Origin of the sequence: Streptomyces sp. NPDC006551 (assembly GCF_040611675.1) — a bacterium.
GTDB lineage: Bacteria > Actinomycetota > Actinomycetes > Streptomycetales > Streptomycetaceae > Streptomyces.
In genome coordinates this window covers 161,354-215,715 of sequence record NZ_JBEXOT010000006.1, presented here as the reverse complement: position 1 = coordinate 215,715, position 54,362 = coordinate 161,354, and the positions used below count along the sequence as shown (strand labels likewise).

The 54,362-nt window shown below is 68.2% G+C and carries 58 protein-coding genes, 1 tRNA gene and 5 pseudogenes; 37 read left to right on the top strand and 27 right to left on the bottom strand.

What is annotated here, in order from left to right:
• Positions 1 to 297: 297 nt before the first annotated feature.
• The 5 genes and pseudogenes from ABZY12_RS09900 to ABZY12_RS09880 all read left to right on the top strand — a co-directional run.
• A complete protein-coding gene (locus ABZY12_RS09900; protein WP_356888779.1) occupies positions 298 to 540 on the top strand; it encodes a hypothetical protein in 243 nt (80 codons plus the stop codon).
• Positions 541 to 1,381: 841 nt separating this feature from the next.
• A pseudogene (locus ABZY12_RS09895) lies at positions 1,382 to 2,143 on the top strand (collagenase); the annotation flags it as partial.
• Between the two features lie 360 nt (positions 2,144 to 2,503).
• Positions 2,504 to 3,410 (top strand): annotated as a pseudogene (locus ABZY12_RS09890) (tyrosine-type recombinase/integrase); the annotation flags it as partial.
• Positions 3,411 to 3,653: 243 nt separating this feature from the next.
• Positions 3,654 to 4,853, top strand: coding sequence for an IS110 family transposase (locus ABZY12_RS09885; RefSeq protein ID WP_356888827.1), 1,200 nt, complete (start codon positions 3,654 to 3,656; stop codon positions 4,851 to 4,853).
• A 181-nt stretch (positions 4,854 to 5,034) separates the two neighbouring features.
• A pseudogene (locus tag ABZY12_RS09880) lies at positions 5,035 to 5,163 on the top strand (site-specific integrase); the annotation flags it as partial.
• Positions 5,164 to 5,655: 492 nt separating this feature from the next.
• On the opposite strand, the gene ABZY12_RS09875 reads toward ABZY12_RS09880, so the two are convergent.
• On the bottom strand, positions 5,656 to 5,982 hold the full coding sequence (locus tag ABZY12_RS09875; protein ID WP_356888778.1) for a YdhR family protein: 327 nt from the start codon (positions 5,980 to 5,982) through the stop codon (positions 5,656 to 5,658).
• Between the two features lie 203 nt (positions 5,983 to 6,185).
• Here ABZY12_RS09875 and ABZY12_RS09870 point away from each other — a divergent pair, with 203 nt between their 5' ends.
• A complete protein-coding gene (locus tag ABZY12_RS09870; RefSeq protein WP_356888777.1) occupies positions 6,186 to 7,424 on the top strand; it encodes an IS701 family transposase in 1,239 nt (412 codons plus the stop codon).
• Positions 7,425 to 7,592: 168 nt separating this feature from the next.
• Here ABZY12_RS09870 and ABZY12_RS09865 read toward each other — a convergent pair whose 3' ends face one another.
• The 3 genes from ABZY12_RS09865 to ABZY12_RS09855 all read right to left on the bottom strand — a co-directional run bounded on the left by ABZY12_RS09865 (position 7,593) and on the right by ABZY12_RS09855 (position 9,716).
• Entirely contained in the window at positions 7,593 to 7,889 is a 297-nt protein-coding gene (locus ABZY12_RS09865; RefSeq protein ID WP_356888776.1) for a hypothetical protein, read from the bottom strand.
• 34 nt (positions 7,890 to 7,923) lie between these two features.
• On the bottom strand, positions 7,924 to 8,229 hold the full coding sequence (locus tag ABZY12_RS09860) for a hypothetical protein (protein ID WP_356888775.1): 306 nt from the start codon (positions 8,227 to 8,229) through the stop codon (positions 7,924 to 7,926).
• 1,250 nt (positions 8,230 to 9,479) lie between these two features.
• A complete protein-coding gene (locus tag ABZY12_RS09855) occupies positions 9,480 to 9,716 on the bottom strand; it encodes a hypothetical protein (protein ID WP_356888774.1) in 237 nt (78 codons plus the stop codon).
• A 192-nt stretch (positions 9,717 to 9,908) separates the two neighbouring features.
• Here ABZY12_RS09855 and ABZY12_RS09850 point away from each other — a divergent pair.
• Positions 9,909 to 11,393: pseudogene (locus ABZY12_RS09850) on the top strand (hypothetical protein); the annotation flags it as partial.
• Here the strand turns inward: ABZY12_RS09850 and ABZY12_RS09845 are convergent.
• Complete coding sequence (locus tag ABZY12_RS09845; RefSeq protein WP_356888773.1) at positions 11,390 to 11,776, bottom strand: hypothetical protein; 387 nt, start codon at positions 11,774 to 11,776, stop codon at positions 11,390 to 11,392. The pseudogene ABZY12_RS09850 and the gene ABZY12_RS09845 sit on opposite strands and share 4 nt — an antisense overlap.
• Before the next feature lie 283 nt (positions 11,777 to 12,059).
• On the opposite strand from ABZY12_RS09845, the gene ABZY12_RS09840 reads away from it, so the two are divergent.
• The 7 genes from ABZY12_RS09840 (at position 12,060) to ABZY12_RS09810 (ending at position 17,376) form a co-directional block, all read left to right on the top strand.
• Positions 12,060 to 12,527: a hypothetical protein gene (locus ABZY12_RS09840; protein WP_356888772.1), complete on the top strand. Its 468-nt coding sequence runs from the start codon at positions 12,060 to 12,062 to the stop codon at positions 12,525 to 12,527.
• Between the two features lie 88 nt (positions 12,528 to 12,615).
• Entirely contained in the window at positions 12,616 to 13,296 is a 681-nt protein-coding gene (locus ABZY12_RS09835) for an SAM-dependent methyltransferase (protein ID WP_356888771.1), read from the top strand.
• The gene (locus ABZY12_RS09830; protein WP_356888770.1) at positions 13,293 to 14,216 is read left to right on the top strand and encodes a bifunctional DNA primase/polymerase; all 924 of its coding nucleotides are present in this window, start codon (positions 13,293 to 13,295) and stop codon (positions 14,214 to 14,216) included. The genes ABZY12_RS09835 and ABZY12_RS09830 overlap by 4 nt, the downstream gene beginning before the upstream one ends.
• Complete coding sequence (locus ABZY12_RS09825; RefSeq protein WP_356888769.1) at positions 14,213 to 14,632, top strand: hypothetical protein; 420 nt, start codon at positions 14,213 to 14,215, stop codon at positions 14,630 to 14,632. Before ABZY12_RS09830 ends, ABZY12_RS09825 begins: the two co-directional genes overlap by 4 nt.
• A complete protein-coding gene (locus tag ABZY12_RS09820) occupies positions 14,629 to 15,867 on the top strand; it encodes a DUF3631 domain-containing protein (protein WP_356888768.1) in 1,239 nt (412 codons plus the stop codon). The genes ABZY12_RS09825 and ABZY12_RS09820 overlap by 4 nt, the downstream gene beginning before the upstream one ends.
• 175 nt (positions 15,868 to 16,042) lie before the next feature.
• Positions 16,043 to 16,240, top strand: coding sequence for a helix-turn-helix domain-containing protein (locus tag ABZY12_RS09815; RefSeq protein WP_356888767.1), 198 nt, complete (start codon positions 16,043 to 16,045; stop codon positions 16,238 to 16,240).
• Positions 16,240 to 17,376, top strand: a complete 1,137-nt coding sequence (locus tag ABZY12_RS09810; protein WP_356888766.1) for a site-specific integrase — start codon at positions 16,240 to 16,242, stop codon at positions 17,374 to 17,376. The genes ABZY12_RS09815 and ABZY12_RS09810 overlap by 1 nt, the downstream gene beginning before the upstream one ends.
• Before the next feature lie 132 nt (positions 17,377 to 17,508).
• Here the strand turns inward: ABZY12_RS09810 and ABZY12_RS09805 are convergent.
• The 4 genes and pseudogenes from ABZY12_RS09805 to ABZY12_RS09790 all read right to left on the bottom strand — a co-directional run.
• A pseudogene (locus tag ABZY12_RS09805) lies at positions 17,509 to 17,651 on the bottom strand (transposase family protein); the annotation flags it as partial.
• A 22-nt stretch (positions 17,652 to 17,673) separates the two neighbouring features.
• Positions 17,674 to 18,633: a reverse transcriptase family protein gene (locus ABZY12_RS09800; protein ID WP_356888765.1), complete on the bottom strand. Its 960-nt coding sequence runs from the start codon at positions 18,631 to 18,633 to the stop codon at positions 17,674 to 17,676.
• 126 nt (positions 18,634 to 18,759) lie between these two features.
• Positions 18,760 to 19,461 carry a hypothetical protein gene (locus tag ABZY12_RS09795; protein ID WP_356888764.1) on the bottom strand — a complete coding sequence of 234 codons (702 nt, stop codon included), beginning with the start codon at positions 19,459 to 19,461 and terminating at the stop codon, positions 18,760 to 18,762.
• A gap of 415 nt (positions 19,462 to 19,876) precedes the next feature.
• Positions 19,877 to 20,221 carry a hypothetical protein gene (locus ABZY12_RS09790; RefSeq protein ID WP_356888763.1) on the bottom strand — a complete coding sequence of 115 codons (345 nt, stop codon included), beginning with the start codon at positions 20,219 to 20,221 and terminating at the stop codon, positions 19,877 to 19,879.
• Positions 20,222 to 20,687: 466 nt separating this feature from the next.
• On the opposite strand from ABZY12_RS09790, the gene ABZY12_RS09785 reads away from it, so the two are divergent.
• Positions 20,688 to 21,239 carry a hypothetical protein gene (locus tag ABZY12_RS09785; RefSeq protein WP_356888762.1) on the top strand — a complete coding sequence of 184 codons (552 nt, stop codon included), beginning with the start codon at positions 20,688 to 20,690 and terminating at the stop codon, positions 21,237 to 21,239.
• A gap of 187 nt (positions 21,240 to 21,426) precedes the next feature.
• Here the strand turns inward: ABZY12_RS09785 and ABZY12_RS09780 are convergent, their stop codons facing one another.
• Complete coding sequence (locus tag ABZY12_RS09780) at positions 21,427 to 22,176, bottom strand: GntR family transcriptional regulator (RefSeq protein WP_356888761.1); 750 nt, start codon at positions 22,174 to 22,176, stop codon at positions 21,427 to 21,429.
• 78 nt (positions 22,177 to 22,254) lie between these two features.
• On the opposite strand from ABZY12_RS09780, the gene ABZY12_RS09775 reads away from it, so the two are divergent.
• From ABZY12_RS09775 to ABZY12_RS09750, 6 genes are read left to right on the top strand one after another with little or no spacing between them, the layout of a single operon-like run.
• Positions 22,255 to 22,533: a hypothetical protein gene (locus ABZY12_RS09775; RefSeq protein WP_356888760.1), complete on the top strand. Its 279-nt coding sequence runs from the start codon at positions 22,255 to 22,257 to the stop codon at positions 22,531 to 22,533.
• Between the two features lie 12 nt (positions 22,534 to 22,545).
• On the top strand, positions 22,546 to 22,845 hold the full coding sequence (locus ABZY12_RS09770; RefSeq protein WP_356888759.1) for a hypothetical protein: 300 nt from the start codon (positions 22,546 to 22,548) through the stop codon (positions 22,843 to 22,845).
• Positions 22,842 to 23,021, top strand: coding sequence for a hypothetical protein (locus ABZY12_RS09765; RefSeq protein ID WP_356888758.1), 180 nt, complete (start codon positions 22,842 to 22,844; stop codon positions 23,019 to 23,021). The genes ABZY12_RS09770 and ABZY12_RS09765 overlap by 4 nt, the downstream gene beginning before the upstream one ends.
• Positions 23,018 to 23,242, top strand: a complete 225-nt coding sequence (locus tag ABZY12_RS09760; protein ID WP_356888757.1) for a hypothetical protein — start codon at positions 23,018 to 23,020, stop codon at positions 23,240 to 23,242. The genes ABZY12_RS09765 and ABZY12_RS09760 overlap by 4 nt, the downstream gene beginning before the upstream one ends.
• 8 nt (positions 23,243 to 23,250) lie before the next feature.
• A complete protein-coding gene (locus ABZY12_RS09755; protein ID WP_356888756.1) occupies positions 23,251 to 23,922 on the top strand; it encodes a GntR family transcriptional regulator in 672 nt (223 codons plus the stop codon).
• The gene (locus ABZY12_RS09750; RefSeq protein ID WP_356888755.1) at positions 23,919 to 24,242 is read left to right on the top strand and encodes a hypothetical protein; all 324 of its coding nucleotides are present in this window, start codon (positions 23,919 to 23,921) and stop codon (positions 24,240 to 24,242) included. The genes ABZY12_RS09755 and ABZY12_RS09750 overlap by 4 nt, the downstream gene beginning before the upstream one ends.
• A gap of 221 nt (positions 24,243 to 24,463) precedes the next feature.
• On the opposite strand, the gene ABZY12_RS09745 is transcribed toward ABZY12_RS09750, so the two are convergent.
• The 4 genes from ABZY12_RS09745 to ABZY12_RS09730 all read right to left on the bottom strand — a co-directional run bounded on the left by ABZY12_RS09745 (position 24,464) and on the right by ABZY12_RS09730 (position 28,024).
• Complete coding sequence (locus ABZY12_RS09745; RefSeq protein WP_356888754.1) at positions 24,464 to 25,384, bottom strand: DNA adenine methylase; 921 nt, start codon at positions 25,382 to 25,384, stop codon at positions 24,464 to 24,466.
• Positions 25,381 to 26,727 (bottom strand): hypothetical protein, encoded by a 1,347-nt coding sequence (locus ABZY12_RS09740; protein ID WP_356888753.1) that lies wholly within the window; start codon positions 26,725 to 26,727, stop codon positions 25,381 to 25,383. Before ABZY12_RS09740 ends, ABZY12_RS09745 begins: the two co-directional genes overlap by 4 nt.
• Positions 26,728 to 27,203: 476 nt before the next feature.
• On the bottom strand, positions 27,204 to 27,557 hold the full coding sequence (locus ABZY12_RS09735) for a hypothetical protein (protein ID WP_356888752.1): 354 nt from the start codon (positions 27,555 to 27,557) through the stop codon (positions 27,204 to 27,206).
• Positions 27,554 to 28,024, bottom strand: coding sequence for an NUDIX domain-containing protein (locus ABZY12_RS09730; RefSeq protein ID WP_356888751.1), 471 nt, complete (start codon positions 28,022 to 28,024; stop codon positions 27,554 to 27,556). The genes ABZY12_RS09735 and ABZY12_RS09730 overlap by 4 nt, the downstream gene beginning before the upstream one ends.
• Here ABZY12_RS09730 and ABZY12_RS09725 point away from each other — a divergent pair, their 5' ends adjacent.
• The 7 genes from ABZY12_RS09725 (at position 28,025) to ABZY12_RS09695 (ending at position 32,189) form a co-directional block, all read left to right on the top strand.
• On the top strand, positions 28,025 to 28,822 hold the full coding sequence (locus ABZY12_RS09725; protein ID WP_356888750.1) for a GntR family transcriptional regulator: 798 nt from the start codon (positions 28,025 to 28,027) through the stop codon (positions 28,820 to 28,822). It abuts the gene before it with no gap.
• Positions 28,823 to 28,959: 137 nt separating this feature from the next.
• Positions 28,960 to 29,304, top strand: coding sequence for a hypothetical protein (locus tag ABZY12_RS09720; protein WP_123451908.1), 345 nt, complete (start codon positions 28,960 to 28,962; stop codon positions 29,302 to 29,304).
• A gap of 3 nt (positions 29,305 to 29,307) precedes the next feature.
• On the top strand, positions 29,308 to 30,663 hold the full coding sequence (locus ABZY12_RS09715; RefSeq protein WP_356888749.1) for an FtsK/SpoIIIE domain-containing protein: 1,356 nt from the start codon (positions 29,308 to 29,310) through the stop codon (positions 30,661 to 30,663).
• Between the two features lie 83 nt (positions 30,664 to 30,746).
• Positions 30,747 to 31,454, top strand: coding sequence for a DUF2637 domain-containing protein (locus ABZY12_RS09710; RefSeq protein WP_356888748.1), 708 nt, complete (start codon positions 30,747 to 30,749; stop codon positions 31,452 to 31,454).
• Between the two features lie 14 nt (positions 31,455 to 31,468).
• Positions 31,469 to 31,660, top strand: a complete 192-nt coding sequence (locus ABZY12_RS09705; RefSeq protein WP_356888747.1) for a mobile element transfer protein — start codon at positions 31,469 to 31,471, stop codon at positions 31,658 to 31,660.
• Positions 31,661 to 31,680: 20 nt separating this feature from the next.
• Positions 31,681 to 31,839 (top strand): hypothetical protein, encoded by a 159-nt coding sequence (locus ABZY12_RS09700; protein ID WP_356888746.1) that lies wholly within the window; start codon positions 31,681 to 31,683, stop codon positions 31,837 to 31,839.
• Between the two features lie 11 nt (positions 31,840 to 31,850).
• Positions 31,851 to 32,189 carry a SpdD-like protein gene (locus tag ABZY12_RS09695; protein WP_356888745.1) on the top strand — a complete coding sequence of 113 codons (339 nt, stop codon included), beginning with the start codon at positions 31,851 to 31,853 and terminating at the stop codon, positions 32,187 to 32,189.
• On the opposite strand, the gene ABZY12_RS09690 is transcribed toward ABZY12_RS09695, so the two are convergent.
• On the bottom strand, positions 32,186 to 32,503 hold the full coding sequence (locus ABZY12_RS09690) for an Imm51 family immunity protein (RefSeq protein WP_356888744.1): 318 nt from the start codon (positions 32,501 to 32,503) through the stop codon (positions 32,186 to 32,188). The two genes, ABZY12_RS09695 and ABZY12_RS09690, sit on opposite strands and share 4 nt — an antisense overlap.
• Before the next feature lie 193 nt (positions 32,504 to 32,696).
• On the opposite strand from ABZY12_RS09690, the gene repSA reads away from it, so the two are divergent.
• The 3 genes from repSA to ABZY12_RS09675 are packed head-to-tail and all read left to right on the top strand — an operon-like array spanning position 32,697 to position 35,436.
• On the top strand, positions 32,697 to 34,094 hold the full coding sequence (repSA, locus tag ABZY12_RS09685) for a replication initiator protein RepSA (RefSeq protein WP_356888743.1): 1,398 nt from the start codon (positions 32,697 to 32,699) through the stop codon (positions 34,092 to 34,094).
• Positions 34,091 to 34,300, top strand: a complete 210-nt coding sequence (locus tag ABZY12_RS09680; protein WP_356888742.1) for a helix-turn-helix domain-containing protein — start codon at positions 34,091 to 34,093, stop codon at positions 34,298 to 34,300. Before repSA ends, ABZY12_RS09680 begins: the two co-directional genes overlap by 4 nt.
• On the top strand, positions 34,300 to 35,436 hold the full coding sequence (locus ABZY12_RS09675; RefSeq protein WP_356888741.1) for a tyrosine-type recombinase/integrase: 1,137 nt from the start codon (positions 34,300 to 34,302) through the stop codon (positions 35,434 to 35,436). Before ABZY12_RS09680 ends, ABZY12_RS09675 begins: the two co-directional genes overlap by 1 nt.
• Positions 35,437 to 35,535: 99 nt before the next feature.
• On the opposite strand, the gene ABZY12_RS09670 is transcribed toward ABZY12_RS09675, so the two are convergent.
• Positions 35,536 to 35,610: transfer RNA gene (locus ABZY12_RS09670), tRNA-Val, on the bottom strand.
• 174 nt (positions 35,611 to 35,784) lie between these two features.
• Between ABZY12_RS09670 and ABZY12_RS09665 the strand changes: the two genes are divergently transcribed.
• From ABZY12_RS09665 to ABZY12_RS09655, 3 genes are all read left to right on the top strand, one after another.
• Positions 35,785 to 36,552, top strand: a complete 768-nt coding sequence (locus ABZY12_RS09665; RefSeq protein ID WP_356888740.1) for a DUF4097 family beta strand repeat-containing protein — start codon at positions 35,785 to 35,787, stop codon at positions 36,550 to 36,552.
• An 80-nt stretch (positions 36,553 to 36,632) separates the two neighbouring features.
• Positions 36,633 to 37,988, top strand: a complete 1,356-nt coding sequence (locus tag ABZY12_RS09660; protein WP_356888739.1) for a hypothetical protein — start codon at positions 36,633 to 36,635, stop codon at positions 37,986 to 37,988.
• Positions 37,989 to 37,998: 10 nt separating this feature from the next.
• Complete coding sequence (locus ABZY12_RS09655; RefSeq protein WP_356888738.1) at positions 37,999 to 38,220, top strand: zinc ribbon domain-containing protein; 222 nt, start codon at positions 37,999 to 38,001, stop codon at positions 38,218 to 38,220.
• Between the two features lie 176 nt (positions 38,221 to 38,396).
• Here the strand turns inward: ABZY12_RS09655 and ABZY12_RS09650 are convergent, their stop codons facing one another.
• Together ABZY12_RS09650 and ABZY12_RS09645 are read right to left on the bottom strand one after the other, a co-directional pair.
• The gene (locus tag ABZY12_RS09650) at positions 38,397 to 39,053 is read right to left on the bottom strand and encodes a response regulator transcription factor (RefSeq protein ID WP_356888737.1); all 657 of its coding nucleotides are present in this window, start codon (positions 39,051 to 39,053) and stop codon (positions 38,397 to 38,399) included.
• Positions 39,044 to 40,198: a sensor histidine kinase gene (locus ABZY12_RS09645; protein WP_356888736.1), complete on the bottom strand. Its 1,155-nt coding sequence runs from the start codon at positions 40,196 to 40,198 to the stop codon at positions 39,044 to 39,046. The genes ABZY12_RS09650 and ABZY12_RS09645 overlap by 10 nt, the downstream gene beginning before the upstream one ends.
• Before the next feature lie 111 nt (positions 40,199 to 40,309).
• Here ABZY12_RS09645 and ABZY12_RS09640 point away from each other — a divergent pair, with 111 nt between their 5' ends.
• A complete protein-coding gene (locus tag ABZY12_RS09640) occupies positions 40,310 to 40,969 on the top strand; it encodes a DedA family protein (protein WP_356888735.1) in 660 nt (219 codons plus the stop codon).
• Here ABZY12_RS09640 and ABZY12_RS09635 read toward each other — a convergent pair.
• From ABZY12_RS09635 to ABZY12_RS09625, 3 genes are read right to left on the bottom strand one after another with little or no spacing between them, the layout of a single operon-like run.
• Positions 40,890 to 41,747: an HAD family hydrolase gene (locus ABZY12_RS09635; RefSeq protein WP_356888826.1), complete on the bottom strand. Its 858-nt coding sequence runs from the start codon at positions 41,745 to 41,747 to the stop codon at positions 40,890 to 40,892. The genes ABZY12_RS09640 and ABZY12_RS09635 overlap by 80 nt on opposite strands.
• A gap of 32 nt (positions 41,748 to 41,779) precedes the next feature.
• The gene (locus ABZY12_RS09630) at positions 41,780 to 44,428 is read right to left on the bottom strand and encodes a phosphoribosyltransferase domain-containing protein (protein WP_356888734.1); all 2,649 of its coding nucleotides are present in this window, start codon (positions 44,426 to 44,428) and stop codon (positions 41,780 to 41,782) included.
• A gap of 18 nt (positions 44,429 to 44,446) precedes the next feature.
• Complete coding sequence (locus ABZY12_RS09625) at positions 44,447 to 45,610, bottom strand: HpcH/HpaI aldolase/citrate lyase family protein (protein WP_356888733.1); 1,164 nt, start codon at positions 45,608 to 45,610, stop codon at positions 44,447 to 44,449.
• Between the two features lie 178 nt (positions 45,611 to 45,788).
• Between ABZY12_RS09625 and ABZY12_RS09620 the strand changes: the two genes are divergently transcribed.
• Positions 45,789 to 46,727, top strand: coding sequence for a TerD family protein (locus ABZY12_RS09620; protein ID WP_356888732.1), 939 nt, complete (start codon positions 45,789 to 45,791; stop codon positions 46,725 to 46,727).
• 22 nt (positions 46,728 to 46,749) lie between these two features.
• Here ABZY12_RS09620 and ABZY12_RS09615 read toward each other — a convergent pair whose 3' ends face one another.
• The 6 genes from ABZY12_RS09615 to ABZY12_RS09590 all read right to left on the bottom strand — a co-directional run bounded on the left by ABZY12_RS09615 (position 46,750) and on the right by ABZY12_RS09590 (position 51,195).
• On the bottom strand, positions 46,750 to 47,487 hold the full coding sequence (locus tag ABZY12_RS09615; RefSeq protein WP_356888731.1) for a Tellurium resistance: 738 nt from the start codon (positions 47,485 to 47,487) through the stop codon (positions 46,750 to 46,752).
• A 136-nt stretch (positions 47,488 to 47,623) separates the two neighbouring features.
• On the bottom strand, positions 47,624 to 48,769 hold the full coding sequence (locus ABZY12_RS09610; RefSeq protein ID WP_356888730.1) for a DUF475 domain-containing protein: 1,146 nt from the start codon (positions 48,767 to 48,769) through the stop codon (positions 47,624 to 47,626).
• 29 nt (positions 48,770 to 48,798) lie between these two features.
• The gene (locus tag ABZY12_RS09605) at positions 48,799 to 49,374 is read right to left on the bottom strand and encodes a TerD family protein (RefSeq protein ID WP_356888729.1); all 576 of its coding nucleotides are present in this window, start codon (positions 49,372 to 49,374) and stop codon (positions 48,799 to 48,801) included.
• Between the two features lie 127 nt (positions 49,375 to 49,501).
• Positions 49,502 to 50,077: a TerD family protein gene (locus tag ABZY12_RS09600; RefSeq protein ID WP_356888728.1), complete on the bottom strand. Its 576-nt coding sequence runs from the start codon at positions 50,075 to 50,077 to the stop codon at positions 49,502 to 49,504.
• A gap of 112 nt (positions 50,078 to 50,189) precedes the next feature.
• The gene (locus ABZY12_RS09595) at positions 50,190 to 50,648 is read right to left on the bottom strand and encodes a peroxiredoxin (protein ID WP_356888727.1); all 459 of its coding nucleotides are present in this window, start codon (positions 50,646 to 50,648) and stop codon (positions 50,190 to 50,192) included.
• Positions 50,649 to 50,772: 124 nt separating this feature from the next.
• On the bottom strand, positions 50,773 to 51,195 hold the full coding sequence (locus ABZY12_RS09590; protein ID WP_137989507.1) for a DUF3052 domain-containing protein: 423 nt from the start codon (positions 51,193 to 51,195) through the stop codon (positions 50,773 to 50,775).
• Positions 51,196 to 51,606: 411 nt separating this feature from the next.
• Here ABZY12_RS09590 and aceE point away from each other — a divergent pair, with 411 nt between their 5' ends.
• Entirely contained in the window at positions 51,607 to 54,339 is a 2,733-nt protein-coding gene (aceE, locus tag ABZY12_RS09585) for a pyruvate dehydrogenase (acetyl-transferring), homodimeric type (protein WP_356888726.1), read from the top strand.
• Positions 54,340 to 54,362 lie beyond the last annotated feature (23 nt).

Genomic DNA, 54,362 nt, shown 5'->3' with positions numbered 1-54,362 from the left:
CGGGGTCCTTCGGGCTGATGGGCACGGACGCCCCGACCCGTCGGCACCTGCTTGTCAGTTCGACCAGCCAAGCACTGCAGCAGGGCACCGGCCCACGGCACCACGGAGTGAGGACCGCCGCAGTGAGCGACGATCCACTGACGTGCGTTGGCGTTGCCGTCAACGTCTGCCGTCCCCTGCCCCCGGACACGAACTACCGGCGGCGCAGCTGAGGTCAGGTGGACTGGCCGGCGTTGCGCCCGGTCGCACTGCCTCGTTGCGATGCCGGCGACGAGAACTAGGACATATCATTTCATCATGGACGAGCGTCTACCGAGCAGTAAGCCGATCATGGTTCTTGTCGTCGACAAGAGTGGGCGCGTCGGCTACAAGGTTTGGCGCACCGTGCAGGATGACCGATTCGACTCGTACACGGGCCCGACCACTTACTGGCACGTCGAGATCCGCAGCAAGAAGCACGCCCGGAGCGTCGCTGACGAGGAAGGCTTCGACCTGCGACGTGAGGGCGAGATCTGGGACCGCTTGCCCGAAGAGGGCTGATCACGGTCGGCTCGCCCACGCGGTCGGTGGAGCGGCTTCGGGCGGGAGCTGCCATGGGGGGAGAGATCGGCGGGCCCGCAAGCTTCCCGCGACTCGGGCAGTGCAGACGCGCGCGGACGGCATCTGGCACGTAACTGGCACGACGCCTCTCCCCCGCCTCCGCGGCTGAGGAACGAACAAGGCCCAGGCCCCCGGTTCAGCACCGGTGACCTGGGCCTTTGCCGTGTTTCCAATGGTGGGCGCGGACGGTTTCGAACCGCCGACATCTGCTTCGAGTTCGATCGGGGCGTGACGCCGGGGGCGAGCTGGTGCTCGCGGATGCCGCAGGGAGGCGGGCTGGACTGCCGTCATCCACGGCCGTTGATGTCAGCGGTGGATGTCGTCCTGCCCGGCGATTGGATCAGGAGAAGCCTGGCACCCTCCCCGTGGCCGTGCAGAGGCCGATGTAATCGCGCGGGCGATTCGTACGAGGTTGCCGGGACCTTCGACTGCTTGCCACTGCCGTTCCCCTGCCCCAGGGCCGAACGGACCGGCCGTCAGGCGCATGCGCTGCCCCGGAGCGACCAAACAGACTGGATGCGTCCCTGTCAAAAACATTGAAAAGCCATGTGACATGTGCCATTTTACAGCGCAGCCCGTCGCGGACGGGACCTCGCTACTCCCATCCCAGGAGTGAATCTTGCGCGCCATGGCCGTCGCCACCGCCCTGCTCATAGCCGCCGTCGCGGCCTCTCCCGCCCAGGCCGATCCCAAGCCGGACCACGTCTTCGCGGACCCGGGCCAGCGCCCGGCCCACGGCAATGTCAAAGGCGCTCCCGGCGCGACCGGGACCGCCGGCGGCAAGCTGGAATCGCGCATCCTGCCGATCCTCCACAACTGCAGCCCGACGCTGCGCATCCGAGCCCAGGAGATGACCGCCGCCCAGCTGACGGCGACCTGCGCGAGTCTGGCCAACCAGGACGCCTACTTCCACAGCGTGGTCAAGGACTCGGGGCCAGTCGCGGACGACTACAACACCACCCTGGAGGTCGATGTCTTCAACTCAAGCGCCGACTACAAGGCCTACGCGGGGAGGATCTACGGCATCGACACCAACAACGGCGGCATGTACCTGGAGGGAGACCCCGCCAAGGCGGGCAACCAGCCGCGGTTCATATGCTACGAGCGCACCGACGTGAGCCCCGGCTGGCAGATCTGGAACCTCAACCACGAGTACACGCACTACCTCGACGGCCGCTTCGACCTGTACGGCGACTTCAGCGCCAGCCAGACCACCCCCACCGTGTGGTGGGGTGAGGGCATCGCGGAGTACATCTCCTACTCCTACCGCGGCGCCACCTACACCAGCGCGCTGGCCGAGGCCGGCAAGCACACGTACTCCCTGCGCACGCTGTTCGACACCACCTACGCCAACAGCGACGTCAACCGCACCTACAACTGGGGCTACCTCGCCGCCCGCTACATGGTCGAAAAGCACCCGGCCGACGTCGCCACCGTGCTCGGCCACTACCGCGCCGGAAACTGGACCGCCGCGCGTGCCTTCCTCACCTCGCTGGACTACAAGAGCGACTGGGACGCCTGGCTGACGGCCGTGGCGACGGGCACCTGACCCGTACACCTGCTACGGCCGGACTCTCCCGCACAGGCACCGAAGGACTCCTGAAGCGACAAAGCTCCCGACCGACCGAGGGGGCTCGTTGATCGCAACCGCAAGCGCGGCGGAGTGGGTTTGGCCGGTGTCCTGCCCGGTTGGGGGTCGAGCATGATCAGGGGGCCGTACACCGGCAACTCGGGCAGGCTTGTCCCCTGCCCGCAATGTGTCCGAGGGGCCCCTGGTCTTGCTCGACTCGGGGCCCACATCGGGCAGGTGGCTGAAGCCGCGGAACCAACCGCCCCAGCCACGAGGGGTTTACCCCCATCAACCCTTCGCCCGCTCCAGCGCAACCCCAACGGCGCCGGGACCATCACCAAGCGCAAGGACGGCCGACTTCAGGCCGCCGTCCACGTCCTCCAACCGGACGGCACCCGCGCCCGCGACTTCGCCTACGGCAAGACCTGGGCCGCGTGGGACGCCAAGCGCCGCGGACTCCTCGACAAGGTCGATCAGGGCGTCCCCGTGCCGACCCGTTCGGCGAGGCTGTCCGAGTGGCTTCCGTACTGGCTGGACAACATCGTCAAGCCGCGACGCACGTGCACCACGTACGCCAAGTACGAAGTGCACGTGCGGCTTTACTTGGTACCGATGCTCGGCTCCAAGCGGCTCGAATCGCTGGGCGTTGCGGACGTCCGGCGCTTCCTCGTCCAGTTGGAGAGGAAGACCACCGCCGTGACGGCCAGGGAATCTCATCGCGTCTTGCGCACCGCCCTCACCGCCGCCAGTCGGGAAGAGCTCGTCATGGGGAATGTGGCAACGCTGGTCGAGCCTCCTTCGGTCGATGCCCGCGACCTGTCGCCCTGGTCCCTCGACGAAACGCTGGACTTTCTCACCGCGGCACGCAAGGACCCGCTCTACGCCGCCTTCGTACTCGCCATCGCTCTCGGCTTCCGTCGCGGCGAAGTCGTCGGACTTCGCAGGGAGAACCTCGACCTCGAAAGGCGGGAGATCCGCGTACGCACTCAGCGGCAGCGCGTCCGTGGTGAGGCATACGAGGACGATCCCAAGGGACGCCGCCGAAAGCAGACCCTGCCGCTTCCCGTGATCTGTGCCGCTCCCCTGCGCTGGCAGCGCCCGCACCGGGCAGCCCATCGAGCCGCGCAACCTGTATCGCTCGTTCACCCGCGTCGCCGACTCGGCCGGCCTTCGCGTCATCCGGCTGCACGACGCCCGGCACGGCTGCGCCACCCTGCTCACCGCGGCCGGCGTCACCCCCCCGTTACCTTTTTCGTGGCTCCGCAATGGGGCCTCCGGCCTTCGGGTCCGGCATGACTTCCCCCCCTTGTTGTTCATGATCCGGGGGGTGGTGTCACCGGGTCCGGAGGCATCGACGGACCGCTGATGAGGGGCTTGAGCAACCGGCTTCACCCAAGGCCGGAAGAGCTCTCCGTAACGTGGATGTGGCAGCTCGGTGCCCAGGCAAGGCCGGACGTGAACGTGATGGAGGGGCCTGCACGTGATCGACACCGGCGACATCGACGTCTTCCTCGGCCTGGACGTCGGCAAGGGCGAGCACCACGCCACCGCCGTCACCCCGGCCGGCAAGAAAGCCTTCGACAAGCGCCTGCCCAACGCCGAACCCAAGCTCCGCGAGCTGTTCGCAAAACTCCAGGCCAGGTACGGAACGGTGCTGGTCGTGGTCGACCAGCCGGCCTCGATCGGCGCCCTGCCGCTGGCCGTGGCCCGGGACATGGGCTGCCCGGTCGCCTACCTGCCGGGCCTCACGATGCGACGGATCGCCGACCTCTACCCGGGTGAGGCCAAGACGGACGCGAAGGACGCGTTCATCATCGCCGACGCTGCCCGAGCGATGCCGCACACGCTGCGGGCGATCGACGGCGAGGACGAGACGATCGCCGAGCTGGAGATGACCGTCGGTTTCGACGACGACCTGGCCGGCGAGGCGACCAGGGTCGCCAACCGGCTGCACGGCCTGCTGACCCAGATCCACCCGTCGCTGGAACGGGTGCTGGGGCCGCGGTTGCAGCACCCGGCCGTCCTCACGCTGCTGGAACGGTTCGGGTCACCGGCCCAGATCCGCAAGGCGGGCCGCCGGCGGCTGGTCACGCTGCTGCGGCCGAAGGCACCGAGGATGGCCGAGCGTCTGGTCGAGGACATCTTCGCCGCGCTGGACGAGCAGACCGTGACCGTCCCGGGGACCGAGGCGGCCGCGCTGATCGTCCCGAGCCTGGCCGCCTCCCTGGCCGCCGTCCTTGACCAGCGCAAGCTGCTGGCCGGGCGGATCGAGGAACTCCTGGAGGCCCACCCTCTTTCCAAGGTCCTGACGTCGATGCCGGGAATCGGCGTCAGGACCGGAGCCCGCATCCTGATCGAGGTCGGCGACGGCAGCACCTTCCCGACCGCCGGCCACCTCGCCGCCTACGCCGGACTCGCCCCGGCCACCCGGAGCTCGGGCTCCTCGATCCGCGGCGAACAACCGTCCCGAAGGGGAAACAAGCAGCTCAAAAGGGCCTTCTTCCTCTCCGCGTTCGCCGCCCTGGGCGACCCCGCGTCCCGGGCCTACTACGACAAGAAGATCGCCCAGGGCAAGCACCACACCCAGGCCCTGCTCTGCCTCGCCCGACGCCGGGCCGACGTCCTGTTCGCGATGCTCCGTGACGGAACCTTCTATGAACCCCGGCCAGCCCCAGCGGGCTGATCCTCAGCGACCTCGCCGCACACGGGACAGTCCCGCTCGTCGACCGAGTCCAACACGACCGGATGACCGCAAAAGTCGCACGGCCGCATGCTTTCGCCCGCCGACTCCCGAACAGGCGCGTCATCACTCATGACACCCACACTGCCACCCAACCACCTTGACCAAAGACATAGGGGCACCCCCCCACGTCGTGATGGAGATCCTCGGCCACAGCCAGATCGCCGTGACGATGAACGTCTACACCCACGTCGTCCAGGACACGCAGCGGGAGGCCGTCAGCCAGATGGACCGGCTGCTCAGGAGCCGTCCCCGGTCGCGATCGACCGTCCCCGTTGATGTCAGAAGTAGATGCCAAAGGCCCCCAGCCGTGATCGGCTGGGGGCCTTTGACATCTGCTTCGTAGGCCTGGCGCCGACCTCCGACCGGTCTTTCCAGGTCAGCACCCCTGTGGCGGGCGGCCCCCTGTCGACAGGCGCTTGTCCCCCTCAAACGCCCCGACTGACCGTGGCTGACCGCTCGTTCTGACACGGTCGTGGCACGAGTTGATCCTTCGATGCGAACTATCGGCGGTGCGGTCGCTGAGGTCTGCCGGGCTGGCACCCGTAGCCCTGGGGGCGCTGCCGGTCGCCTGCGGTCGCTGTACTCAGATGCTGTACAGCCACAACTGATCACCGGCGGCCGTGTTCTGCGGCCGCCTAATACTCCAGCTGTAGATCGTGATCTTCACGGTTGTTGGGCTGCTTGGCGCTGGTAGTGGCTGGCACGGGCCCGGTCTGGTGCCGTCGCGCCAGTCGTCGGCGGGTCACGCCGTCGGGTGGCCGGACTCGGCGAAGGGCCCCCGGTCGGGCCGCAGCGAATAGAGCATTTCGTATACCTCGCGGCGGACCTCGACCGCTTCGTACGCGGCGGGGATAGTGCGGGCGAGCTCGGTCTCTCGGAACGCGTCGAGCGCCTCCTGGCTCTCGAAGAAGTAGATGCCGCACACGTCGCCGGTTGCGCTATCGCGGCCGTAGACCTTCTGCAGAAGACCGGGTACGTCACGGAAGCGGGGCCGCCGCTCCAGCAGGCGCCGCTCGAACTCCTGCGCGTCGAGTCCGGATGTGATCCGGACGAAGAGGATGGCGGGCATGGAGTCACCTCCGTCCCTGAGATGCCCCTGAGTCGAGTCTAGCCAGTAGTCAAGCTGGAGATCGTGATCTCGCTGGTCAGGGCCGGTGCGGACTCAGGTGCGGCCACCGTTGATCATCGTGAGTTGTGTGGACTGACGAAGAGACGGTGGCCGCAGGTCACAGCATAGATCCCACCCGTTGGCGGGACGCATTCGAGGCCCTGATGGGCCGGATTGCGGGCCGCTTTGCCCGGGTCGAGCCCCGACGCCGGGCAGCGCGGTTGGTACTCGGTCTGCTGGCGGACCTGCCGCGCAAGAACTGCTGGACGATCGCCGAGTGGTCTGGGGAAGCCACGCCGCACGGGATGCAGCACTTGCTGTGCCGGGCTTCCTGGGACGCGGACGCTGTCCGTGACGATGTCCGCGGCTACGTGGTCGAGCACCTGCACGACGACGCGGCGGTGCTGGTCGTCGACGAGACCGGCGACGTGAAGAAGGGCACGCACACCGTTGGGGTCCAGCGGCAGTACACCGGCACCGCGGGCCGGATCGAGAACTCCCAGGTCGCCGTCTACCTCGTCTACGCCGGCAGCCGCGGGCACGCCGCGGTGGACCGCGAGCTGTACATTCCGCGCTCGTGGACCACTGACGCCGACCGCTGCCAGGCCGCAGGCATCCCCGAAGACCGCAACTTCGCGACCAAACCGGAACTGGCCACCATGATGATCGAACGGTTCCTGGACGCCGGGCACCACGCCTCCTGGGCTGCCGGGGACGAGGTCTACGGCAGCAACCCGAAACTGCGGGCCGCACTGGAAAAGCGCGGCCTGAGCTACGTCCTTGCCGTCGCCTGCTCGGCCGAAGTCACCACCCCGGCGGGCAAGTTCCGGGCCGATACCCTGGCCGGCAAGCTGCCCAAGCGGGCCTGGCAGAAGCTGTCCGCCGGAGCGGGGGCGAAGTGCTACCGCCTCTACGACTGGGCCGTCATCGACACCGCCGACCCTGGTCCCGGACACCGTCAGCTGCTGATCCGCCGCAACCGCACCACCGGCAAACTCGCCTACTACCGCTGCTATTCGCCACAGACCGTGCCGCTGACCACCCTGGTCAGGGTCGCCGGATCAAGGTGGCGGGTTGAGGAGACCTTCCAGTCCGAGAAGGGCCTGGCCGGACTCGATGAACACCAGGTCCGCCGATTCATGTCCTGGACCCGCTGGGCCACCCTGGCGATGCTCGCCCACGCCTTCCTCGCCGTCGTCCGTGCCGACGAACACGCCCGCCATCCCGGCCCCACCGATCTGATCCCGCTGACCTGCAACGAAATCCAGCGACTGTTCATCACCCTCGTCGTCCAACCCGTCCACCACACGGCCCACCGGCTTGGCTGGTCCGACTGGCGACGCCGCCACCAGGCCCGAGCCCAATTCGGCCACTACCGACGACAAGCCGCAACCCAGACATGAAGATCACGATCTACAGCTGGAGTACTAATCGATCAAAACTCTGACCTGCTGCTGGGCTGTCGGCAGTTGTCAGCGTTGGTCATCAAAGACCGCCCCTGCCGCACCCGAGACCTGGGGCTCGGGTCGGTCGGGCAGGCTGCGGGTGCATATAAGTGGGGCTGTGTCCGGTCAGGTCTCAGCGGGCTGGTCGGGGACGAGTCTCCGGGTGTCCAGGTCGACTCGATGACGCACCGTAATGTCGAAGTCGCGCGGATCGACAGGGATGGTCAGGAGGTTCTGCTTGCCGTGCCCCATACGGCGTGCCAGGTGCAGGGCCTGTTCATGGTCCTGCTCCTCTGTAGTCTCCTCCGAGCCCTCGTAGACCAAGACGCGATGGAGATGGACGATCGCGCCCCGCTCTCCTTCGTAGACGACGTAGAGGCGTTCGTACCTGAGACCGGGGTTGCTGTCGAACGGAGAAGTCATCGCGGTGCCGCTCCCATCGCTCAGAGGAGTGGGTCTATTGCCACAGCTGCGAGAACCACCAGCCGGTCATCGCTCCCTCGTCCACATAGACACCGACGGTGAAGCCGAGCCAGTTGCCGTAGACCAACGGCACCCACGGTTCGAACTGCTTGGGGGGTCCGAAAGGAGGAGTCGCATCCATGATCCCCACTTGGGCTCGCTGGGCAGCCGCGTAGGAGAGTCCCACGTGCACGGCCAACTCACCCGAGTGGCGGACATGCACGGTCTGGCTGGGGTACGTCGAATAGGGACCACTCTCGGACGCCGAGAGCCATCCGGCATGCTGCTCGATGATCGTCATGGGGACGCACCTCCTGACCTGCCTCCACCGCGCGGAACCGGGCGGGTGGGACAGGGTTGAACGAGGGTCGGTTCGGGGGCCGCAGGGAGAACTCCCCGGTGCCCGCGGTGTCGCAGCCCATGGTGGCCGATGCCGAGGGGCGCGGTGGCTCATAACCAACGTAATGAAGGTCGGCGCCGAGGGCATCAGGAGGGAAAGGCACCGGTCATAGGAGGTCTTTGTCGCGTACAGGGTTGTGCGGGCGGGTGCCGGAGCCGGGACGGCATCCCGGTTGGCGGGTCCGGTTGCGCCCGGCATCGACGAGAGGCCGATCACGATCTGTAAAACCGTCGTGGCGCGAGTCACCGTGGGTTCAAATCCCACACCCACCGCCAGGTGAAGCGGCCCCTGACCAGGAACTATGGTCAGGGGCCGCTTGCATGCCGGACCCCGCCACTGCCCGCAGTTCCCCGCAACTTCCCGCTGTCCGGGCACGCGTGGGGCACGGGCGGTCTACTCGTACATTGCCCCCATTCGCAGGGCAGTGCCGATGAATGCCCAGTCGGGCCTGGGAGGCTCCTCCCCGCGAGAACGATGAAACCCCGCTGAATCCTGAATCCTGAATCCAGGCGGCCATGGACTCGAGGTAGCGCTCCAAGGTCGGGTTCTCCCAGCCGTCGCCGTTCGAGATCAGGTCCTCGCGCAACTGGTGAATCTGGTGGACAAGGGCTTCTCGGGACGTGATTTCGGCGTCTGATCCGTACGTGGGCTCTGAGGCATGGCCGCACCGTACAGCGAGGTCGGTGGAGCGGCTTTGGGCGGGAGCAATCGCTGTTGTCCGGTGATGACGAGGCGTCCGTGATAGCTCGGGCCACCCTCCGCAGCGGCGCCACCTACTGGGTGGGAGACCGGGCACAACCCGCAGGCCAACATGCCGGAGTCTTCACGCGCCGACTTCAGCGCATGAGGATGCACGGACTCGAACCTCTTGGGCTGGAACGCGCAGTGCAGCTCGTCCGCGAACATGGCCGGCCCGTGCGCACTGGGATGATCGATGCTGCCGATCGGACATGGACCACCCTGCTCTTCCTCACCGAGGACGGCAGCGCGCTAGTGGCCTGGGCTGGCTGGCAGCTGCCGCTGGTCAGGAAGCCACCGCTCTAGGAGTTCGATCGGCGACGTGTTGCGACACTCGGATTTGGAGGTTGTGCAGTCGGGTTGGGCTGCTTGGGGCTGCCGCTGTCCACCGTCGTTGAGGTCAGGTGTGGATGTCAGTACGGGAGCATGTTCGGGTCCTCAGAGATCCGACGGGCGAACTCGTCTACGGCTCGCGACGGAACGCCTTGGGCATCTTCATCGCGCAGTGCTTCGACGAGGGCCTGCCGGACCGTTGCGTACGGTTGCCAGGCATGAGAAGTGCCGGTCCGACTGACCGCCCGCTCGACCTTCGCCAGATGGGCTGTCACGATCGGCATCGCCTTGTCGTACTCGCTCGGGTCTGTGGTCACGGACCCAGGCGATCAGGGCGACGCGAAGGCGTCAAGGCCGGTCTTCGCCGGGAGCACTTGTTTGGAAGATCTCGTATGCAGATCCGTACTCACCTGCGCCTGCGCTGACCTGGGCAGATACGACGATGTCGCTGCTACTCCCCGTGATTCCCCGTCCAGCTCCGGCTGATCGGGCACGCACGGGGCACGTGGCGACTTCAGCATGGCTGCACCGCTACAGCTTCGCAGGGCATCGACCAGGGCCGCGTCCTGATCGACGTGACCACGGTCAACGTCCTGGAAGCCGAGATCACCTACCCCACCGACTATGCGCCGCTGTCGACCTACACCGGCATCCCGTGGGGGCTGCGGACGAACGCGGATGAGATCCGCGCCTACCTCCGCGAACAGTGCGCCCTCGTTGTGGGCCCGACGGGGTCGGGCAAAACGAACATGGTCCACACGATCCTGGCCGGGTTCGCCCGCACCACCGACATCCTCACCTGGGTCATCGACCTGAACGCCGGGTCGGCCGGCCTGCCCTGGGTACGGCCCGCACTCGACTCCAGCGGCCAGACCACTACCGGCATGCGGCCGGGGATCGACTGGCTGGCCGCCTCCCACGAGGAAGCGATGCTGATGCTGGATGCGGCGGTGCGGATCGCCAAGCACCGCAAGATGGCGTACCAGGACCTGCTGTCGCGAGAGAACACCGACCTGCTGCCCATCAGCGACCGCATCCCTCAGATCATGCTCGTGATCGATGAGGGTGCCGAGATCCTCCCCGCCACGGACAAGCCCTCTCGGCCCCTTGCGGCGAAGATCCTGGAGGTGATCCGGATCGCCCGCGCCATGGGCATCCGCACCGTCCTCACCGCCCTCGGCGCCACCGGCTCGGTCCTGGGCAACCTGATGATCCGCCGGGAGGCCAAAGTCCGCGTCGCGCTGACCGGTGGCGAGACCGAAGGCATGGACCTGAGCAAACAGTTCCCCGGCTCACGCGGCCTGCGCGTCGACCAAGCCCCCTACAAAGGGTCGGGATTCATGGCCACGCCCGAATCCCCGGCGGGGCTGTTCAAGTCCTGGCGGATCCTGCCCAACCAGATCCGCGACATCGTCGCCGCCACCTCCGACCGCCACCCCACCCTCGACGCCATCTCGGCCAAGGCCGCCGGACCGGACTACGCACGCCGCTGGGACATGACGCGCACAGCATGGATGCGCGACGACGCCCCCAGCAGCACGCCGGCCGACTCACAGCCCGGCGCGTCGGCCGGTCCGGTGAGCGGGCTGAACCTGTCCGCGCTGCGTGACGAGCGGACGCTTGTCGCGGAGACGGACGAGGAGGCGCTGGCGCGGAAGTTCCGGGAGCAGATCGACGCCGAGTTCGCCACCGCCCCCGAACCGGCCACGGACGCTCCGCCGTCCGGGATGCCGCCGGCGGCGGGGCTGAACCTGTCCGCGCTGCGCAACGAGGACAACGCCGCCAAGGAAGCCGCACTCGCCGTGCTGCTGGCCGCCGGACCGGAGGGCACGGGGGCGTCCGCGATCGCCCGCGCGCTCGCGGACGAGCACGGCACCACTCGACAGACCGTCGTCGGCTGGCTCAAGTCCTGGACGGACGAGGGCATCGCGGTGCGGATCGGGGAAGGCACCAAAACCCGCTACGTCCACCACCGCCACACATCCACGGACTAGGGCGCTTCAGGTCGGCCCGCGCGGCCGTACAGATGCGCTGCCAGGGCTGTCGTGATGCCAGCAAGTGCCATCACGGAGGCGGCGACCCAATGCCTGGGCTGTTGGCCCAGGATCAGCACGGAGACCGCGCCGAAGCCGAGACCGAACGCGGGGAGCAAGGCGATCTTCCGGCCCGTGAGACGGCCGGCGAGACCAAGCAGGGCGCCAATAGCGACCACAGCCCCGGCCCACAGCGCGAAGGTGTAGCGATCGCCTTCGTCAGGAAGTCCGTAGCGCCCACGGGCGTGTTCCTCGAGCCCCAAGTCGACGACACCGGCAAGGGACCAGAAGAACGCGCTGAATCCGATCAAGCCGATCGCAGCTATCCATCGGTGGCTTCTCACGCCGTCATCTTACGGCGAGTAATCCCACCCCCGGGGGGGCGATTTGCCTTGGTCAACGCGGTGATCCGTCCTAGTCGTCTGTCGCTTGTCACGCGGGCGCCCAGAAGGCCTCTGGGCGGCCCTGTCAGGGCCGGAAACGGGCTTTGACCTGCAACGTGACAAGCGACAAGACAAGACAAGCGACAAGCCGCACGACAAGTCAGACGACAAGCGACACGACAAGCCGAGCACCGGGCAGCGCCCCATCACAGGGTGCTGCCCGAGCTGTTGAAGGGACGACGTTGTGCACCCCGAGACCCCGTACGAGATCACCACCCTGACCGGCCACCCGCAGCCGATACCGCGCCCGGTAATGCTGCCGGAGGAAATTTTCCCGGGCGTCGCCTGGGTGACCCTGCCCGGCGGCGTCCGGACCCTGGCCTACACCCAGCAGCCCACCACCCAGGCCCCGCGGCCGGTCGCCGCACCGCCGGTACCGACGTGGGCCAAGACCACGGCCCTCCTCGCACCGACCATCGGCGGAGGCGTCGCCGCCGCCGGTATCGGGCTGTCCTACGCAGCCCCGGGACTGATCGCCATGAGCCACGCCCTGTGGGCCACCGTCGCCCTCATCGCCGCCGGAGCCATCGCCCTCCCGATCCTCCTCGGCGCCTGCCGACGAGGAGGCAAGGCCGGTCCGGCGCAGATCACGCAGAACATCACCGCCACCGGCCTGTTCGGCCGCGCGAGCGGCACCATCAACCACCGCTGACAACGCCAAAGGCGGCCCCTTGCACTCGCCAAAGTCCGGGGCCGCCCTTGTCTCCAGTCCTCAACAGACCTGTTGGAGGTCTCCCAGCATGACGCAACCCACCCCGATCCGGCGAGTACGCGGGCGTCGCCCCCGCTTACTGGATCTCTTCTGCTGCCAGGGCGGCGCCGCAAAGGGCTACGCCGATGCCGGATTCGACGTGACCGGCATCGACAAAGACCCGCAGCCCCGCTACCCGTACCGGTTCATCCAGGCCGCCGCGATCGCGTTCGTGCTCGAGCACGGGACCGCGTTCGACTTCATCGACGCCTCGCCGCCGTGCCAGCACGACAGCGAGTGCCAGCGCATCCAGTCCAACGACCACCCCGACCTCATCGGCCCGACCCGCGCGGCGCTGGAGACGACCGGGCGCCCGTGGGTGCTGGAGAACGTGCGCGGCGCGGTCCCCAAGCTGCGCGAGCCGGTGATGCTGTGCGGGCAGATGTTCCACCTGGCCAACTACCGCCACCGGTACTTCGAAGCCGGCGGCGGCTTCGCCCTCTCCCAGCCCTTCCACCCCGCCCACCTGGTCCCTCAGGCCAAGATGGGGCGCCCCGTCCCGCCCGGCCACTACGGGCAGTTCGTCGGCAACTTCTCCGGCGTCCCCCTCGCCCGCGACGTGCTGCGGGTGCCGTGGATGAACCGCGACGGCATCCCCCCGGCCTACGCCGAACACATCGGCCGCACCGTCCTCGCCCAGCTCACACCCGCGCTGGAGGTGGCGGCATGAACAGCCCCCTGACGGCCGATCCAGCCTGCCTGCCCCTGCTGGCCTCCGCGCTGTCTGCGGCTGAGCGCGGTTGGCCGGTCATCCCCCTGCACCCGCGCGCCAAGCGGCCCGCCGGCCACCCGGAGCGAGCCTGCCCCGGGACGGGGCGCTGCGCGGGCGGGCACCGCACCCCCGAGCAGCGCGCCACCACCGACCCCGACCTGGTCCACGCCACCTGGGCCATGCGCCCGTACAACGTCGGTATCGCGACTGGCCCGGCCGGGTTGGTCGTCATCGACTTGGACCCGGTCAAGCCGGAAGAGCCAGAAGGAGCGCCTGACGGCGCGACTTCCCTGCGGGCGCTCTGCGAGCGCGCCGGGCAGGCCGTCCCGGTCACCTACCGGGTGCGGACCGCGCGCGGAGGGGAGCACCTGTACTTCACCGCGCCCGCCGGGGTGCGGCTGAAGTGCAGCGTGAACCGGCTCGGGCCGCACATCGACACCCGCGCCTGGGGCGGCTACGTCGTCGCCCCCAGCAGCACCACCCGCGACGGCAGCTATGAGGTGACCGACGACGCGCCCGTCGCACCGCTTCCGGAGTGGCTGGCCGCGCTGCTCACCGAACCGGCCAAGTCCGCCACTGTTGCCCTGGCTCCGCTCCGGGACGGCACGCGCGCCGCCCAGGTGGCGCTAGAGCGCGAGTGCGCCGTCATCGCCGCAGCGAGCGAGGGCGGGCCGAACGGCCGCAACAACACCCTGCACCGCAGCGCCTGCAAGATCGCCCGGTTCGTCGCGTGGGGCGACCTCCCGCGCGAGGCGGCGGAGCAGGCAATCCAGGGGGCGGGGGAGGCGACAGGACTGCCGCCGGCCGAGTGCCGCACCACAATCCGCAGCGCCATGGACTGGGTCATCACCCACGCCACACCCAGGAAGGCGGCATGACGGCGCCCACTCCCCCCGCCCTGGATTGCCCCACCAGCACCCCGACCGGCCCGCACGCCGCCCCACAGCCTGTGGACACGGCGGCCGTAGGCGAGCCGAAAGGCGCCGCCCGCAAGGGCGTCGTAACTGCTCTTCGCCCGAACCGGTCCGCCGCACGGGCGAGCGCCGACCCGACACCGGACACCCCCGGCATCCGGATCTTCGCCCCACCGGTCTACCGCCACCACTACGACGGCACCCGCTGGTCCACCCGGCACGGCGCCCTGCCCACCGCCGCCTACGCCTGCGCCTGCGGCCTGACCGGCACCGCCACCGGCCCCGGCGCCGTCGCCGCGCTGATCGCTGAGTACGACGCCCACCGATCCACCTGCACCGGGACACCCGCCCCGCCCACAGAAGGGAGGCACGCCGCATGACCGACACCATCGACGGCGCCGCACTGCTCAACGAGGTGGAGGCCTTCCACCGCCGCTTCAACGTCTTCCCCACCGAAGCGGCCTACGTCGCCGTCACCCTGTGGGACGCGCACGCCCACCTGATCGACTGCTTCGAGACCACGCCCCGGATCGCGTTCCTCTCCCCGGAGCCGGGGTCCGGCAAGTCGCGCGCGCTGGAGATCGTGGAGCTGCTCACCCCCCGGCCGGTCAGCACGGTGTCCGCCTCCGCGAACGCGCTGTACCGGCTCGTCGACTCCGCCGAGGGGTTGCCCACGGTCCTGTTCGACGAGGTGGACACCGTCTTCGGACCCAAGGCTGGCGCCGATGAGGCACTGCGCGGATTCCTAAACGCCGGATACCGCCGCATCGGTGGTGCCCTGCGGTGCGTCGGGGACGGCTCGAACCAGAACGCCCAGGTGTTCGGCTCGTACTGCGCCGTTGCCATGGCCGGTCTCGGCTCCCTGCCCGACACCGTTCTTACTCGCTCGGTCATCATCCGCATGCGTAAGCGGGCCCCGAACGAGAAGGTCGAGTCCTACCGGCAGCGCACCCACGAGAAGCAGGGTCACGCGCTGCGTGAGCGGCTCGTCAAGTGGGCCGACACCGTTCGCGACCAGGTCGCGAACGCCTGGCCCGAGATGCCCGAAGCGGTCACAGACCGGCCGGCCGACGTGTGGGAGCCCCTGCTGGCCGTGGCCGACGCGGCGGGAGGCCCGTGGCCCACCCGCGCCCGCGCAGCGTGCCTGGAGCTGGTCAACGCCGCCCACGACAACGACGAGGCCTCCCTCGGGGTCCGCCTGCTCACCGACCTGCGCGACAAGGTGTTCTGCGGAGCCGACCGGATGCCCACCGCCGCCATCCTCGAATGCCTGCTGCGCATGGACGACGCCCCATGGGTGGACCTGGACGACAAGCCGATCAACTCTCGCTCGCTTGCCCGGCTGCTCGGCCAGTACGTCACGCCAGCGAACAAGCCGATCAAGCCGCGCGGTATCCGCACCCCGTCCGGCTTCCCCAAGGGCTACTACGCCGAGGACCTCACGGACGCCTGGACGCGGTACTGCCCTCCGACCCCGGAGGAATCCGCCACGTCCGCCACGTCCGCCACGTCCGCCACACCCCAGGTCAGCGGGGGTGAATCCGTGGCGGATACCGCCACGACCATCCGCCACACGCGCGCAGAAGCCGCGACACAGCTCACCGTCACCGGCTAGCCGACCCACCCCGCCCGTGCCGCCACACCGCCTCTGGTGTGGCGGCGCCTATCCGCCACACAACCGGCATCCGCCACAGATCCAGGTCGCTGACCTGCGGTGTGGCGGCGTGGCGGACGTGGCGGATTCCCCGGAGGGGGACCGAAGCCAGCTCACTGCCCAAGGAGGCACCCCGATGAGCACCCCGCTCCCCACGAGCCACACGGCCGTGACCGTGCCCGAGGTCATGGCGGCTCTCAAGCTCAGTCGCTTCAAGGTCTACGACCTGATCCGCACCAAGCAACTCCCCAGCTTCACGGTCGGCCGCGCCCGCCGAGTGCCGACCGACGCCCCCCGCACGTTCATGCAGACCCAGTTGGAGGAAGCTGCCTGATGGCACGCAAGAGGAACCCGAACGGCGCCGGCAGCATCTGGCAGCGCAAGGACGGACGTTACGAAGCACGCGTATACGTTCCGCAGCCCGACGGCACCCGGAAGAGGAAGACCGTGTACGGAACGACTTGGGAGGAGTGCGACGCCAAACGGCAGGAACTCGTCCTGCGGGACCGCCAGGGCATCCCCACCCCCACCCGCTCGGCCAAGCTCTCCGAGTGGCTTCCGTACTGGCTGGAGCAGTTCGTCAAGCACGACCGCAAGAAGACGACATACGCCAAGTACGAGACTCACGTCCGCCTCTACCTGATGCCCAACATCGGGACTAAGCGCCTGGAGAACCTGGGGGCGGCGGATGTACGCCGGATGCTCGCCGCCGTCTCGGCCCAGGCGTCGCCGGCCACGGCCAAGGAGTCGCACCGCGTCCTGCGCAGCGCGCTCAGCGCCGCCTGCCGGGAGGAACTCATCAGCAGGAACGTGGTCAAGCTCGTATCGGCCCCTCGGGTGGAGCAGCGAGAGCTGAAGCCGTGGGACCTGGAACAGACGACGACCTTCCTGGAGGCGGCGAGGGGAGACGCGCTGTACGCCGCGTTCGTCCTGGCCGTGGCCCTCGGGCTGCGCCGGGGGGAGGTTCTCGGGCTGCGCTGGTCAGACATCGACCTGGAGCGCCGCACGCTGACCGTGCGGAACCAGATCCAGCGCGTGCAGAACGAGCTGTATGCGGACTCCGCGAAGAACCGGCGCACGCGCGTCGTCCCCCTCCCCCTCATGTGTGTGCCGCCGCTGCGCTGGCAGCGTCTCCGGCAGGCCGCGCAGCGGGACGCGGCGGGGCAGAACTGGCAGGACAGTGACTACGTCTTCACGACTCGTACCGGCCGCACAGTGGAGCCGATGAACCTCAGCCGCTCGTTTCAGCGGATCACGGAGACGGCGGGGCTCCCCCGGATCCGGCTGCATGACGCCCGGCACGGATGCGCGACGCTCCTGTTCGCCGCAGGTGTGCCGGCGCGGGTCGTGATGGAAATCCTGGGGCACTCGCAGATCGCCGTCACTATGAACATCTACACCCACGTCTCCGACGAACATCGGAGGGAGGCAATGGGCCACATGGACCGCCTCCTGAGGCGCACGAAGTGAGAGCAGCGGAGTCGCCGACCTTCCGAGGAGGGAACGGCGACTCCCCTCGACAGTCACTCGGCTGAGGGCCAGTTCCTGGACGGGCAACGCCGAGCATGGCCTGGTGAACACCACTGCCCTCCAGCCGGGACAGGGGCGCAGGTGGGCAAGGATGCGATCAGCGGCAGGCTTCGAGACCTCGAACAATGGCTCTACCTGCCGCAGCGTCAGATTTGTGCGCAGTACGTCGCTACCAGCAACGCTCGGCCCTCCAGCGACAGTCGCCACGGCCAACCAGGTCACCAACTTGCCCACCGGCTACGTGATGATCTCTAGGTAATCCAGGTCCTCTTCATCCTCGTCCGGAACCAGTTCATCGAATGCTCGCAGTAGTGGATAACCCACTTCTGGCTCGACTGCAGCGATATAGCACGCCCAACCCAACAAGCGACGGCGAGTCATCCTCTCGCTCGAGCCGCCAAACTCCTCCACATAAGTGTCGTAACCGAATTTCGATATCACGTGCAAGATCCACCGCATCTTCCGCTTCACCTTGCGCGGAATTCGCGGCCCGCCTGAGTCTCCGACGTACAGGCCAGTGACATATTGCGGGCCACCGCAGCGCATAAAAGCGGTCTTGCGTGTGTTTACCGACCAACCAGCATCGTCGAGAATGCGAGCGATTTCCACCGAGTGTCGGTCAGTGACGTCGCCAGAGAATGCGAGATCATCCACATAGCGCGTAAACGATAGACCCTCCGACTGCGCATATTCGGAAAGGGAGTGGTCCGTGCCCAGAAAGGCCAGGTTAGACAAGAACGGAGATGTACTAAGTCCAATTGGCAACTTGCCGCCGATAGTGACGAGATTGACAGCGGTGTCCGCAGCCTTCTCTTCGTAACCCTGCTCCATCAATGAAGCTTTTACAATTTCGGCCCTAATTGACGGGAAAAAATCCTCAAGGTCCATACGCAACACGCACGCTTTTGCCAGGTGCTGTTTAGCGTTGCTGACCGTAGAACGTCCGCGAACAAATCCATGAACATGATCAGGGGCCTGGTACGAAAGCAGCTCTATAAAGCTCCGGTGCAAGTTCTTATTGACGAAGTGGAAAGCCATCTTCGGCTTGTACACTTCTCGAATTCCGCCGTGCTTCTTGCGGTATATCCGCTGAACGTAGAGGTGCCCTGCGCCCGCAGGTAGACGCGAAGATAGACGTTCCAGAGTTTCAACCGATACGCCGGCCTGCTCCGCCAGGTCATCAACTGAGTACGGCATTATTCCCCTTACGATGGGGCGCCAAGAGGTAGGGTCGCACTCCCGTGCAAGGGCTATCATGCAACGCACGCGAACTCGCGCACAAAGTTGACCGCGACCCTACCTCGTGCGTGATCGTACCACACGTCAATGAAGGGGGTCCTTTCGACTAGAGATTCGACCTCGCTCAAGCGAATAGAGCATCGAAATGGATGCCTCGATCTCGCGAAATGCCCTATAGGCGTAGTCTTTCGGACTCGTGGTACAGCCCGCCTGGAGCCACCTACTTACGGCCGCCATGACAAAGTCGATGACAGCCGTAGACATGTAATCCTGCTTAGCGACCATCGTAATTTTCAGCTCCGGCAGCGAAGCCGCTTTTCCGATCGTTTTACATGACTGCTTGAACACGCTACCGGGAAGTCGACGAATAATCGACTGCATGCCCTCGCTCTGCTCTACATAGCAAAGCAATTCGGATTCATGGCGATGCTTGATCGATAGGTCACTCAACAATTTTACATACATGAGCTCAATTAGCTCGGATTCCGCGCGGCCGGTAAAGCGCGTTCGATCGGTTGTAACCATATACGACCGAAAAATGATATTCCCCATCAGCTCTAGAAAACGGTCGACCACCTCTCGCGGATTGGTCGAGGCATGAAAACCATTCTTGCGAAATTCTTCGAAGCTAGCAAGCCCGAACAAACTGCTCCTTGCAGATAGGCTTCTATGCAAGTCCCGAATTTTTTTCTCTACATCATCCGCGTCTTCGCCCAGTTCAACCGCACCGACGATCAGCGGCTGAGAAGCGTTTCCGTTTCCCGACTCGTCCATGAATAGCTTCATCACAAATAGTCTTTCGTGAGGCCCCGCAACGCCGTAGATCCGCCCGCGTCGTCGCTTGAGGCATGTTGGCCCTACGAAGACACTTCGCGCTGTCACGCTACCCCCGCGCGTCTGGCCAAGGGGGTCCGTTGAAGAGATCCGGTGCCGGCCCGCTCTCGCGTCGAAGGTGGCACTGCCGTCAGCCACTACCGTCAAAGGCCCCCGCAGCATGAGCTGCGGGGGCCTTTGCACTGGTGGGCGCGGACGGTTTCGAACCGCCGACATCTGCTTTGTAAGCCTGGCACCCGCGCCTGATCCGTCATCGCAGCTCAGCCCGTCTGTGCGCTACGACAGCTGTCACAAGCTGTGGATGCCGCAGCGATCCTCCAGTGACCGTGGTTGACCGTTCGTTCTGGCACACATCTGGCACGCGTGCTCAGAGCTCAACCCGCTCGCTCAGGACATTGTCAGCGGGCTCCCCGTAGCGGAGCATGACGTGCGCCGGTCGAAACGGAAGCGCACGCCAGCCCGGCTCCATCACCCAGTACAGAGCGTCTGCGTCAGGACCGTAGGCGAAGATGACCACCTCGCCCCCACCGAACTCATTGCCGTCGACCTCACCAACCCCCGCAACTGCGACCGCGGCCCTGATGGACCGCTCGGCCTCAAAGACCAGTGACCACTGATCGGGCTCGCCGAGGTCGTCGCCACCCAGCTGGAAGCGAGCAATCACGGCGTGCTCCGGAGGCGTCGACGGCAAGTCGACGAGTGCGTCCTGCATGCCAGCACTCTCTCACTGGGCACTGACAGTCGACCTCTGCCGGGGTGCCCGAGCCTGCGGCGCCCGACTGACGCCCGCTTTGTAAGTTCGGTCCGACGCTCCGCCCATGGCTTCGGCTGAGGGGGTGCCCTGGCGCAGTTGACTGCTCGACGCTGCGCACATCCATGCCTGTTGCTGTCAACGATGGACATCAGGACGATCACATGCGCTGCTCGGTGCGTGCGACGCGAACTCCTGCGCTTCGTTTCCCAACCGTCCACGTTTGAGGAGTCGAAGCGCAGCTTCGCCGTGGCGTCGACACCCGTCTCTGCCATGAGTACAGTCACGTCGACATCCAGGTAGCGCAGTGCCCTTGTCAAGATCGACAAAGCGGATCAACTGCGCTTGAGGTAACCGCCCTTCGCCGCCGACCCTTTGAGGTAGAACTGTCATATCGGCACTTGGTCGACACCCTGGAGTGCAGCGAATGACCACCACGGTTCCCTCTTCGGGCGATGGAGCCACCTCGGCGCCATCGGCCACGGGAACATCCACTACCGCTCAACCCACACCTGACGCCGGTGACGCAGCAGCACAGGCTGCTCTGGAAGAACAGGTCAAGAAGGAGGCGATGGCTCACCTCAGAGGCTGGCTCGTCTCCTCTGTCCTGTTTGCGCTCATGCCCACCCTGATCCAGTTCCTTGCTGGCCGACAGACCGCAGGCTATGTCCAGCCGGATTTCATGGAGATGATGAGCAGGGCTCAGCTGTACCTTGTCTCGATTGGCATCACGATCCAGGCGTTGGTCCAAGCATTGATGGAACTGCGCAAGAGCGGCGCTCCCACGCTTGTGAACCTGTCGCTGGCCAACCTCATCATTCTGGCCGCAGCAATCTTCCTAGCCTCCACCGCAGACGGCACCGACGCGCTCAAGTCAGTGGTCGGACAACAGTCGTTGATTCTCTTCCTCACGGCCCTTGCGGCCTCGGGTCGTAGTACCTGGATCTGCGCGAAGGAGGCGGCGCTCCGTGATGGCTGAATGGGTAGCCACTTTGGCATCGATGACTGCCGCAATGATCAGCTTGGCAAGCACGTCCGAAGTGGTCCGAAAGTGGGTTGAGCGCCTTCGCCGGCGACGACACAAGTCTCTTCACTAGTACTTGCCTGAACGCCCCGGCCAAAGCATGCACGTCTCCGTCGGGGGCGTCATCTAACGCAGCTGACGGTTAAATGGGGATCTCGTAGACGATCTCGCACAGGGCGGCTGGGACGACGATGTCCGCCGTCTCCACCGGCCGCCCCTGGTCGTTGTAGTAGGTCCGCCGGATGTGGGTGACGAGCGCGCCCTTCTGGATCCCCAGGAGTGAGGCTTCCTCGACGGTCGCCTGGCGCGGCTCGGGCTGCTCGACAGCGTGGCTGATGGTGACGCCAATCTGGGCCATCCGGTTCACGACGCCTGTCCCGGCGTGCGGCCCGCCCTCGGGAAGGACGATGAGCGTCCCGCCAGTGAGGTCGTACGGCTCCCAGCTCGTCGACAGCTGCACGGGCCGCCCGTCGGCAAGGAACTCGTACACGGTTTGGACGCACAGCTCGCCCTCACCGATCCCGAGCCGCGCAGCGATCTCGGCCGGCGCAGGCACCTTTGCATCGGTCCGGCTCTCCCAGCCGCCATTCCTACCCACGGCCTTCATGTCCGCCCGGAACGGCGACCCGTCCGGCTGCTCGCGCGCCGCAGACCGAACCATCCGCACCCGCAGCCGAGGCTCGGCCACATAGGTTCCGGACCCGGCCCGCCCCTCCAGCACGCCCTGAGAGATCAACAGCTCCTGGGCCCGGCGAACGACGTTCTCGCCCACCCCGCACTCCTGGCCGATCTGGGCCCGGGAGGGCAGCCGGTCACCAGGGGTCCACTCGTGCTCCGCGATCCGCCGCCTCAGTTCGTCGGCGATGCGGAGGTATGGCGGCTGCTCAGACATATGGAAAATCTAGTCCACTAGCTCTAATCTAGTTAACTAGCTTCACACAAAGTGATCGCCGGTGACGGAGGCTGCCCTGTGCCTGCTCCAGAAGTAAGCGCGGAGGTCTTGGCCATCCGGCTGGCAGCCGTCGGACTCATCACACGCATGGAAGAGCACCCCCGGCACACATCGATCGAAGCGGAGGTACCGGAATCCCTCCCTGCCGAGACATGGCGGGAGGTCCTGGAAGTGGTGGCCGCAGCGGACCGATTCGGTCTCCTGGCTACCAGCCTGGGCGGCCGCACACTCTGGGCCGCCGTGAACAAAGCGGTCCCCGCGACGGGCGATGTCCGGGGACCTGGCCGTCAGCGATAGGAGCTGATCAGCATGTTCAACCGTATCCGTCACGCCATCAGGCGCACCAAGGAGCGGCACACCCCAAAGGCCCGACACCGCAAGGCCTTAACGCCAACGCGCCCGACGCTCATCCACCCCAAGCCGTCCGACGAACTGGCGCTGTTCCTCCGGCAGCTCGGAGACCGCACGAACTTCCTCCCGGGCGAAGGGACGGCCCTCGTCCGCCCGTACGTCCTGGTCGGCGAGCAGTGCGCCCGGCAGAGCTCGGATCCGCAACCGCACCACCTCTTCGCCCACGCCTGCTTCGTGCCGGCGGAGGTCCACGGATGACCCGCGTCCCCTCGGCGGCGGCCACGCCCTACGAGTCCAGCGCATGCCGGATCGGCACCCACCACGAGTGCGCACACTCCTTGCCGACGATGGCGCCGATCGGCATCCCGGTCGTCTACGAGGCGTGCGCCTGCTCCTGCCACTCCGCGACCACGTCACCGGAGGCGACCTCGTGAACGACTTCCCCCCGGGTGGCGCACTCGCCTCCCCGGTCGAGATCACCACGGCCACCGTGCAGCGCGGCGACGTCATCCAGATCGGCGGCCAACCGTGCCGAGTGGCCGACCTCCGCCAACTGCCCGGCGGCGCCAAGCGCCTCTACTTCGAGTCGGGCGAACTCCTGACCATGCACACCCGTACGCGCCTCATCGCCGTACGAGTGCTCAGAAGGTGGTGATCGCCCTCGTGCCGTCCCTAAGCCAGACCATCGCCGCCGACCTCCGGGCTCAAATCACCACCGGCCACCTGGAGGCCGGCGCCCGCCTCCCCTCGGAGCCCCGACTCGCCGCGGACTACAAGGTCAGCACCCCAACCCTGCGCAACGCGCTCTCGCTTCTCCAGGCCGAGGGCCTGATCGAGAAGATTCACGGCAAGGGCAACTTCGTCCGCCGCCCTCTCCGCAAACTCACGTACGCCGACGGCCTACTCACCCCGGACGCAGACCTCCACATCACGATCCGCACCACGAACCTCCGAGCACGCGGAGACCTCATCCCTCTGCTCAAGGTCCCCTCGCGCACCCCGCTGACGGAGTTCCTCTGCCTCACCCACCAGGGAGAGAGGCCGCACAGCCTGGCCCGCATCTACGTCCCGCGTGACCTGGAGCAGCCCGAACTGCCGTGGTCTCGCTCCAAACGGGTGGAGACCCGAGAAGTGGTCACCGCCCGACTTCCCACCCCAGAAGAGGCCTCCACCCTCCGACTCAGCACCTCGCTGGCCGTGCTCGCAATCACACGAGTGTCTGCCGACATCACAGGCCGCGTGATCGAGGCGGCTCGCCTGATCCTCGCCGGCGACCGCACGGAAGCGCTCTTCACCACTCACCACACGATCGACGAGAAAGGGCCGGAAGGATGACGCCCCACGACGAACTCCGCCTCCTCCCTTGGCCGGGCCCAGACGGCAAACCCTGCTACCTGAGCACCGACGACGCCGACAGTCATCTATCCCGCCTAGCCGACGACACCGAGGCGATCCAGCTCAACTTGGCCGCCGACCTCTTGAACCACGCTTCTGAGATCATGAGCAAGGGGGAGGTGGCCCCGGAGGAACTTCGGGCCCTGGCCAAGAAGCTCACCGGAACCTTGCGCGACACGATGCGGGTTGCGGACAGCCGCGGTCACCGACTGCTGGGTCCACCACGTCGGGATATCTGTGACGACAGCACAGCTGTCTAGCGATCCCCCCATTAACACAGAGAAAGCCCTGGACTGAGTCCAGGGCTTTCTGCTCTCCGGAATTCCTCTGTTTTCATCCGGTTAGGCGGCTTCGCATCCCCACCTCAAACGAGTGAGAGCGAGAGTGCACGTGACCTCCTCTACCCGGCCAGCGCGGAAGTCAGACGCTCTGTATCCGGCACACACCTGTCGCGCCTAGGAATTCCGCTTCACTAGGTACATCAAACAGGCCGCTCTGCGACAGTTCGTGGCGCTCCACGCTTCCGCTTAGAGGTCATCCAGCGGAAGTCTCCATCGCCGATTATCCCCGTCACTTCAGGCAGGATAAGCCTATTCCCGAACACCGCATACTCCACCCCGGTCCGTTGTATCTGTGCCGTGTGTAGAATGTCAAACTCTACGCATCGAAATCCCTTGTACAATTCGTCGGTGATGCGCTTATTCGCGTCGTAGGTAAGAAGCCATCTGAGTGGAGTGTCACGCAGAATTTCTGCCAATTCCCTATGATCCTCGTTCGTCAGTGAGTCGAGGTACAACCTGTCACCCTGGACGATGTACGGAGGGTCAACATACATTAGAATCTCGTCGGACTGCGGCTCAAGGTGGCGAATAAAGGAACGGGCATCCATTTGGGACACTGTAACTCGGTCGCTGAATTTTGCCAGATAGTTGATACGTTCAATCAGAGATTCTCGATTGAACCTGGCGTCAATTTTCCAATCGCCGGCCTGGTCAAGCCCTCCGATTGGGCGGGCTCGAAGGATTCCTGAGCGATTGCATCTATTTAGAAAAAAGGTCGAAAAGCCCAGCTCGATGTCTGTGCGATCGGCAGGGTTGTTATAGATCTCGGCATGGTGATGCCATGCGTCGATCGTAACCTCTGCGGATGAGACGGAATGGACTAGATTGTCGGGTTCGAAGAAAATGCAACGCCACAAAGCCGCCACGCCTGGATCCAGGTCATTAATGTGAATGTGATCGACTTCGTTGTCTGCAAGCAGACGCAAAGCAGCACCCGCGCCCCCCGCAAAGGCTTCAGCGTATGAACGGGGGCGCGGGCGTTGTCGCGAAAGAAGGTGTGCGATGTAAGGCGCTAGTCGCGCCTTACCTCCCGGGTATCGGAGTGGGCTGATATACCTCATCGCTTCTTCTCGATGAGGTGATCGATCTGAGTCAGAAGAGGACCGTACGCCAGGCTCAACTTCCGGACTTCGGAGGTAAGCGGATTCGCCTGCCAGGAGTGCACGAACTGGTGGAGGGTCTTCAGCACGAGTGCTCCTTCATCCTTCTGCGAGAAACGCCAAGCATCGCTGAGCGCCGGGTTGTCCTGTGTCGGGTCAACCTGATGGAGGGCAGCACCAATCCGACCCTTGAGGTCGCCTTGGCCCCGCTTCCAGCCAAGTTGGGCTGCTGCGTCCGTGACCACGATGTCTACGACGATCCGCACCATGATAGCGGCGACGTTGGGCATCTCGTCGATACTGAGCCGCTTCGCTTCCTCGAAGACTTCAGAGGTGCGAAGGCTTACGTTTCGCAACGAGACACTTTGGAATAGCCGCTTCTCGAAGTCCGGCCTCTTACGCCGGGGCGCCTTCGTCGGTGCCGAATCGGAGGCCTCGCTGCTCTTGTCCGTTTCCTGGTTGGCGTTTGATTCGGTGCCAGAAAATCTCTGCGGCTCGTCCAGCCGGTCGGCCAACTTCGGCAAATCGTCTTCGACTTGCTGCAGATAGCTATTCCGCTGCCTCTTTGTCTTGATCTTATCAACCGAAACAGAGCCGGCCAGGTCATGGAAGAGGCGGGCAAGGATCTGCCGCATCCGGTCTTTGGGGAAGTCGGAAACGACTGATTCTCCGTCGAATGAAATGCCCAGTCGACTCCGAACATCCGGGTCGCCAATCATCCGGCCAAGGTTGGTGATTCTGTTTTCCCGGACGGTTGCGACATCGGCGATGAGTTCCGCATCGTCTGCGAACCAGGCAGTCACTGCGTCGATGAGAAGTCTCGCCTTTTCGGTCGGAGTTGAGCGCCCGCCAAACCTGCTCACTTCGGCCGGGTTCCACTTGACGACACCGACGCCGTCGTTCTCGCCAGTGTGCCTGAGCTTGATCCAGGGAGCAGCCTGCTGTCGAGTTTCCGCGACAACGCACTGCACTCGCCGTGGAACGTCGCCACTTGCGGCAATAGCGGCAAACTTCCGCTGTAGTTGTTCGGTTGGCGCCAAGCTCGGCTTGTTCAGCAGCTTGAGCGTCGCTACCCTACGGTTACCCTCAAGTACAATATTGAGGTCGCCGTCAGGCATCACCACGATCAGCTCGGTCGGGTTGAGTCCCGCCTCGACAATGCTCTTAGCCAGCCGAAGAAGCTTGAGCTCGCCTTTGTCGAGAAGTGCGGCGATGGACTCTTCAAGGCTCTTCGTCGGCTGCGCGTGCCGCGGATTCATCTCGTCCAAGGTCAAGGACGCAACGTGCATGCTTGCTTGTTTCATGCCACTCATAGTCCTCGCCGCCCCCTTGCGGTGCACCATATTTTCTGGCAGGCAGATCATACGTGGCCTAGCAGCCTCTTTGCTATATAGATGAGTCCTAGCCAACTGGCCGGGAAGTGCCTATAGGTGCGAGGTCGGCGGAGCGGGTTTGGCCGGTGGCCTGCCCGGGCTGGGGTCGAGCATGAGCAGGGGGCCGTACGCTGGTTGGCAACTCGGTCAGGCTTTGGGCCTGACCGCAATGTGATCGAGTGGCCCCCTGCTCTTGCTCGACGCGGGTCCCTGACCGGGGAGGTGGCTAAAGCCGTGGAGCCGACCGGCCCCAGCCACGGAGGGGTTCGCCACCCATCAACCCGAGCTGTGAGGCGTGCGGTCGGCGGCCGGGCTGGAGCGGGGCGCAGACAGGAGCGCAGGCCCGGGCGACGGGCCGCGCGCGCCGCGCCGTGCGCGGCGGGTGCCTTGATGAAGTAGAGAAAGTCTTACCGCGCTTCTGGGCTTCGCTCGGCCTTGAACTCGCTCAGCAGGTCGAAGAACAGGTCGATGCCTGCCCTGCCGCTCGCTTCCGCGGCCTTCGTGATCTCGACCGCCCACCCCAAGGAACTGGCGTAGTTGTGGCCAAGTCGCGGCCACAACCATTCGGCGAACGGGCCCTGGTGTTCGAAGTCCGTCATGGCCTCGGGGCCGTGGATCTCGGATGCGACTCGGTAGCCGTACAGCATCGCCTGGAGCTCCAGGAGGGAACCGCCGCGCACGAACATCCCTGGCCGCATGCGGACCTGGTCCAGAAAGTCATAGACGTCGCGCCATTCGCTGATGGGCTTCCGGGTAGTCATGCGGACGTCTCCAGGAGGTGGCGGCCGTCGTGGCTGCGGACGTGGGGGCCGTTTCCGTCTAGCGCGTCCAAGAGGCGGATCGCGTAGACCTCCGCCATGCGCTCTTCGACCTCGGCCGGCGTGAGCCAGTCGACCGCGGTGGACTCGCCTGAGGTTCGCTCGGTGCCGCCTGAGGGCTTGCAGCGGAAGACCAGGGCGACGATTCCGCGGGTGGTGTTCTTGTAGACGCCCGTCAGCTCGTCCACCTCGACGTGGATGCCCGTCTCCTCCAGGACCTCGCGGGCCACGCCCGCTTCGGGTGCCTCGGTGAGTTCGAGGACTCCGCCCGGGAGTTCCCACGTGCCGTTATCCGCTCGGCGGATGGCCAGGAGGCGGCCGTCTTCGCGTACTACCGCTCCGGCCACGGACACCGAGTGGAGTGGCGTTGACTTTGTTCCCGCGCTCCCGTTACTCATGTACAGGAGCATATGAGAGTGGGTAGGACTGTGGGAACTCCAGCAGGAGCTGGCAGGGCCGTACCTCGGTACGTGCAGATCGCGGACGACATCGTCCAGCAGATCCGGTCTGGCGTACTGAAAGCCGGCGACATGGTGCCCAGTGAGTCCGAGCTCGTCGAGCGGTACGGGGTCGCCGGCGGGACTATCCGTAAGGCCATGGTGGAGGTGCGGGCCAGTGGGCTCGTCGAGACCCGGCACGGCAAGGGTTCGATCGTGAAGGATCGGCCTCCCGTACGGCTTCGGTCTTCGGATCGGTTCCGTGCTTCTCATCGGCGGGGCGGCAAGGCTGCCTACCTCGCCGAGTCCGAGCAGTCCGGCGCGACGGCCAAGGTGAGCGTTCTCTACATTGGGCCCATGGAGGCGCCGACGGACATCGCCGAACGGCTCGGGGTCGATGCGGGGACTCAGGTGCTTGCGCGGCGGCGGCTGTACTTCCGGAACGGGACGCCCGTCGAGACCGCCTCGTCGTACCTGCCGTGGGACGTCGTGAAGGACATCCCCGAGCTGTTCGCCGAGAACCCCGGCCCCGGCGGCATCTACGCCCGGCTCGAAGACCACGGCCACACCTTCGCCGAGTTCGTCGAGACGCTTCAGGCCCGGCCGGCCTCGAAGGCGGAAGCGTCCGAGCTGGCTCTGAGTCCTGGCGCCTCCGTGGTGCACCTGCTGCGGGATGCCGTGACGAAGGAGGGACGGGTCGTGGAGGTCTGCGACACCCTCATGGCCGCTGACCAGTTCGTCTTCCAGTACCGGATCCCCGCGACAGACTGACGCTCGCTCAACTTCCCTCAACCCGCTGCGGTTTCTTCCGTGGCGGGTTGACTCATGTACAGGAGTGGTGCACTCTTCTTCATGTTACTCCTATACAGGAGTGAATGAGCCCAGCCTCTATAGAGGAGTGATCCACTGTGCGTCAGATCCCCGTCGACACGTCCGCCGCGATGGTGATGGTGGCCCAGCCCCCGGCCCCGAAGATCGCGAACCGCCAGACCGGCGAGATCGCCACCGACCGGGACACCGGTGCCCCGCTGATGACCGTCGACGTCATGTTCGTCATGGACGGCAACGCCGAGATCCTCAACCTGACCGTCCCCAAGACCGGCATCTCCGAGGAGCTGTCCATGGGCACCCCGGTCGCCCTGACCGGCGTCGTCGCCCGGCCCTGGGAGAACGAGTTCAACGGCCAGAAGCGCCACGGCATCAGCTTCCGCGCCGTCGCCGTCACCTCGCTCGCCACCGCGAAGGTCGGCTGACCCATGACCGCCTTAACGGTCACCCTCGCCCTGGTCGCCACGGTCGCGCTGCTGCTGCGGTGGCAGCGTCCGGCCTGGTACTGGATGAGCTTCGGCGTCGTCTTCGCCGTGGTGCGGATCCTCGCCCGGTACGCGTCGGTCATGGACGCGTGCGGGCTGACCGTCCCGCCCTCGCGCTGGCGCCTGGCGCTGGCCCGGATGACCCGCCAGCCCATCCCCAAGTCGCGGGCGCCCCGGATCCTGCGGCTGCGGCCGACACGTACCGGGCTCGTACTGCGGGTGAAGCTGCGTCCCGGTCAGGACGCGTTCGACTTCTCCGCCGCCTCGGACCGGCTCCGGCACTCGTTCGTCATGCAGAACGTCACCGCCCGGGAGGTCCGCTCGGGTGTCGTCGAGCTGCGGATGACCGGATACGACGTCCTCAAGCGGGTGCAGATGCCTGCGGCCGCCCGTGGTGGGGTGATGCGGGTTCCGGTCGCCATGCGGGAGGACGGGGAGGTCTACTACCGCGACTACCGCCAGACCCCGCACGCGCTGAACGTCGGTGCCACCCAGTCCGGAAAGTCTGTCTATCAGCGCAACCTCGTCGCCGCGCTCGCCACGCTGGATGTCGCCCTCGTCGGGATCGACTGCAAGCAGGGAGTCGAACTCGCCCCGCTCGCCCGACGGTTCACCGCCCTGGCCGACAACCCTGATGCAGCTGCCGACCTCCTCGACGCCCTCGTCGAGCACATGGAGGACGTCTATCAACTGATCCGACGCGAGCAGAGATTGAGTGCAGACCTGCCGGATGCGGAGATCACCGCCGACATCTGGGACCTGCCCGATCACCTGCGACCGACGCCGATCGTGCTCCTGGTCGATGAGGTCGCCGAACTCGCCCTCTTCGCTACGAAGGAGGAGGAGAAGCGGCGGGATCGGATCATCACCTCCCTGGTCCGGCTCGCCCAGCTCGGCCGTGCTGCCGGCATCTACCTGGAGATCTGCGGGCAGCGCTTCGGCTCCGAGCTCGGCAAGGGCATCACCATGCTTCGCGCCCAGCTCACCTGCCGCACCGCCCACCGCGTCAACGACGAGACCAGCGCCAGCATGGCCTTCGGCGACATCGCCCCGGACGCCGTCCTCGCCACGATCCAGATCCGCACCGACCGCCCCGGCACCGCCGTCGCCGGCGACTCCTCCGGTGGGTGGGTCCGCATCCGCACTCCCCACCTCACGCTCCGGCGAGCCGTGAACATCGCGAACTCCCACGCTCACCGCACGCCCGAGATCCCCGCGCTGGACGCCTTCCGGCCCGTCCTTCCGCCTCTGGGCAAAGCCGCGGCGCCCTCAACGGTCACGGCTCCTGCGATCGCCTGAATCCCCTCGCTCCACGGCGGCGTGACCGTTTCACGCCAGGTCCCTACCCCTCCCATGCCCGAAACCGGAAGGAGGACCCTCCGATGCGTCCCATCCGCCGGCCGGACGCCGTCCTCGTACAAGCCGTGATCGCCGGATCCCTGTCCTTCGCTCACCTCCACGACCTGGCTGCGGCTGCCGGACAGACCGGTTGGAAGGCGTGGGCCTACCCGGTCTCCGTGGATTTGCTGCTCGTCGCCGCCTGGCACCGGCTACGGACCTCGCGGGCCGCCGGTGTGCCCGCCCGCTCGGCCTGGACCTGGTTCACGGTCGCCCTAGCCGCGTCCCTCGGTGCGAACGTCGCCACCGCAGGTCTCCTCGACCTCGGCCACGTCCCCGCCTGGCTCCGCATCCTCGTCGCCGGCTGGCCCGCTCTCGCGTTCCTCGGCGGCACCCTCCTCGTCCACTCCCCCGGGCACCCAGCTGTCGCCGAACAGGCCGAACCCGACACAGCCACCGAGCACCCCCCGGCCGTGGAAGCGGTCATCGAGCGGGATGACACAGCCAGGCACGAGCCGGAGACCGCCGCCGCACCGGCTCTCCCCTCCCAGGAGCTGGCCCCGGAACCTGCACCGGAGCCCGAACCCGCCCCCGTGGTCGTGACCGTACCGCCTGCCCTCGTCGCTCATGCCCGGAAGGTCGCCGACGACTACCGCGCCCGCACCGGCCACCCGATCGACGCCGACACCCTGCGCGCTCGCCTCGGCGTCCCGCCCCTGATGGCCGACGCCATCGCCGCCCAGCTCGCCTGACGGGAGACCTCCTCATGGCCCCTCGCGACCACTTCCACTCCGTGATGCGGATCGGCCCGGTGCAGATCGGCACCCACCGTGACCGCCACGGCCGCACCAAGTACGCCGCCGTGTGCACGTCCGACGGCTGCGGCTGGTCCGCCGAGTACTCCAGCTCCTCGGCCGCCCAGCTCGCCGCCCGTACCCACCGCTGCAAGCCCCGCTGACCTCGAAGGAGACCCGCGTCATGGACGTCCCGCTCTGGCTCGCCCTGATCGTCGTCGGCGGCCTCGGCATCAAGCTCATCCGCCCGCCCTGGTGGCTCGTCGCCGTGATCCTCCTCGGCGGATTCCTCCTCGCCGACAGCGTCTTGGCCCCGCTCATCGACAACACGATCACCAAGTAGGGAGAACCGTCATGCTCCGGCCCCGCATCCCGGCCAACCCGCTCCCGACCGGCATCGTCACCCCGCTCGTCCAGCCGACCGCCACCGCGGACATCGCGCCCCACCACACCGCCGACATGGCGGCCTGCAACCACCACCACGTCCCGGCCCCGGTCCCGGCGCCGTCCTCGACTCTGCGCCTCACCCCCGCCAGCCTGGCTGTCGTCGTCGCCGGCGGCGCCGGAGCCGTCCTGGTCGTCGGCACGGTCCTGGTCTCCATGCTCCTCGCCGTCGCCATAAGCGCCGCTTCCGTCGCCGTCTGCGCCGTCGTCCTGCGCTCGCTCCTCAACGGCCAGCGCCGACAGCGCTAGTCGTCGAACTCGAAGCCCGATGCCTCTGCACGGGCAATGATGTCGCGGACTGCCTCAGGGCTCGCGATGACGGCTCCAAGGGCAGCCTTGAGTCGTGCGAGGTCGCCCGGACTCCCGACCGCGCAGAACATGCCGCCCTCGCTGTCGAAGTCGAGGTCCTCGGCAATGTCCGGCCAGGCGAACTGCACGAGACCTTCCCAGAAGTACCCGTTCGGCTCGTGTCCGGCGGCAGCTACGGCGTCATCGGCAGCCAAGCCGCCGGCGTTCAAGGTCAGCGAGTGCTCGCCGTCGAAGTCATGCAGGTTGATCGTCACGGCGTGATCCTTGCACCGCCCTCTGACAGAGCTGCCGATCCCTGGGGCCGCCTCATCCGGTCCCTCTCTCTGCCGGTCCGGTAGGCCTCTCCGGTCACCGCACTAGCCAGCTTCCGGGCGGCTCAACCGCCAAGTCTCCGCCGCCCGGAAGCCCCGCCCCTACCCGGCTCACAGAACCAGAAGGAAGCACTCCATGATGACCGTCCCAGCCGCCTCGTCGGCGGGGTTCGACACCGCCACCCTGGGCGACATGCTCCGGGTGGCCGGGTCCCCCGGCTTCGACCGCTGGAAGGAGCAGGTCCACCGCACCGGCGGCTGTTCCCACCCCATCCACCTCCAGGGCTGGACCCTCGCCCGCGACAAGACCACCGGCGAGACCCTCCACCGCTACTCCACCGACACCGAACCGGGCGCACGCCTCCGCATCGCCTGCGGCAACCGCCGGGCCTCCCGCTGCCCCGCCTGCGCCTGGACGTACGCGGGCGACACGTACCACCTCATCCGCGCCGGCCTCGCCGGAGACGACACCCGGGACATCCCCGCCACCGTCCGCGAGCACCCCCGCGTCTTCCTCACCCTCACCGCCCCGTCATTCGGACCAGTCCATAACCGGCCCGACGCCCGGCCCTGTCGCTGCGGCACCCGTCACGCCGAGGACGACGCCGCCCTCGGCACGCCGCTCGACCCCGAGTCGTACGACTACGCCGCCGCCGTCCTCTTCAACAACCACGCCGGGCAGCTCTGGCAGAGGTTCACGAATCGACTCCGCCGGGAGATCACCGCTGCGGCCGGACTCTCGCAAAGGGAACTAAAGGCGGTCGCCCGGATCTCGTACGGGAAGGTCGCCGAGTTCCAGAAGCGGGGTGCCGTCCACTTCCATGCCGTCGTCCGCATCGACGGCCCGGACGGTCCTGACTCTCCGCCGCCGTCGTGGTCGACCACCGAGCGCCTCACCGACGCCATCCGCGCCGCTGCCACCCACACATACACCACTGTCACCGTCCCTGCCGTCGGCGACCACCCCGCCCGCCGCCTCCGTTGGGGCACCCAGATCGACATCCGGCCCGTCAAAGCGTTCGGCGACGGCTCCGACATCACCGAACAGGCCGTCGCCTCCTACATCGCCAAGTACGCCACCAAAGCCGCCGAGACCACCGGCAGCCTCGACCGTCGCATCGGCAACCGTGAGGCCCTGGTCCTCCTCGGCGTCCCCGACCACACCCACCGTCTCGTCGAAGCCTGCTTCGACCTCGACCCCCTCTACCCGGACCGCAGGCTCCTCGCCTGGGCCCACATGCTCGGCTTCCGCGGCCACTTCTCCACCAAGTCCCGGCAGTACTCGACCACCCTGGGCGAGCTCCGCCAGACCCGCGCCGACTACCGCGCCGCCCAAGAACGCACCGCCCGCGGCCTCGACGACATCGAGCCGGACACCGTCCTCGTCCTCACCTCCTGGTCCTACGTCGGCCAGGGCCACTCCCCCGGTGAGGCTGCCCTCGCCGCCTCCATCGCCCGGGACATCCAGCTCAACCGTGAGACCGCCCGCGAAGCCCTACGCGACCGACTCGCCCTGGAGGGAGCACCCGCATGACCGACCGACTGCTGACCGTGGGCCAGGCCGCCGAGCTCCTCGGCACCACCGAGAGGTTTCCGCGTCGGCTCATCGCCGAGCGCAGGATCGCCTTCGTCAAGGTCGGGCGCCATGTACGTATCCCCGAGCCCGCCTTGGAGGAATTCGTGGCTGCCCATACCGTCCAGCCGATCACCACTCGCCGCCGATTCGCGGCGGTGGCCTGATGGCGAACACCAAGGGCAAGCGGCGACGCTTCGGTGCAGTGCGGAAGCTGCCCTCAGGGCGTTTCCAGGCTCGCTATCAGGGGCCGGACGGACTGACGCGATCCGCCCCCGAGACGTTCGCCTCGCAGACCGATGCCGATCGGTGGCTCGTCCGCAAGGAAGCGGAGATCATCGACGGCAAATGGAAGAACCCGGACGACAAGGTTCTCTTCGGGGTGTACGCCGAAGCCTGGTTCAAGGAGCGGGACTACGCAGCGACCACCCGCGAGCGCAGCGGCAGCGCGCTACGCCTCCACGTCCTCCCGACCTTCGCGGACGTGGTCCTGAGTGAGATCACCACACCCCAGATCCGCCGCTGGCGTGCCGGCCTCTTGGAGTCAGGGGTCGGTGAGCCGACGGTCGCCAAGGCCTACCAGATCCTCCGCGCCATCATGAACACCGCGGTCGACGACGAGCTGATCCAGCGCAACCCCTGCCGTATCAAGGGCGCCGGGGCAGCCAAGACCGCCGAGCGGCCGTTCCTCGACGTCACCGAGGTCTTCCAGCTCGCCGACGCCGTGCCGGCGCGCTTCCGGGTGTTCATCCTGTTGGCGGCCTTCACCGGGCTCCGCTTCGGGGAGCTCGCCGCGCTTCAGCGGCATGACGTCGACCTCGACCGGCGAACCGTCGCCGTACGGCGTTCTCTGGCCGAGACCCGTACCGACGGCATTCTGATCAAGACGCCCAAGAGCGCGGCCGGTGTGCGGACCGTCGCCTTCCCGGCCTCCTTGGCGGAGAGCCTGGCCACTCATCTCGCCGTCTACGCCCAGCCGGGTCGGACCGGGCTGGTCTTCACCGGAGCCCGCGGCGGGCAGCTGCGTCGGAACAACTTCCGCCGGCTGTGGCTGCGGGCCCTGAAGACCACCGGCCTCCGCGACGTCCACTTCCACGATCTGCGCCATACCGGGAACACCCTCGCCGCGACCGGCGGCGCCACGACGCGTGAGCTGATGCAGCGGATGGGGCATTCGTCGGTGCGGGCCGCGCTGATCTATCAGCACCTCGTGAACGGGCGTGACCACGCCATCGCCGCCCACGTCGACGAGCAGATCAGGAAGGTCCGGCCGGGCGAGTCCGGCGACGCTTCTGGCACGTGACTGGCACGGCGCCCCTCCCCCGCCTCCCCGGCCGGGGAACGGGCAAGGCCCAGGCTCCCGGTTCAGTCCGGTGACCTGGGCCTTTGTCGTGCTACCTGCTGGTGGGCGCGGACGGTTTCGAACCGCCGACATCTGCTTTGTAAGAGCAGCGCTCTACCCCTGAGCTACGCACCCGTGGAATGAGGCAACAGCGTACATGGCCCATGGGTGGGTCCCGCAAACCGATACCCGCGCGTACCGGCCGGGGGGTAGCCCCACCATCGGGCCGGTGGGTCGCCGGATCGTCGGTGGGGTCGGGGGTCCGTACGGTGAGGGGACAGTCAGCGTGTTACCTGGGGGTTTGTCGTCATGGCCGGTCGTCGTCGTATCCGTACGCTCCTCGCCGTCGGCGGGGCCGGCGTCGTCGCCCTCGGGGTCACCGGTTGTGGGGGTGCGGATGTCGAGGGGGCGCCCGTGGAGCGGAAGAGTTTCGCGTTCTCCGGGGAGACGCTCACGATCGACGCCGACAACTCCCGGCTGGAGATCGTGCCCGCCGACATCGACGACGTGCGGGTCAGCCGGCAGGTCGACGGGTGGGTGTTCGTGGGGTCCGGGCCCGAGGCGACGTGGCGGATGGAGGGCGGGACGCTGACGTTGCGGGTCGAGTGCGACGCGCTCGCCAGTGACTGCGACTCCGTCCACCGGGTCCAGGTGCCGCGCGGGATCGCCGTCACCGTGGAGGATGACAACGGGGAGGTGACGGCCGACGGGTTCGACACCGCGTTGACGGTACGGGCCGACAACGGCTCCGTCCTCGTGCGCGACGCCTCCGGCGCGCTGGAGCTGACCAGCGGCAACGGGGAGGTCGTCGTGGAGGGCGGGACCACCTCCCAGCAGATCGTCGCCCGGTCCGACAACGGGGCCGTACGGCTCGCCCTCAGCGCCGTGCCGCGCCGGGTGGAGGCCACCAGTGACAACGGGGAGATCGACATCGCCCTGCCGAAAGCGACGTACGACGTCGACGGGCGCAGCGACAACGGCGAGGTCCGCGTCGAGGTGCCGACCGCGAAGGGCAGCGGCCATGTCGTGACCGCGCACAGCGACAACGGGGAAGTCGTCGTCCGCAGCGCGAACTAAAGGACCCGTGTGTTCGTCCTTACCTGGTGGGAGAATGAACCGGACCGGGCAGCGCGGCGATCACAGCACGGGAGAGGGACGTGGCGGCGACTCACGCAAGGGGCACGTCCACGCTGCGGCTCGCACTCGCGCTTCCGCTGCTCGCGCTCGCACTCCTCCCCGCCGCCTTCGCCGGGGGCGGGACCCGGCGGTGGTTCGGTGGGCGTGGGGAGAGCCAGCGGGCCGAGGCGCAGGCCGCCAAGGACGCGGCGGCGGCCGCGTTCTACGAGCTCGACACCGCCCAGCGCGATCTGCGGATCTCGATCGAGACGATCACGGCCGTCGACAGCTCCCCCGGGGCCCGTACCGCCGTCGACGGCTTCGCCGCGCTCGGGCGGCGGATCGACGAGGTCAGCCACGCGTACATCACCGCCGTCGACGCCCACGATCTCGACCGGGACGAGCTGGACGCGGGGACCGCCCAGCGGGCCCGGACCGAACTGACCCGGGCCAAGGACGAGCTCGTACGGGTCAAGGGTGAGCTGGACCGGTTCGAGCAGGGGCTCGGGCCGCTGCTCGACAAGGCCGAGACGCAGCTCGCCCGGCTCGCGCCCGCCGTCGAGCGGGCGCGAGCGGCGCTCCGGGCCGCCAGTACCGCTCTCGACACCGTACGGAACGCGGGCCTGCGCGCCGACGATCTCGCGGCGCGGCTCGCCGCCCTCGGCCCCGAGCTCACCAAGCTCAACGAAGGCGCCGGCCGGCACGGCGTCCCCGAGACCCTCCAGCGCGCCGACGGTGTCCTACGGGACGCCGAGGCCGTACGCGTCGAGGCCGAGCGGCTCCCCGAGCGCGCCGCCGAGACCGACAAGCGCCTGGTCTCCCTCCGCACCCGCGCCGAGGCGCTCACCACCCGGGCCGAAGCCGTCGAGCCCGTCCTGTCCGAGCTCCGCCGCCGTTTCTCCGCCGCCTGCTGGCAGGACCTCCAGTACGTCCCCGAGCAGGCCGCCGAGAGCGTCCGCCAGGCCGAGGAGAGGCTCAAGGAGGCCGCCTCGGCCCGCGCGGAGCAGCGCTGGCCCGACGCCACCAGCTTGCTGGCCACCGCCCGCGCGCTGCTCAACAACACCGACGAGGCCGTCTCCGCCGCCGGTGAGCGGCTCCGCCGTCTCGACGCCGTCGCCAAGGACCCCCGGCAGGAGATCGAGCGCGCACGCTTCGCCGTCCGCGACGCCCAGCGCCTCGCCATGGCCGGCCGCCACACCCCCGACCCCCGCCACGCCCGCCCCCTCGACGATGCTGTCGCCCGTCTCGACCGGGCGGTGGCCGCGCTCGACAGCGGCCGCCATCCCGACTACTGGCACTTCCTCACCGAGCTCGAGGCCGTCCGCGCGACCGCCGCCCGTGTCGTGGAATTGATCAGGGAGGAACGGGGCGGGGGCGGCTCCGGCGGTGGCCGCTAGCCTGGTCCGTATGCCTCGTTACGAATACCGCTGCCGGACCTGTGGCGACACGTTCGAACTCAGCCGGCCGATGGCCGAGTCCTCCGCCCCCGCCGCCTGCCCGGAAGGGCACGACGACACCGTCAAGCTGCTGTCCGCCGTAGCCGTCGGTGGTACGGCGACGGGCGGCCCCGCGCCCGCCCCGAGCGCAGGTGGCGGCGGCGGATGCTGCGGTGGCGGGTGCTGCGGCTGATCCCCCGCGTGCCGGGGCCGGTCCGCACAGTGCCGGGGCCGGCCCGCCGCACCACAGCGGGGCCGGCCGCGCCACAGCCGGGGCTGACCCACCTCCACAGCCGGGCCGATCCGGCGCGCCACAGCCGGGGCTGATCCACCCTCCGCAGCCGAGGCCGGTCCAACGGCCCCGGTCGGTCAGCTGCCCAGGTAGCGCAGTACTGCCAGCACCCTCCTGCTGTAGCCCTCGCCCCGGCCCGTCAGTTCCAGCTTGTCGAAGATCGCGTTGATGTGTTTCTCGACCGCGCTCTGCGAGACGTGCAGCCGGCCCGCGATCGCCGCGTTCGTGTGCCCCTGCGCCATCGCCGCCAGGACGTCCCCTTCCCGGGGCGTCAGCCGGGACAGCGGATCGGTGTGGGAGGAGCGGACCAGGAGGCGGCGGACGACCTCCGGGTCGAACGCCGTCCGGCCCTCCCCCACCCGTTCCAGCGCCTCCAGGAACTCGTCGACCTGCGCCACCCGGTCCTTCAGCAGATAGCCGACCGCTCCCGGTCCCGCCGACTCGCCGGTCAGCAGCTCGGTCGCGTACCGCCGCTCCACGTACTGCGAGAGCACCAGGACGCCGACCCGCGGCCACGCGCTCCGGATCTCCAGGGCCGCGCGCAGCCCCTCGTCCGTGTGGGTCGGTGGCATCCGGACGTCGGCGACGACCACGTCCGGCGGGTCGGCCGCCACCGCCGCGAGCAGTTCCACCGCGTTGCCGACGGCGGCCGTGACCTCGTGGCCCTCCTCCGCCAGGAGCCGTACGAGCCCCTCCCGCAGCAGCGTCGAGTCCTCCGCGAGCATCACGCGCACGGCAGCTCCGCCCGTACCACCGTCGGTCCGCCCAGCGGGCTGTCCACCGCGAACCGTCCGTCCAGCGCCGCCGCCCGGCTCGCGAGACCGGCCAGTCCGCTGCCGGAGGCGTCCGCGCCGCCCGTTCCGTCGTCGTTCACCGTCACACGCAACACGCCGTCCTCCCGGGTAACTTGTACGTCGATACGGGTCGCTCCCGCATGCTTGACCACGTTGGTGACCGCCTCCGAGACGACGAAGTACGCGACCGTCTCCACCGCCCTCGGCAGCGGCCCGGGCACGTCGTACGCGAGTCCCACCGGCAGCGGGCCGCGCTCCGCGACCGCCTCGAGGGCCGCCCGCAGGCCAGCCTCGTCCAGGACCGTCGGGTAGACCCGCCAGGCCACCTCCCGTAGTTCGGCCAGCGCGCGGCGGCTCTCCTCATGGGCCTGGAGCAGCAGGGCGTCGGCGCCGTCCGGGTCGCGGGCGCGGATACGGCGGGCGCGGCCGAGGAGCATGCCGAGGGCGACGAGCCGCTGCTGGACACCGTCGTGGAGATCGCGTTCGATGCGGCGCCGTTCGTCGTGCACGACGTCCATGACCTCGGCGCGGCTGCTGGCGAGCTCGGCGATCCGGGCTTCCAGGGCGTCGGCGTGGCGGGGGCCGAGGAGGCGGCGGGCCACGTGGCCCTCCAGGGACGCGACGCCGAGGGCTCCCTGGACGGAGAGGAAGAGCAGGAAGAACCCGCCCGCGCTGCTGAAGGTGACGAGCCAGGGGTGGTCGATGTCGGTGATCAGCCAGCCGTAGAGGACGAAGGTGCCGAGGCCGAGGCCGTAGGCGGCGCAGACGAGGACGACTCCGCCGAGCAGCCCGAGCGGCCAGCGGGCCGCGAGGTGGCGCAGGGCCGCACCGTCTCCCTGGGCGCCCGGGAGCCGCACGCCGAGGAAGCGGTCGAGCCGCCGCCGTTCCAGCCGGAGCAGGCGGTGGGCGACGGCGGTCAGGGTCCGCAGGACGGCGCGGCGGCCGCGCGGCCAGGCGAGCACCGGCAGCAGCGCGAGCCCGCCGGCGATCAGGGACAGCAGCTCGACGACGGCGGTGGCGGCGCCGAGGGTGAGACCGGCCGCCATCCGCAGCCCGTGCGCGACGTGCCCGGCGAGAGTCCTCATGATCGGCCACGCTAGCCGGAGCCCCCGCCCGGGCGCACTGCGGAAAACCGGAGCATCACCGTGCGGCCGCCATCAGTCCGCGACCGGGCAGCGGTTCCTAGCGTGAGAGCCATGGAAACCTGGATCGACAGGCTCATGGACACACTGGGCGCTCCCGGCGCCGGCATCGCCGTCGCGCTGGAGAACCTCTTCCCGCCGATCCCGAGCGAGGTCGTCCTGCCGCTGGCGGGCTTCGCCGCCGCGACCGGTCGGATGGACCTGTTCGCCGCGCTGCTGTGGACGACGGCGGGGTCGACGGTCGGCGCGCTCGCGCTGTACGGGGTGGGGGCGCTGCTCGGCCGGGAGCGGACGGTCGCCCTCGCCGGAAAGCTGCCGCTGGTGAAGGTCTCCGACATCGAGCGGACGGAGGCGTGGTTCGCCCGACACGGCACGAAGGCGGTGTTCTTCGGGCGGATGGTGCCGCTGTTCCGCAGTCTGATCTCCGTGCCCGCGGGCGTCGAGCGGATGTCGCTGCCCGTCTTCCTCGCGCTCACGGCGCTGGGCAGCGCGATCTGGAACACCGCCTTCGTGCTGGCCGGTTATCTGCTCGGTGACAACTGGGAGCAGGTGACCGGTTACGTGTCGGTCTACTCGAAGGCGGTGCTCGTGGCGGCGGCGGGTGCGGTGGTGTGCTTCGTCGCCGTGCGGCTGATCAGGCCGGGTCGGGGAGGGCGGCGGGCGCGGCGGCCGGGTGGGCGGGCAGGGTCACGCGGTGGTCCCGAACGGCCGTGAGGAAACGGCGCAGGATCTCCTCCCCCGCCGCCACTCCGCGCTCGGCGAGGACGTCGAGGTGGGGGGCGGTCCAGCCGGTGTCGGCGAGTTCGCCGTGGCCGGGGCGCCAGGCGCGGTCGGCGGCTTGCAGCAGGTCGGCGTCGAGGAGGGAGTCCCCGGCGGCCAGGGTGAGGCCGGCGCCGGTGCGGCGGGCGACCTCGCGCATCGCCGCGCTCTTGGTGAGCGGCTTCGGTACGGCGTACACCTTGCGGCCCTGGAGGGAGACGGTCCAGCCGCGGTCGTCGGCCCAGTCGCCGAACCGCTTCAGCCACTCCTCGGGCAACCGCTCGCGCTCGACGACGAGGTACGCGAAGAGGTCCTCGGCGACCCGGTGCTTGCGCACCCAGGACAGGTCGGTGGTGGCGGTGAAGTAGGCGCGGATCTCGGCGAGCGGCGCGCACTCGTCGGCGAGCCGACGCAGCACGCTCTCGTGCCAGTCGCGGTCGGTGACGCCGTCGACGAGGAGGTGTCCGCCGTTGGCGCAGATCGCGTACTTCGGTGCGGGGCCGGGGAGTTGGATGCGCTGGTACTGCTTGCGGGTGCGGGTCGTGGTGGGGACGAAGACGGCTTCGGCGGCCACCTCCGCCAGGAGCACGGCGGCGTCCTCGGTCATGTAGGACAGCGGCTTGGACTCGTGGACCTCGATGCTGAGCAGGCGGGGCGCCTGCGCGTCGGGCATGCCGAGGGCGAGGGCGGCGGAGGAGTAGATCAGCGTACGGTCGAGGTCGCTCGCGACCATCACTGTGGGCGTGGTGCCGTTCGTCGCGGTACTCACTGGGAGATCACCGCCTTCCCGTCGGCGCCGGTGGCGCCGCGCGTGTACTGAGGGTGGATCAGTCCGACGCAGGTGTACGGGAGTTGGTCGACCTCCTCGACGGGTACCCCGCGCTGTGCGGCGAGAAGGCGGACGTGGTCCAGGTCGGCGCCCGCGCCGCGCTGGGCGAGGATCTTCCAGGGGACGCGGCGCAGCAGGACCCGGGTGGTCTCGCCGACGCCCGGCTTGACCAGGTTGACGTCGTGGATGCCGTACTCCTCACTGATCCGCTCGACGGCCGCCCAGCCCTCCCACGTGGGGTCGCGGTCGGCGCCCAGCAGCTCCTTGACCTCGGCGTCGACGGCTTCGCCGACCTCGTCGAAGCGGGCGGCGACCGCGTCGAGGAAGTCGTTGGACACGTCGGCGCCGGCCAGCTCGCGGTAGAACTTGCCGCCGTGGAAATCGTCGGGTCCGACCAGGTCGGCGCGGAGGACCGTCCGCGATATCAGCCCGGAGACCGTGGAGTTGAGGCAGGCGGACGGGATGAGGAAGTCCTCCCGGGTGCCGTAGGTGCGCACGCAGGAGCCGGGGTCGGCGAGGACGGCGATCTCCGGGTCGAAGCCGGGGAAGTCCTTGAGGGCTTCGGCGAGTTCGCGGGTGATGGCGCCCTTGCCGGTCCAGCCGTCGACGAAGACGACGTCGGCGGGGTCGTGGTGGGCGGCGAGCCAGCGCAGCGCGTTGGCGTCGATACCGCGGCCGCGCACGATGGAGACGGCGTAGTGCGGCAGGTCGAGGTCGTGGCGGGCCTGGGCCCAGCGGCGCATCAGCACACCGACGGGCGTGCCGGCCCGGGCGAGCGAGACGAGCACGGGCCGCCCGCTGCCCCGGCCGGCCCGCTCGGCGAGGACCGTCTCGGTGACGGTGCCGACGGCGCGGGCGATCCGGGTGGCGGAGGTCTTCAGGGCCGCGTGGAAGAGCTCCTGGTACTGGGCGCTGGGCTGGTACTCGACGGGCAGCGACTCCGCGTAGTGCGCGCCGCCGCTCTGGATGGCCTCCTCGCGCTCCTCGGTCGGGGCCTCCAGCTCGACGTCCGAGAGGTCCTGGAGCAGCCAGCCGACCTCCTCGGGCGCGTACGAGGAGAAGGCGGGGCCGCGGAGGGGCTCGGGCAGCATGGAGGCCCTTTCGGGAGGCGTGGTCGGCGTGTAGGTCGGTACGACGGCGAGCACGACGTGCGGGATGTGCGCCGCGAGCTGGGCCAGCAGGCCGTCGGGAGCGTGCAGTTCGGGGGTGTCGGCGGCCGAGTCGACGACGGCGACGACCGCGTCGAAGCCGGCGCCGGCGACGTTGTACGCGTACCGCTCGCCGGGTCCGTCGGCGGGGGCGTCGTGGGCCGGGAAGACCAGCCGGGTGCGTATGGCGTAGCCGGGGTCGTCGACGGCGAGGACGGGCGAGCGGGTGGTGGTGGAGTACGACACGTCGTGGCCGGCGCGCTCCAGCTCGACGGCCAGCCGCAGCGGCGCGTACATCAGCTCCTCGAAGCCGAGGACGAGGACGCGACCCTTCCGGCCCGCTCCGCCGAGGGCGGCGGCCAGGCGCTCCGCCATGGCGGGCAGGGCGCCTCGCAGGGCCGCGGCGTGGGGCGCGCTGAAGCCGTGACGTCCGCCGTCCGGGACGCCTTCCGGCCACCCGAGGTCGACCCGTACGGGAGAGACGTCGGGCGAGGCCACGGACGGGGCGCCGACGGAGACACCGGACTGGCTACCGGCGGAGGCGCTGGGCGAGGCCCCCGACGGACCACCGGCGGACACACCGAGCGAGGCCCCCGTGAGGGCCGGAGACGCCCCCGCCGAGGCCCCCGGCGCGGTCCCGGAGAGGCCCCCCGGCGACGTCACCTCCGTGCCCCCCGGCAGCGTCCCCTCCGTACCCCCCGGCGACACCCCGGGCGCTCGTGGGACGGGCACCTGCGTGGGCTCGTGTTGCGCCACCAGCGCCTGGCCCTTCTCCAGGACGCCTTCGGGGAGTCGTACCGTGCCCGCCGCTCCGGCCACGAGATCGACGCGGGCGCCGATCTCCTCGGCGAAGGCGTCCAGGCGGCCGAGATCGGCCGCCGAGCGCATGTCGACGAGGGCGACGACCACGTACCGGTCGCGGGGATAGCGCTCGTGCAGGTCCCGGACGGTGTTGAGGACGGTGTTGCCGGTGGAGAACTCGTCGTCGACGAGGACCAGCGGCCCGTCACCGGCCAGCAGCTTCGGGTCCTCGGGGAGGAGGAGGTGCGAGGTGGCGTGCGAGTGGGACTCCTCGAAGCCGCCCGCCGGCGCCACTCCGTCCACCGGGCGCCGGGTGGAGTGCAGGTACGGCGCGAAGCCGAGCCCGTCGGCGACGGAGTGACCGAGCGCGGTCGCCGTCTCCGCGTACCCGACGACCACGGCACGCGCGGCCTCCTCGGGCCCGAGGAGGTCCCGTACGCGCTCGCCGAGGGTGAGGCCCGCCTCGTACACGACGGTGGGGCGCTGCGGCACGTGCTTGCCCAGCACGTGGGAGACGAGCAGATGCGCCCGTTTCGGGTTGCGGCGCAGTGCGAGGCCCAACAGGCCCGGGAGCTTCTCGTCGCCGACCAGTTCGACACCGAGTCGCTCGGCGACCCATGTTCCCGACCACACCACGTCGTCAATCACCCTTCGTCAGCCGGCCAGTCCGGCGGTCAGCAGATCCACGAAGCCGACGTCCTCCTTGGCGACGCCGAACACCTCGGCGCGCAGCAGGGTGCGCTCGGCCCACGCGCGATGCGGCTTCACTTCGTTCATCTTGTTCGTGTACGCGGAGCGCATCACTCCGCCTCCGCCCCGCTCCGGCCGCAGGATGTCCTGGGCGTCGCTGAACTCCTCGTGACTGACGACGGAGAGGGCGTGCACCGGCACCACGTGGGTGGGGTGGATGCAGGTCTTGCCGAGCAGGCCGTTGGCCCGGTCGAGTTCGATCTCGCGCAGCAGCCCGTCGAGGTCGTGCTCGATGAGGGCGGTCCGCAGGTCCTCCGCCCGGCCCTCCAGGAAGGGGCTGCGGCGCAGCTGTGGCTTGAACATGCGCTCGCCGAGCCGGAAGTACTCCCAGACGGGTCCGGTGATGGTGAAGCCGGTGCCGTCGGAACGGCCGAGGACGTTGACCACGTCGGCGATGACATGGGCGACGAGCTGGACGTCGTACGCCGTCATGTCGGGCGAGCGGCGCAGTCCGTACGCGGAGCAGAAGTCGGTGACGCCGAGCCGCAGCGCGAGCACCCGGTCCCGGTACTTTTCGACGGTCGCGGCGATGCCGGCGAGGGTCCCGGCGCGCGTCTCCAGGTGGAGCAGCTCGGGGGACTCGAGGACGGGCATGGCGAAAAGTCGCCGTCCGCAGGCCGTCTCGGCGGCGGTGAGCGCCTCCAGGAAGGCGCGGCCCCGGGCCTCGGTGAACTTGGGCAGCACGAATCCGGACAGCAGGCGGACGGTGTCGCCGAGCCGCGCGACCAGGTCGGTGATCTGGCGGGCCTCACGGACCCGGATGAAGAGCAGGGGCACGTCCCCGTCCGCTTCCGCGAGGAGGCGGAAATGGTGGACCAGGTTCGCCTCGGCGGCCTCCACGTCCCCGTCGGCGATGGAGTCCTCCAGGCACAGCACCATGGAGACGACCCCGCGTGCGGCCTGTTTGCGCACGTCGTCGGCGAGCCGCGGCCGGGTGGCCGGGCTGTAGAGCGTGGCGCCCAGGGCCACGGCGAGCGTGCTCGCGGGCGAGTCGGCCGTGAACTCGGCCGGCTCCTGGTGGAACAGCCTGGCCCGCGAAGCGGCCGGGATGTGCCCGAAATGACGCATGTAACTCCCCCGACTGCCTTTGCGGGCCCTGATGACATGTGGCCGGTAATAGTACGTAGGTGCGGGTGTCCGTAGTTCCCTCCTCGCATGAAATCCAGGTAACTCGTCCGCATCCGATCGGTCTCTCCCCGATTGGCCGAGGCCCCCGCGTTGTCCGGCGGTCGGCGGGGAAGGCAGGATGACGGTCATGACGCACGCGATGCTGAAGGGCTCCAACGTCCCTCTCGACACCGCGGCCGTACGGGCCGTGCTCCGCTGGACCCCGGGCCCCGGGGTCCCTGACGTGGACGCCTCGGCCCTGCTCCTGGGCGCGGACGGGCGTGTGCGCTCCGACGAGGACTTCGTCTTCTACAACCAGCCGCGCCACCCCTCGGGTCTGGTGCGCCGGCTGCCGAAGAAGCGGGTGGCGGAGGGACTGACCGACACGGTCGAGGCCGACCTCGGCGGGCTCGACCCGTCCGTGGACCAGGTGGTGATCGCGGCCTCCTCGGACGGCGACACCTTCCGGTGCGTCTCCGACCTGCGGATCCTGCTGTACGACGCGGGCGCGCCGGACCGCGAGCCGCTGGCGCTGTTCGATGTGACGGCGGAGACCGGCGAGGAGACGGCGATCATCTGCGGCGAGCTGTACCGGCGCGGCGACGCCTGGAAGTTCCGCGCGGTGGGGCAGGGCTACCCCACCGGGCTCGTCGGTCTCGCGACCGACTTCGGGATCTCGGTGGACGAGGCCACGGACGAGGCCACGGACGAGGGTCAGGCCGCCGACGCCACCACCGGCCCGGACGGCACGGCCGGCCAGGACGCGTCCGCCGGCCCGGACACCGCCGCGGCCCCGGACCTCGACGCGACGGTCGTCCACACGCCCGTGACCGCTCCCGCGCCTCCAGCGGCACCTCCCGCCGTACCTCCCCAGCCGGCGGCTCCCCCGGCCTACGGCTATCCGCAGCCCGCGTACGGCTACCCCCAGCCGGCCTCTGCCCAGCCGGCCTACGGCTATCCGCAGCCGGCCTCGCCGCAGCCCGCGTACGGCTATCCGCAGCCCGCTCCGGCCGCCGCGCCCGCTCCGGACCCGAACTTCCGGCTGCCTCCGATGGGCCCGCAGTTCGTGCGCCCCTGAGGGGCCCTCCGGCGTCACCCGGTCATGCCTTCGTCTTGTAGCCGCGCCCCCACTGCAAGCCCCACCCGTACAGCCGGTCCAGCTCTCCCTGGAAGCCGTAGACGAACTTCACCTGGCGGCGGACGATCAGCTCGTCCTTCACGTTCTCGACGGTGAAGACGGCGCAGGAGCGCGCCTGCGGGGCGCGCTCGTCGAGTTCGATCTCGATCCGCGGGCCGTTGCTCGGGTAGAGCGTGACCTTGGCGTGGGTGCGGTCGAACGCCGGCGTCTGGTCGTAGATGTAGACGAAGAACAGCAGCCGCTTGATGGTGTCCTTGTGGTCGAGGTTGACGAAGATCGTCTCGCCGGACGATCCGCCGAACCGGTCGTCACCGCTCAGATTCACGTACGGCGGCGCGTTCAGGGCCCCGAAGAAGCCGCCGAGCGGCTGCACCACGCCCTTGCTGCCGTCGGTCAGCTCGTACATGCAGCCGAGGTCCAGGTCGACGTTGACGACGCCCTGGGTGTGCGCCTGGACGACCTCGGGCTGGAAGAGCTTGAGGGGATGGCGCAGCAGCCGGCCGCTCTGGCGGGAGCGCCCCCCGATGTCCGAGGTCCGCATCCGCCAGGAGAGGTTGACCCTCAGGTTGCCGGTCGCGGCGCCCTGTTTGGTGAGCGAGACCGATGGGTGTCGCTTGGTCAGGTCGATGGAGTTCGTCGAGGCGCTGCCCGAGTCGAACGGCGCCGCCCTGCCCGGAATCAGGCTGTCCCAGAAGGCCATGGCCCTCCCACCCCCACGTGTCCCTGGCCCCCCGGGGCCTGTCGATGCGGCCTGTCGATATGGCCTGTCGATACGCCGAGGGGCGGCCGGGTGCACCGGCCGCCCCTCGGTGAAGCGTTCCTCATTGCCGCGGGTGTCACACCCCCGATGACACCTCGGTCTTGTCGCCCGAGGAGCCGGGTCCTCCCTCGGCCGCCGCGAGCCGGCGGTTGCGCTGGATGGAGGAGACGAAGGAGGCCGCGATCAGAACGACACCGATGAGGCCGGTGATGAGCTCGCTGATCTCGTGCTCGATGGTGATGAGCAGGATGACGGCGAGGGCGCCGATCGCGTAGTGCGCGCCGTGCTCCAGGTAGACGTAGTCGTCGAGGGTGCCCTGGCGGACCAGGTAGACCGTGAGCGAACGGACGTACATCGCGCCGATGCCGAGGCCGAGCGCCATCCAGAAGATGTGGTTGGTGATGGCGAAGGCGCCGATGACACCGTCGAAGGAGAAGGACGCGTCGAGGACTTCCAGGTAGAGGAAGAGGAAGAACGCCGCCTTGCCGGCCAGGCCGACCGCGGAGACCGGCTTGCCCTCGGCCTTGGCCTTCTCCTCCTCCTCGTGCTCGCGCTCCTCCTCTTCCTCGAGCTTGTTCTCGAAGAAGCCGGAGAGACCGCCGACGATGAGGTACGTGATGAGGCCCGCGACGCCGGAGAGCAGTACGGTCGCCGACTTGTCCTGGTAACCGGCGCTGGTGTGCGCGTGGGTGGCGAAGGTCATCGCCGCGAGGAGCAGGGCGATGAGCGCGATGCAGACCGACAGCATGTCGACCTTGCCGAGCTTGGCCAGCGGACGCTCGAGCCAGCCGAGCCACTTGATGTCACGGTCCTCGAAGATGAAGTCGAGGAAGATCATGAGCAGGAACATGCCACCGAAGGCGGCGATCGCCGGGTGCGCGTCGGTGACCAGTGCCTCGTACTGGTCGGGGTGGTCCATCGCGAGCTGGATCGCCTCGATGGGGCCGACCTTGGCGCTGATGGCGACGATGGCGACGGGGAAGACCAGCCGCATGCCGAACACCGCGATGAGGATGCCGATCGTGAGGAAGATCTTCTGCCAGAAGGCATTCATCTTCTTCAGGATTCCGGCGTTGACCACCGCGTTGTCGAAGGACAGCGAGATTTCGAGGATCGACAGGATCAGTACGACCCCGAACGCCTCCCACCCCCACTGCCACGCGGCGAAAGCGAGGCCGAGCGCCGTGATGGCGAACGACCACCCGAAGGTTTTCAGAACCACTGTCTACCCCATCGTGTAAGTACGCGGCTTTACGAAACGTTGACCCCGAAGTCTAGAGCGATGCCCCGAAGGCCGGACGCGTACCCCTGTCCAACCGCCCGGAACTTCCATTCACCGCCGTACCGGTAGAGCTCACCGAAGATCATCGCGGTCTCGGTGGAGGCGTCCTCGGAGAGGTCGTAGCGGGCCAGTTCCTGACCGTCAGCCTGATTCACCACACGGATGAAAGCGTTGCTGACCTGACCGAAAGTCTGGCCGCGGTTGTCGGCCTCGTGGATCGAGACCGGAAAGATGATCTTGTCGCAGTGGGCCGGGACCTTGACCAGGTCCACGGTGAGCGACTCGTCGTCGCCGTCACCCTCGCCGGTGAGGTTGTCCCCCGTGTGCTCGACGGAGCCCTCGGGGCTCTTCAGGTTGTTGTAGAAGACGAAGTACTCGTCCCCGAGCACGCGTCCCGACTGACACAGCAGGGCGCTGGCGTCGAGGTCGAAGGGGGCTCCGGTGGTGGAGCGCGCGTCCCAGCCGAGGCCGACCAGCACCTGGGTGAGATTGGGTGCGGCCTTGGAGAGGGAGACGTTGCCTCCCTTGGCGAGCGTGACGCCCATGATGTGGTTCCTCCCCGGTGAGTACCGCTGACGCTGCTGATGCTGCTGATGCTGCCGATGAGGCACGTCCGGCGCCGCACGGAGGGTGCGGCGCCGGACGGCTCTGTTACTGCGTGCTGCGGACGGCTCAGACGTTGACGCCGAAGTCCGCCGCGATGCCGCGCAGACCAGAGGCGTACCCCTGGCCGACCGCGCGGAACTTCCACTCGTCGCCGTTGCGGTACAGCTCGCCGAAGACCATGGCGGTCTCGGTCGAGGCGTCCTCGGAGAGGTCGTACCGGGCGATCTCGGCACCGCCGGCCTGGTTCACGACGCGGATGAACGCGTTGCGGACCTGACCGAAGGACTGCTGGCGGTTCTCGGCGTCGTAGATCGACACCGGGAAGACGATCTTGGCGACATCGGCCGGCACGGTGGCCAGGCTGACCTTGACCTGCTCGTCGTCGCCCTCGCCCTCGCCGGTGAGGTTGTCACCGGTGTGCTCGACCGAGCCGTCGGCGCTCTTCAGGTTGTTGAAGAACACGAAGTCCTGGTCGTTGCGGACCTTGCCCTCCGCGCTCACCAGAATGGCGCTGGCGTCCAGGTCGAAGTCCGTCCCGGTGGTGGTGCGGACGTCCCAGCCCAGACCGACCATGACGGCGGTCAGGCCAGGGGCCTCCTTGGTCAGCGAGACGTTGCCGCCCTTGCTGAGGCTGACTCCCACGAGTCCCTCCATTGGTTTCCAGGGGCAGCGCCCCCGTCGTGCGTTGGCATCGGATCAACGACTGGATCCTAGTGACGGGTTCCCGGCCGGGACAGACGATTCGCCCTGATGTCTAGAGGGTGTCGAGCGCCTTGAGGTAGTCGTTGAGGTCGCGGGCGTCCGGCAGGGCGTTGACGACGCTCCAGCGGACGACGCCGTCCTTGTCGATGATGAAGGTGCCGCGCACGGCACAGCCCTTGTCCTCGTCGAAGACGCCGTAGGCGCGCGAGGCCTCGCCGTGCTTCCAGAAGTCGGAGAGCAGCGGGTACTCCAGGCCCTCCTGCTCGGCGAAGACCCGAAGGGTGTGGATGGAGTCGTTCGAGACGGCCAGGAGCTGGGTGTCGTCGTTGACGAACTTCGGCAGGTTGTCGCGCAGCTCGCACAGCTCGCCGGTGCAGACGCCGGTGAAGGCGAAGGGGTAGAAGAGCAGCACCACGTTCTTCTCCCCCTGGTAGTCGGAGAGCTTCACGGTGCGCCCGTGGTTGTCCTTGAGCTCGAACTCCGGGGCCTTGGTGCCGACCTCGATCGCCATGGCGTACGCGTCCCTTTCGCTGGACCTTCACTGGACCGAACAGGTGAGGACCAGCTTAGACACCGCCACGCACAGAGCCCCCGCCGACGGGTGTCGGCGGGGGCTCCTGCTGCTTGGGGGGGAATCAGCGCTTGGGTGCCACCAGTCGGCTGCCCGACCAGTCCTTGGCCACGCTGATGCTCTTGGTCTGGGAGAAGCCGGCCGTCTGCGCGGCATCGCTGATGTCGCTCGGCTCGACGTAACCGTCACGGCCTGTCTTGGGCGTCAGCAGCCATACGACTCCGCCGTCCTCCAGCAGGCCAATGGCATCGACCAGGGAGTCCGTCAGGTCTCCGTCCTCGTCTCGGAACCAGAGCACGACGGCGTCGGCGACGTCGTCGTAGTCCTCGTCAGCGAGGTCCGACCCGATGATGGACTCGATGCCTTCGCGGAGATCGAAGTCGACGTCGTCGTCGTAACCGATCTCCTGGACCACCTGTCCGGGCTCGAACCCCAGCCTCGCTGCCGGGTTGGTCCGCTCCTCCGCGTGGTCCGCGGTCGCGCTCACGGCTTGCCTCCTGATCATGTATCGGAAAATGCTTGGGCCGCGCGCGTACGCGCGGCGCTGGCCGTAGTCCACACGGGCTGGGCGGATCGCGCAAGTACCCGGCCGTCGAGACCGCCGAAACGGTGACGTTTGGGGCCGTCTCGCCGAAACTTCCGGACTGGAACCACTCCGCTCCGTGATGCAGGGCACACGCTTCGTACCGGTTTATGGTCTTCCGCGGTTTCAGTCTGCCGAACGCGCTGACGAAACGCATGCGCGGGTTGGGCGTAAGGTTGCGATTTGACCCAACCAGGCGCCCCCGGGGGGTTACCCCTCGGTAGAGATGACGTGTGACACCGACGGGGTACACGATGGACGTCCCGGCCTCCCCGTGGGCTCCACCGAAGCTCCACCGAACAGCGAAGGAACAGCGTGGCTTCCGGATCCGATCGCAATCCGATCATCATTGGCGGCCTTCCCAGCCAGGTCCCGGACTTCGATCCGGAGGAGACCCGGGAATGGCTCGACTCCCTCGATGCCGCCGTCGACGAGCGCGGCCGTGAGCGGGCCCGCTACCTCATGCTCCGTCTGATCGAGCGGGCCCGCGAGAAGCGCGTGGCCGTGCCCGAGATGCGCAGCACGGACTACGTCAACACCATCGCCACCAAGGACGAGCCGTTCTTCCCGGGCAACGAGGAGATCGAGCGGAAGGTCCTCAACGCGACCCGCTGGAACGCCGCCGTGATGGTCTCGCGCGCGCAGCGCCCGGGCATCGGGGTCGGCGGCCACATCGCCACCTTCGCCTCCTCCGCCTCGCTCTACGACGTCGGCTTCAACCACTTCTTCCGTGGCAAGGACGAGGGCGACGGCGGCGACCAGATCTTCTTCCAGGGGCACGCCTCCCCCGGCATCTACGCCCGCGCCTATCTGCTCGACCGGCTGAACGAGACGCAGCTCGACGCCTTCCGCCAGGAGAAGTCGAAGTTCCCGAACGGCCTGTCCTCCTATCCGCACCCGCGGCTGATGCCGGACTTCTGGGAGTTCCCGACCGTCTCGATGGGCCTCGGCCCCCTCGGCGCGATCTACCAGGCCCGGATGAACCGTTACATGGAGGCGCGCGGCATCGCCGACACCTCCAAGTCGCACGTCTGGGCGTTCCTCGGCGACGGAGAGATGGACGAGCCGGAGTCGCTCGGCCAGCTCACGATCGCCGCCCGGGAGAACCTCGACAACCTGACCTTCGTCGTCAACTGCAACCTGCAGCGGCTCGACGGCCCGGTGCGCGGCAACGGCAAGGTCATCCAGGAGCTGGAGTCGGTCTTCCGCGGCGCCGGCTGGAACGTGATCAAGCTGGTGTGGGACCGGTCCTGGGACCCGCTGCTCGCCCAGGACCGCGACGGCGTGCTCGTCAACAAGATGAACACCACGCCCGACGGTCAGTTCCAGACGTACGCCACGGAGACCGGCGCGTACATCCGCGACCACTTCTTCGGCGACGACCACCGGCTGCGGGCGATGGTCGAGAACATGACCGACGACCAGATCCTGCACCTGGGCCGCGGCGGTCACGACCACAAGAAGATCTTCGCGGCCTTCTCGGCGGCCAAGGCCCACAAGGGCCAGCCGACGGTGATCCTCGCCAAGACCATCAAGGGCTGGACGCTGGGCCCGAACTTCGAGGGCCGCAACGCGACCCACCAGATGAAGAAGCTGACGGTCGACGACCTCAAGCGCTTCCGCGACCGGCTGCACATCCCGATCACGGACAAGCAGCTGGAGGACGGCCTTCCGCCGTACTACCACCCGGGCCGGAGCTCCGAGGAGATCCAGTACATGCACGACCGCCGCAAGGCGCTGGGCGGGTACGTCCCGACCCGTGTCGTGCGGGCGAAGCCGCTGCCCCTGCCCGAGGACAAGACCTACGCCCCGGTCAAGAAGGGCTCCGGCCAGCAGTCGATCGCCACCACGATGGCGTTCGTCCGGCTGCTCAAGGACCTGATGCGGGACAAGGAGATCGGCAAGCGGTTCGTGCTGATCGCGCCGGACGAGTACCGCACGTTCGGCATGGACTCCTTCTTCCCGAGCGCCAAGATCTACAACCCGCTGGGCCAGCAGTACGAGGCCGTGGACCGCGAGCTGCTGCTCGCGTACAAGGAGTCCCCGACCGGCCAGATGCTGCACGACGGCATCTCCGAGGCGGGCTGCACCGCCTCGCTGATCGCGGCGGGTTCGGCGTACGCCACGCACGGCGAGCCGCTGATCCCGGTCTACGTCTTCTACTCGATGTTCGGTTTCCAGCGGACCGGCGACCAGTTCTGGCAGATGGCCGACCAGTTGGCACGCGGCTTCGTGCTCGGTGCCACCGCCGGCCGTACGACCCTGACCGGCGAGGGCCTCCAGCACGCGGACGGCCACTCGCAGCTGCTCGCCTCGACCAACCCCGGCTGTGTCGCCTACGACCCGGCCTTCGGCTTCGAGATCGCGCACATCGTCCAGGACGGCCTGAAGCGGATGTACGGCCCCGACGCCGAGGACGTCTTCTACTACCTGACCGTCTACAACGAGCCGATCCAGCACCCGGCGGAGCCCGAGAACGTGGACGCCGAGGGCATCCTCAAGGGCATCTACCGCTTCAAGGCGGGCGAGTCCGGCGAGCTGCCCGCGCAGATCATGGCCTCCGGCGTCGCGGTGCCGTGGGCGGTCGAGGCGCAGCGGATCCTCGCCGAGGAGTGGAACGTCCGCGCGGACGTCTGGTCGGCGACATCGTGGAACGAGCTGCGCCGCGAGGCCGTGGAGGTCGACCAGCACAACCTCCTCCACCCGGACGAGGAGCAGCGCGTCCCGTACGTGACGCGGAAGCTCTCCGGCTCGCAGGGCCCGTTCGTGGCGGTCTCCGACTGGATGCGCTCGGTTCCGGACCAGATCTCCCGGTGGGTGCCCGGTCCGTACACCTCGCTGGGCGCGGACGGTTTCGGTTTCGCGGACACGCGTGGTGCGGCCCGGCGCTACTTCCACATCGACCCCCAGTCGATCGTGCTGGCCGTCCTCACCGAGCTCGCCCGTGCGGGCAAGGTCGACCGCTCGGTCCTGAAGCAGGCCGTGGACCGCTACCAGCTGCTCGACGTGGCGGCGGCGGACCCGGGCGCCGCGGGCGGCGACGCCTAGGAAAGACCTGGTGGGCCGGGTGC

Coding starts and splice junctions, on each gene's coding strand:
- ABZY12_RS09865 (WP_356888776.1), bottom strand. CDS start 7,889: ATGACTTCTCCGTTCGACAGCAACCCCGGTCTCAGGTACGAACGCCTC.
- ABZY12_RS09815 (WP_356888767.1), top strand. CDS start 16,043: ATGAGCACCCCGCTCCCCACGAGCCACACGGCCGTGACCGTGCCCGAG.
- ABZY12_RS09740 (WP_356888753.1), bottom strand. CDS start 26,727: ATGAAACAAGCAAGCATGCACGTTGCGTCCTTGACCTTGGACGAGATG.
- ABZY12_RS09730 (WP_356888751.1), bottom strand. CDS start 28,024: ATGCTCCTGTACATGAGTAACGGGAGCGCGGGAACAAAGTCAACGCCA.
- ABZY12_RS09595 (WP_356888727.1), bottom strand. CDS start 50,648: ATGGCGATCGAGGTCGGCACCAAGGCCCCGGAGTTCGAGCTCAAGGAC.
- ABZY12_RS09625 (WP_356888733.1), bottom strand. CDS start 45,610: ATGCGTCATTTCGGGCACATCCCGGCCGCTTCGCGGGCCAGGCTGTTC.
- ABZY12_RS09875 (WP_356888778.1), bottom strand. CDS start 5,982: ATGCCCGCCATCCTCTTCGTCCGGATCACATCCGGACTCGACGCGCAG.
- ABZY12_RS09750 (WP_356888755.1), top strand. CDS start 23,919: ATGACGCCCCACGACGAACTCCGCCTCCTCCCTTGGCCGGGCCCAGAC.
- ABZY12_RS09800 (WP_356888765.1), bottom strand. CDS start 18,633: ATGCCGTACTCAGTTGATGACCTGGCGGAGCAGGCCGGCGTATCGGTT.
- ABZY12_RS09870 (WP_356888777.1), top strand. CDS start 6,186: ATGGGCCGGATTGCGGGCCGCTTTGCCCGGGTCGAGCCCCGACGCCGG.
- ABZY12_RS09605 (WP_356888729.1), bottom strand. CDS start 49,374: ATGGGCGTCACGCTCGCCAAGGGAGGCAACGTCTCCCTCTCCAAGGCC.
- ABZY12_RS09785 (WP_356888762.1), top strand. CDS start 20,688: ATGACCACCACGGTTCCCTCTTCGGGCGATGGAGCCACCTCGGCGCCA.
- ABZY12_RS09790 (WP_356888763.1), bottom strand. CDS start 20,221: ATGCAGGACGCACTCGTCGACTTGCCGTCGACGCCTCCGGAGCACGCC.
- ABZY12_RS09655 (WP_356888738.1), top strand. CDS start 37,999: ATGCCTCGTTACGAATACCGCTGCCGGACCTGTGGCGACACGTTCGAA.
- ABZY12_RS09710 (WP_356888748.1), top strand. CDS start 30,747: ATGCGTCCCATCCGCCGGCCGGACGCCGTCCTCGTACAAGCCGTGATC.
- ABZY12_RS09635 (WP_356888826.1), bottom strand. CDS start 41,747: ATGGTCGCGAGCGACCTCGACCGTACGCTGATCTACTCCTCCGCCGCC.
- ABZY12_RS09675 (WP_356888741.1), top strand. CDS start 34,300: ATGGCGAACACCAAGGGCAAGCGGCGACGCTTCGGTGCAGTGCGGAAG.
- ABZY12_RS09665 (WP_356888740.1), top strand. CDS start 35,785: ATGGCCGGTCGTCGTCGTATCCGTACGCTCCTCGCCGTCGGCGGGGCC.
- ABZY12_RS09645 (WP_356888736.1), bottom strand. CDS start 40,198: ATGAGGACTCTCGCCGGGCACGTCGCGCACGGGCTGCGGATGGCGGCC.
- ABZY12_RS09780 (WP_356888761.1), bottom strand. CDS start 22,176: ATGTCTGAGCAGCCGCCATACCTCCGCATCGCCGACGAACTGAGGCGG.
- ABZY12_RS09835 (WP_356888771.1), top strand. CDS start 12,616: ATGACGCAACCCACCCCGATCCGGCGAGTACGCGGGCGTCGCCCCCGC.
- ABZY12_RS09745 (WP_356888754.1), bottom strand. CDS start 25,384: ATGAGGTATATCAGCCCACTCCGATACCCGGGAGGTAAGGCGCGACTA.
- ABZY12_RS09825 (WP_356888769.1), top strand. CDS start 14,213: ATGACGGCGCCCACTCCCCCCGCCCTGGATTGCCCCACCAGCACCCCG.
- ABZY12_RS09640 (WP_356888735.1), top strand. CDS start 40,310: ATGGAAACCTGGATCGACAGGCTCATGGACACACTGGGCGCTCCCGGC.
- ABZY12_RS09705 (WP_356888747.1), top strand. CDS start 31,469: ATGGCCCCTCGCGACCACTTCCACTCCGTGATGCGGATCGGCCCGGTG.
- ABZY12_RS09620 (WP_356888732.1), top strand. CDS start 45,789: ATGACGGTCATGACGCACGCGATGCTGAAGGGCTCCAACGTCCCTCTC.
- ABZY12_RS09770 (WP_356888759.1), top strand. CDS start 22,546: ATGTTCAACCGTATCCGTCACGCCATCAGGCGCACCAAGGAGCGGCAC.
- ABZY12_RS09695 (WP_356888745.1), top strand. CDS start 31,851: ATGCTCCGGCCCCGCATCCCGGCCAACCCGCTCCCGACCGGCATCGTC.
- ABZY12_RS09680 (WP_356888742.1), top strand. CDS start 34,091: ATGACCGACCGACTGCTGACCGTGGGCCAGGCCGCCGAGCTCCTCGGC.
- repSA (WP_356888743.1), top strand. CDS start 32,697: ATGATGACCGTCCCAGCCGCCTCGTCGGCGGGGTTCGACACCGCCACC.
- ABZY12_RS09860 (WP_356888775.1), bottom strand. CDS start 8,229: ATGACGATCATCGAGCAGCATGCCGGATGGCTCTCGGCGTCCGAGAGT.
- ABZY12_RS09765 (WP_356888758.1), top strand. CDS start 22,842: ATGACCCGCGTCCCCTCGGCGGCGGCCACGCCCTACGAGTCCAGCGCA.
- ABZY12_RS09795 (WP_356888764.1), bottom strand. CDS start 19,461: ATGAAGCTATTCATGGACGAGTCGGGAAACGGAAACGCTTCTCAGCCG.
- ABZY12_RS09615 (WP_356888731.1), bottom strand. CDS start 47,487: ATGGCCTTCTGGGACAGCCTGATTCCGGGCAGGGCGGCGCCGTTCGAC.
- ABZY12_RS09725 (WP_356888750.1), top strand. CDS start 28,025: ATGAGAGTGGGTAGGACTGTGGGAACTCCAGCAGGAGCTGGCAGGGCC.
- ABZY12_RS09820 (WP_356888768.1), top strand. CDS start 14,629: ATGACCGACACCATCGACGGCGCCGCACTGCTCAACGAGGTGGAGGCC.
- ABZY12_RS09735 (WP_356888752.1), bottom strand. CDS start 27,557: ATGACTACCCGGAAGCCCATCAGCGAATGGCGCGACGTCTATGACTTT.
- ABZY12_RS09715 (WP_356888749.1), top strand. CDS start 29,308: ATGACCGCCTTAACGGTCACCCTCGCCCTGGTCGCCACGGTCGCGCTG.
- ABZY12_RS09830 (WP_356888770.1), top strand. CDS start 13,293: ATGAACAGCCCCCTGACGGCCGATCCAGCCTGCCTGCCCCTGCTGGCC.
- ABZY12_RS09700 (WP_356888746.1), top strand. CDS start 31,681: ATGGACGTCCCGCTCTGGCTCGCCCTGATCGTCGTCGGCGGCCTCGGC.
- ABZY12_RS09900 (WP_356888779.1), top strand. CDS start 298: ATGGACGAGCGTCTACCGAGCAGTAAGCCGATCATGGTTCTTGTCGTC.
- ABZY12_RS09810 (WP_356888766.1), top strand. CDS start 16,240: ATGGCACGCAAGAGGAACCCGAACGGCGCCGGCAGCATCTGGCAGCGC.